We start from the raw sequence: 57,671 nt of genomic DNA on the forward strand, positions 1-57,671 counted from the left end.
GAGCTGTGCATTAGCTAAAGCAAGACTATCGACTTCTTTTAAAAAGGGGAATTCTTTTTTATATTTTGCAGGTGTTGGAAAACGCATTTTCTCAGAGGGATTGTTCTTTTTTCTTGATAAGCTTTTATTCGGTCATGAAGCATTAGATTATAGACTTTCCGAACACAACCAAAAGACTTAGCAAAGAATATCTCTTGTTCTTCTGTTGGATATAATCTAAATTTGTACGCTTTTAATCGTTCCATTAGATACACCACCTATCTATTTATGATTATTCGCTTGATTGGGGGAAACTTTGAACATAATGTGTATAGGGCCTTTATCATAATGCCACGCAACTAAAGTAATCAGATATTTCATTATCAATTACTTGTCTACGCTATTTCGTTGCCAAAATAAGAGGATAGTGAAGAAGGGATTCTAAATGACTATTTGTATCTAACGCCATTGTTGTATTAACGCTTTTTTATGTAGAATGAAAATAACACAAGTAAAACCAAAAGGCAATTCGCAATGTATATCAATTTTCAAGTTACCAAAGAAAACCTTTATACTGGACGGCATTCATCACCCACCTATCGAGGATGGGCGACTTCTGCCTAAACTAAGTTAAATTTGTTGATTGTCTTGTATTTTTTGTATCCTTAGTCATACAAGGAACGAAAGTTATTATAAATTATAAACAAAAAGGAGTATTAAAAATGAATTTCAATAAAATCACTTTAAAAGATGTTTCCTATTCCGATAGTCATTCATCAATCGCATTCACCTTAAAAGATTCTAAAATACAAGAAGGTACTAAAATTTTTTATTTTGAAGTAACCACCACATTTGAAGATAATGAAATTTTCACTGACTTTACTATGTTTGATCATGATATAAAGAATTTGAAACGCTTTAAATATACTTTTCCCGTGTCTGAAATTTATTTTATGGAGCCAGATTTATCTTTTACAATTATTGATTTCAATAGCGCGTATTTATCAGTTTATATTAACTTGGATTCTGGATTGCGATATTCAAACATTGGCACAGAATCCGGATTAGCCATCAAGTTAAATGTTACAAATGAAGCATTCAACACATTTTTAGCTAAATTATCTGCATTCGAATAATTTGTTTTGTTAAATGCTATACAATCAGAATGAGATAATAACCTTATGCTAATGCTCCCGCAAAAAACACCTCTCTGCTTATTGTGAAAAATAAACAGAGAGGTGTACTATCTTAACATGTTTGAAAGAAAATCAGATTCTTCATTCTTACATGTAAATCGATCAAATCTTTGATGTAACAGGTTTGAAAACCTCTTATAGATTACCGAATGTTACAACATCACGTGCAATCATAACTTCTTCGTTTGTAGGGATTACGAGTACTTTTACTGGTGAGTGAGGATAGTTTAATTCTGCCTCTTTACCGCGTAAGCCTTCGTTCTTACGTGGATCCCAATAAACGCCCATAAATTCTAAGCCTTCTAATACGCGCGCACGAATCACATCAGAGTTTTCACCTACACCTGCTGTGAATACGATCACGTCTACACCGTGCATACGTGAAGCATACGTACCCATGTATTTATGGATGCGTGAAGCAAAGATTTCTAATGCTAATTCTGCACGTTCGTTACCTTCGCTTGCTGCTTGTTCAATATCACGTAAATCAGATGATTCACCTGTGATACCTAATAAACCAGATTCTTTGTTTAATACGTTAACAACTTCGTCAGCTGTTTTACCTGTTTTTTCCATAATAAATGGAATTAACGCTGGATCAACGTTACCTGAACGTGTACCCATTGTAACACCTGCTAATGGTGTGAAGCCCATTGAAGTATCCACTGATTCACCACCGTCAACAGCAGTAATAGATGCACCATTACCGATGTGACATGAAATAATACGTAATTCTTCAATTGGTTTTTCTAAAATTTCAGCAGCACGTTGTGATACATATTTGTGACTTGTGCCATGGAAACCATATTTACGAATACCATAATCTTTATAGTAGTCATACGGTAAGCTGTATAGGTATGCTGATTCAGGCATTGTTTGGTGGAATGAAGTATCAAATACCGCAACGTGTGGGATATTTGGTAATAACTTTCTGAATGCATTAATACCCATTAAGTTTGCTGGGTTGTGTAACGGTGCTAAGTCAGCTAATTTTTCAATATCGCTTACAACTTGATCAGTCACTAATGCTGATTCTGGGAAAGTTTCGCCACCGTGTACAACGCGGTGTCCAGTACCATCAATGTCATTGATATCATTGATAACACCATGTTTTTGGAAGCTATCTAACATAATGTTAACTGCTTCGTCATGGTTATGAATATCTTTAACTTCTTTGAATTTTTCACCATCAACTTCGATTGTGAAAATTGAATCTTTAAGTCCAATACGTTCGATTAAACCTTTAGTAACTAATTTTTCTTCTGGCATTTCGATTAATTGGAATTTTAATGATGAACTACCAGCATTAATCGCCAAAATTAACTTTGACATAGGAACGTCCTCCAGTATCTATAAATTTATCCACATCTATTTAACCATTAATACAGTTGTAATTCAAGCGTATTACAGGTTATTTTTAATGATTTTCAGAACGCCATTCTTGTAATTCCGCTAAGAAGTTTTGGAATAATTGTGGGCTCTTAAAATCAGGGATATTGGCTAGAAAAACTTCGACAGGCTTAGTCTTGCCTTGCTCTTTACGTTGTAACACTAAAATGGATTTCTGTGCATTTTTGTTCTTGAATAAGTTGGCAGGTAAGTTCAAAAATGCTTGCATCTCTGTTTCTGTAGCAATGAAATTTTCCAACTGTTTCACATGCTCGCCCTCAAATAATTGCGTTGGTACAACTAAAAAAGCGTAACCAGATGGTTTTAATGCGGCAATCGCTTGTTCAATAAACAAGTAATGCGCATAGCTATGACCTTCATCAAAACCTAATTGCATATCATGACTGCGTTCATCTACTGGATAATAACCAATTGGTAAGTCACCTACTACGATATCCGCTTCTTCAAAAGGCAACGGCATAATCGCATCTTGCGGGTAAACATCAAAAGGAATCTCCAAAAAGTTCGCTAAGTGTATACTTACGCGTGATAAGACTGGGTCTACTTCAACGAGATGATGCATCACTGTGACATCTTTCAATACATCGTGAATGGTCGCGCTGAGATGTCCAGAGCCACTGCCAAGATCTGCAATATGCATTGCTGATGTATTTGGCTCGAACTGAGAGATTAAGAACCCAACAACTAACCCAATAGTATCTGGCGTGATTTGATGGTTCGCTTGAATCTCTTCCTGTTGTAATTGGCTCAAATAAGCAAATTGGAAAGCTTTACGTCTATCCTGAAATGATGCTTGCTCTAACAACGTACGATCTGTTGCATAAAAATGCTCCATCGCTAATCCAAGGTTTTCAATAAAACTTTGTCCATTTTCTTCATTTAATGATTTAGTCTTTTCATCGAGTTGTTGGAATAACTGCTCCATGATTGACGGTGATTGTGTCATAAGTTACGCCCTTTCAAAAATCTAATCTATATCATTATCATACCAGTATTGTTAAAAAATCTCATACAATTTAAACTGTATGCCTGTCTATTCTAGCATAATAAAAAATGAAGGTTGAAACAAGCACAACCGTTGCATTGTCTCAACCTTCTATTTCAAAACGTGTATTAAATATTTCGATATGCTTCCAATGCAGCATCAAAATCAGGAAAATCTGTGCCTTCTGGAACAATCTCTTTATATACGACTTTGTTGTTTTCATCTAATACGAAAACAGCTCTTGCTAACAATACTAAGCCTTCCATTAACACACCATAGTTTTTCGCAAATGAATGTGTTTGATAGTCACTTAATGTAATCACATTATCTAAACCATTGCTTGCACACCATCTTTTTTGTGCGAATGGTAAGTCTGCTGAAATTGTTAAAACGTAACCATCTTCATCGTTAGCCGCTTCATTGAATTGACGTGTTTGTTGATCACACACACCTGTATCAATAGATGGTACTACGCTGATTAATTTTTTCTTACCTGCATAATCTGCTAAAGTTACTGGATTTAAGCCTTGATCTACCACTGTAAAGTCAGGGGCTTGATCGTTAACGTTTACTTCATCACCTAATAAATTTACTGGTGTTTGTTTAAATGTAATTTGTGTCAATGGTCTTCCTCCTTATTGATGTGTTTCTCCATCATTATAACGACTTTGTGTCTGATTCGCACGGATTTGATTTCTACTGGCTTGAATATGCTTTAAATATTTTTGCTTTACAACGACTGTATCTGCAAAGTAATCGTGAACCCCAATATGTTTTGGTGTAAAGATAACCGCTAAATACGGTAATCCCATTACGACATTAGAAATAATACGCCCGATCCATTCCCTGATCAAAACATCTGACCACGACAATGCAGTAATGTCATTCGTATATACTTTAATGCCTAAAATCATTTTGCCTAGTGTTTGTTGAAAGTAACGTGTCATCAACACAAAATATGCAAAATAAAGTAATGCTTTTAACATGTTCGCCACGTTAAAATAAGAAATCCATAACTCCCATTCATCCATACCGGTTAAAGTGAATAACGGTGTTAGTATGAGTTGTGTGACAGCCCACAAAATAATGATGTCGATGATATAACTGAAAAAGCGACGGCCGAAACCCGCGTATAGAAAGGCATCTAACTCATATTGGCTCATGGATAACGGCGCTGTTGCTTCTGAAGGTGCTGCTTGTTTATAGCGATTGCTCGTTGGATTGGCACTTGTCATGTTTTGTATTTCAGTCATTCCAAACACCTACCCTTCATATTTGTACATTGGTCTTGTTTGTGAATCGTTGTTTAAAATGGATTTTACTTGTTCAATATCCGCACGAACGCCTTGGAAAAAGCTCTTCATACCGAATAGCGAATTCCATCCTGCTTCCGTTTCATCAAAGCTAATGACTTGTGCATCATTCGCTTTAATGGCTTTCTTCAAATCTTTAAGTGCCACATCTTTATAGCCAATTTCATCAACTAAGCCATTTTGTTTCGCTTGTTGTGCACTATAAATTCGACCATCTGCAAGTTCGCGTACTTTCGATTCCGGCATGTCACGCCCTTTCACGATGACATTGACGAATTGATCAAAACTATCTTTATTAATGGATTGTAAAATGTCGCGTTCTTCTTGAGTCATCTCTCTTGAAGGACTCAAAATATCTTTATGTTCCCCGGATTTAATGGTATTCGTCTTAACACCGAAATTGTTCAATAGTTCAGAGTAGTCCACAGATTCCATAATAACACCGATAGAACCCGTTAGCGTTTGTGGTCCTGCGTAAATTTTATCTGCAGGTGCTGCGATATAGTACCCACCTGAAGCGGCCATTGTTTCCATTTGAACATAGACCTTTTTGCCTGCTGCTTTCACTTCTTTTAACTTTTGATAAAATTCATCACTCGCATATGTACTTCCACCAGGACTATCAACGGTTAATAATACACCTTTAATCGTATCATCACGTTTAATTGTATCCAGCTGTTTCAATGCTGCTTGATGGTCATAACCCGCAGTCGCAAACAAGCCACCTGCGCCCGCACCAGCATCAACGATTTCCCCTTTAACGGATAATTCAGCGATTTGTTTTGTCGTATCGCCTTCTTCAATCACTGTACTTGGCACATCATTCATCATCGTAAAATCTGAATTGATAATAGATGACGCAAACGAAGTCACTGCACTCATTAAAATACCACTTAGTACAATAACGATCGCTAATATAATTGCCACAATGCGTTTTGACATATTTCTACCCACTCCTTTAAAAATTGATTTCTTTTATCATAACAAACCTTGTTCTATTTGTACTATTTATAGATGAAATTTTAAAATCTATGCTGTTAAAAACGAAAAAATCCCCCTCACAACTGATGTCATGAGAGGTAATATTGACGTTCTTAAAAAAGATAATCGATTAAGTTTTTCAAGATTAATATAAGTGTTACGACTACAAACAGTACTTTAACGTAACTGACACCGTACTTCAATGCAAACCATGCCCCAAAATATGAACCGCCAATCATACTCGCCGCCATCGCAAGTCCATATACATAGTCTACATGCCCTAAGTAAATAAATAGTAACAACGCACCAAAGTTAGAAGCAAAGTTCAACACTTTCGCATTACCTGCTGCGCTTAAAAAGTCAAAACCAATGATTAAAAAGGCGAACATTAAAAATGAGCCTGTCCCTCCGCCTAAAAAGCCATCATAAAAGCCGATAAGTATAATAACACCGACGAACAAAACTAACTTCATAAGTGTCAACTTTTCATATGTACGAATACTGCCCCAATCTTTTTTCATCACTGTATAAATTAATACACATGTTAATACAACAATAACTAATGGTTTGAGTAATTCTGCTGGTAAATAAACAGCTAATATTGCCCCACAGATTGACGCAATAAATGACAGTGGGAAAAGTTTGGCGACAATTTTTAAATCTACTTTTCCAGAGCGTAAATAACGCAGTGTGCTTGTAAGCGAGCCGAACGCACTCGCAAGTTTATTCGTTCCAAGTGCTGTAGCGGGTGGCAACCCAACTGCAAGCAACGCAGGTATTGAAATTAAGCCGCCACCACCAACAACAGCATCAATAAACGCTGCTAAAAAGCCAAAAGCAATAATAATAAGGATTACAGTCCAATCCCATTCCATTAACATATCATCATCCCCTTTGTCGATTTATGATATTAGAATAAGTCGTCTTCCCATGTTTGTTCTGACGCTTGTTGTGCATCATAATTTTTATCAATAACAAGTGTTTCAATATTTGCGACAGCCTCATTCAACATCTCTTCAAAATCAAAGCCAGATTCATATTTCAAGACTTTATCATATTGCGGTTCGGTCACTGGATGTTTTGGCGTAAAAATCGTACAACAATCTTCATACGGTTGAATCGACGTTTCAAACGTACCGATTGCTTTCGCTTTTGCGACGATTTCTTCCTTATCTAAAGAAAGTAATGGACGTAAAATTGGCGTTGATGTCACAGCATTAATCGCATACATACTCTTCAACGTTTGACTGGCCACTTGACCTAAATTCTCGCCGTTTACAATTGCATCTGCTTCTACTTGATGTGCGACTTTATCTGCAATACGCAACATCATACGACGTGTTGATGTCATTGTATAACGCTCATGTACGACTTTATGAATTTGTTTTTGTACTTCTGTAAATGGCACAATATGCAGCTTAATATTACCGACACGTTCTGCCATAATGCGTGTCAATTCAATCACTTTTTGTTTCGCTTTTTCACTCGTAAATGGTGGACTGTGGAAATGAATCGCTTCAATCGTTACACCGCGACGCATGACTTCCATACCGGCGACTGGCGAATCAATACCGCCTGACAACATAAGCAATGTCTTACCACCTGTTCCAACCGGTAAACCCCCGATTGCTTGGATGTTACGATCATACATATAAATAGCATCTAAGCGAACTTCTACCATAATTTGATGATCTGGCTGACGTACATCTACGTGTAAGCCCGGGACATTTTTCAACACTTCGCCACCGACCATACGTTGAATTGCAAAAGTTTCATATTCAAATTGTTTATCACTACGCTTTACTTCTACTTTAAAACTATCGCCTTCTGCATATTTTTCAGCAAAGCGAATCGCATGTTCGTAGACTGCATCCATCGACTTCTCGATTTTTAAAACGGGACTAATGGAATGCACGCCGAAAACTTTTGAGATACGTGACATCATCTCTTCAACATCGGCATGTGGTTCTAATTTAATATACATACGGTCACGGTTGGCTTTTACTTCATAACCGGTTAATGGCATCAATGAACGCTTCACATTTGAACGCAATTGATTGACGAATACTTTTCGGTTTCCACCTTTTAATGTTAGTTCTCCATATCTTACAAGAATATGATCATATATCATTTTTCGAGCAGCTCCTTAACTTCTTCATAAACTGTATCAAAGGCATCTTGAAATGCTTTGACGTCTGTTGGTTGTGTATTGTAATCAAAAGATAATCGGATACTTCCTAAAATGCGTGATGTTGAAATACCCATCGCTTGAAGTACTTCATTGACTTTCGCATGTTTTGAAGAACAAGCACTTGTTGTTGAAAGCATAACACCTTGTTTTGAAAACGCATTGACAAGTACTTCTCCACGCACACCTGGAAAGGCAATATTTAACACATGTGGCGATGCATCGGCTGGTGAATTAATATACACACCCGGATGCTGTGACACGTACGCTCTTATTTGTTCGTTGATGTCAGCAAGTGTTGTCATCATTTGTTCGCGACGATCTTCAGCTAAACGCATCGCTTTTGCACAAGCGACATCCATCGGTACATTGACCGTCCCACTACGCAATGCAAATTCTTGACCGCCACCATGGATGATTGGTTGGATATTGTGCATGTTTTTTAAAATAAGCACGCCTTGTCCTTTTAAACCATTGAACTTATGTCCACTTAACGCAAGACTATCTACACCTTTCGTAATCAACGGTACTTTGCCCATTGCTTGCACAGCGTCGACATGGAAATGCACTTTAGGATAGTCTTTTAACAATTCAACAATTTCTGCGATAGGTTGTACTTGTCCCATAATATTATTCACGTGCATACAAGTGACTAATATCACATCAGAAGACATGAGCGATTTTAAATGCTCTAAATCAATACGTCCTTCTTTCGTCACATTGACATATTTTAATGTAAATCCTTCCATTTCCAATGCACGCATCACTTCAAGCACAGACGGGTGTTCCAATACAGAAGTAATCAGTGTACGACCGAAATGTTTCTTTTGATAAGCCACACCTTTCAACGCCATATTGTTAGACTCTGTGGCACCGCTTGTGAAAATAACCGTTTCATCTTGAAGTTGTAGTGTTTTGTGAACTTGTGTTCGTGCTTGTTGCAGCAAACGGCTGGACGCCACGCCTTTGTCATGTGGACTATTCGGATTGAAATAAAATTGCTGATTGACCTTCATAAAACTATCTAAAACGGACGCATCAGGCTGTGTCGTTGCCGCATTATCAAAATATAGCATCACTAGGACTCCTTCTCACATTAATCATTATTTCATTGTACTATAAAATTTATTGAAATGAATAGCTAAAAATCTAGGATTATTGTATAAAGTCTTATGTCAAAAATTAAACGTCATTTCCAAGTTAGGACAAAAGCACTTTGAATTTGGGAGCGGGACAGAAAGCTCATTTTTACAAAAAGCTTTCGTCGTCCCGCCCCGGCAAGGGTGACTAGAAGTGAAAAAAGTTTTTTAAAACACATTTTCACTTCAGACACCTACTGCCAATTACTGCTTTTCCGCTAATTATTTAGGATGATTTTCCTTATGTCCCAGCCCCATTCAATTTTCAATTCTTATCTGTTCTGATGAAAAAATATCATTCCACATCCAAGTATAGTGACATAAAAAAACCATGATGCTTAAAAAACACATCATGGTCTGCACTTATATTATTGTTGTGCCATTACTTCACGCTCAATATGTTGGCTAATACCTGGTTCAACACGTTCAAGTGCTTGTTCAGAGATTTCGCTTGAGCGTTTATAACGGTTATTTTTGAATAAACGTTCCGCTTCGTTTAAGCTCTTATCTAATTCATGATTATCTTTACGATATCGGTTACCGTATTGAATTAACTTCTCAGCATAAACAGCGTTGATTAAAACATCATTGGCTTCATCTTCAAATTTATTCATTTGAAGCACAACTTTGTTAACCTTGTCTTTCAATTGTTGTACATTAATAGGACGTTCGTTGAAACGCTTGTTCACATCGCGCACTTCGTAATCAATTTCGTTTTTCAAAATGATAAAGCGCTCTGGTACACTCGTTAAGTTAGAAGCAAGAAGACGACGATAAATCTCTTCTTTTTTACTTTGAACACGTAAAATATGTTCTTCTGCTTCCGCTTCATCTTCTCTTAATGAGATCAAATGATTTTGTAATTTTTCTTGTTTTTCATTGATAACCGCAACGTGATCTTCAATGTACTTCAAGTTATCTTGCACTTCACTGTAACGAACAGCAGACTTAGACATTTCAGATAAAATATCGTCATAAACAGCAATCAAGTTTTGAATTTCATTTTCGAATTGTCGTACGTTTTGAACATCACTTTCATTAATATAGTAATTTTCACGAACGTATTCGATTTCTGTTTGTAATGTATAGTTCATATCTTTTGCATGGAATAATTCATCTGTAATACGTTCTTTAGATTCTTCCACCGCATTTTTAGATTTTACTTCATGTTCAATTAAATCATACATCACATCAAGTTGGTTATTAATCTCTTCCAACTTTTGATTTGCTGAATCAAGTTCTAACTTACTAATCATTGGTTCTACAAAGCTCAACTCAGTTTTCAAGCTTTGTAACGTACTGTCTACTTTGACATGATCTAAATCGTAACCTTCTACTTTCAAGTCACGCACGCCATATTTCAAATCTTGGAACTGACCAGGCAATTCCTTTTGTGCTTCTCGAATAAGGTCTGGAATTTCTGTCATATCTTGTTGTAAATAAGTGATATCATCGTTTAAGCCTTTAATGTGTGTATGCGCTTCTTGATAGTCACCAGCATCTTTCAATGCTTGATAACGTTCAATTTCCGGCTCAAATGCTTCAATCTCTTGTTCAAGTGGCGCCGCTGCTTCACCATATTGATGACGATTTGCTAAGACGTCACGCTTCATTTTACGATGACTCGCTTTTGTCTCCTCATAAATCTTGTCACTTTCTTGATGAAGATTGCATACTTCTTCCGCTTGTTCAGTTAACGTTTGATATTTCGCTTCATATTCATCCATTAAACTATGCGCATCATCAATTTCAATCTGCGCTTGCGAAAACTTAAACTTATCAAGCGTTACTTCCGCTTCATGAATTTTTTCATCTACCGGTGCTAAAAAATCGTTCGTCGCTTGCGTCCATTCTTTACTTAATGACTCATAGCGTTGCTTCGTTTCACCAGATAAATGAAGTTGTTTCAGCTTTTCTAAACTTTCGTCATACGACAGCTTGTTCAGCTTTTCCCTACGCGTTTCAGCTTCTTGAATGATCGTACGCTTGTTTGAACGCATATAGAACAAGATACCAATGCCAATTAAAATGATAATAATAACCGCTAGTATGATATACAATAACATGTTCATTCTTCTCCTCCTAAATACATACAACTATTATAACGTAATTTATCATGGCATTAAATCGAAATCTAAAAATTTTCAGTACTTCAACAAATATTTGTATCGAGCGGCTCGAAATATTGCACGAAAAAATTGAAAAAGCTATAATATCTTTAAATTTTAGGAAAAGTGAGTGAAGAAGATGACGACGAAACAGACAGATTATGCTTTAGTAGCACGACAACTTGATGCACTACTCGACGGCGAGACAGATCTTATCGCAAACTTAAGTAACGCCTCAGCCCTTTTAAATCAAAATCTTGATCAAATTAACTGGGTCGGCTTTTATTTAATGAAAAATGACGCCTTAATTCTTGGTCCTTTCCAAGGTAAACCGGCATGTGTGCATATTCAAGTAGGCAGCGGTGTGTGCGGTACAGCCGTTCAAGAAGATGCCATCCAACGTGTCGCTGATGTGAATGCTTTTCCTGGTCATATCGCATGTGATGCCGCAAGCCAGTCTGAAATTGTATTGCCACTGCACAAAGATGGACAAGTCATCGGCGTGTTAGATATTGATGCACCGATTAAAGATCGTTTCTCACAAGAAGATGAAGCTGGATTAGCAACATTTGTCAACACATTAGAAAAACATCTTTAAGAAAAATAAGTCCAAGCATTGACAAACAAAATCTACATGTTAAAATGGAATTTGTGTGAATAAACGAAAATAGCAGTTAAATATTGATAGGCGCTATAGTGTTCCCGAAGCGGGCGTGCCGTGTAACCGTAGCTATGAGGCGAGGACACAGAAAACACCATATCCTATCGAGCATTTAACACTCTTTTTTGTTTTTTCATAACAACAAAAAAGAAAAAGGAGGAGTCAATTATGGCTCGATTCAGAGGTTCAAGCTGGAAAAAATCTCGTCGTTTAGGTATTTCATTATCAGGTACTGGTAAAGAATTAGATAAACGTCCATACGCACCAGGACAACACGGTCCTACACAACGTAAAAAATTATCAGAGTATGGTTTACAATTACGTGAAAAACAAAAATTACGTTACTTATACGGTATGACAGAACGTCAATTCCGTAACACTTTCAACACTGCTGGTAAACAAGGTGGTGTACACGGTGAAAACTTCATGGTATTACTTGCAAGCCGTTTAGACGCTGTAGTATACGCATTAGGTTTAGCTCGTACACGTCGTCAAGCACGTCAATTAGTTAACCACGGTCACATCTTAGTTGATGGTAAACGTGTTGACATCCCATCATACACTTTAAAACCAGGTCAAGAAATTGCAGTTCGTGAAAAATCACAAAAACTTGCAATCATCGCTGAATCTGTAGAAATCAGTAACTTTGTTCCTGACTACTTAGACTTCGATGCAGACAACTTAAAAGGTTCTTTCGTACGTTTACCAGAACGTAGCGAGTTACCTGCTGAAATTAACGAACAATTAATCGTTGAGTACTACTCACGTTAAGATATCGTTTACGTTTTCAAAACCAAGATTGGGTTCGCCCTTTCTTGGTTTTTTTCTTTATTTGTTGCTGTCCATCTTTTGTGGTGGTCAGATTATTAAAAATGCCTAGTTTTGTTGTAATTTTATAAATGTAGAAATAGCTAGGCATTTCCAAGCGTACAATCAATTGGGGTTGTGTGCTTTTTTATCGACCTTCGTTTCTTTATTGCTCGCTTTCCTGCAGGCCTCGCTCGAACTAATAAACGCTTTAATTTGAAGTATTTAGAAGCATTTCTGGATTTCTCACTTCGGCTAATTCACAGTCTATGATTGACTTCTACATATTGCTACGCATAAGTACAAGTCTAATCATAGTTGTTGGGGTGGTGCTACGAAGCCTCAAAACGGCTTCTGCAGCCACTCCCTGCAAGGAGTCTCGCAATAGAAACGATTCCTTCATGATTCTAAATACATAATACTATAACAAAATAGTCTGTTCCAAATTAATTTTTGGTAGGCGAGTATAACTGCCGTCTTTCCTTTTTGAATATCACGTTCCTTTAGTATGTACTTTCCTCAAACAATTTGATTCAAACATTATGTTAAACTGTGTGTAACAAGTATATTGGAGGCTGATATGATGTTATACGTAAAAAGTAAGCTTCTTTTATTAATTGCTATCATTATCTTCCTTTCTATGTTTTACTTTAAAACTGAATTAGGTGACTCAATTCTAAGACCGTTAGGCTATATTTTGGCTGGCCTCATAGCAGGTAAAGCACTGGGTTACAAAGAAAAGAATGAATAACTTCTGTGGTGAATAGATGATTAAAAATTTTTCATTTTTTAATGATTATGTATTCGGAAATGCACACCCCCTATTCAATTTCACGTATCACTTTTCATTACTCAAAATCTTTTCTATACTGGAGTTAAAGTTTTGACAAAGGGAGATGTTACGATGAAAGTGTATACAGAAGCGCAAGTCAAGGCACATTATCATATGACAGATGCTATTGAAGATATTGAGCATTTGTTTAAAAATATGGATGCTGTTAGCCAAACAACGCGTGTCGTTATTCCAACGGGTGAAGGTGCGAAGTCGATGCTTTATATGCCTTGCGTTCACCTTGGCAAACAACAAGGGATTATTAAAATTACTTCTATTACACCGGAGAATCCACAACATCATAGACCAACAACACAAGCAAATATTATTATTACCGACCTTCAGACAGGTAAACATATTGCCAGTTTAGATGGGAGTTATTTGACGCGTCTACGTACAGGGGCATTAAGTGGCATTGCTTCTAAATATATGAGCCGTACAGATTCACAAACACTCGGTATGATTGGTACAGGCGGTATGGCATATGAACAACTTTTAGGCAATATAGCTGTACGTCCTATTAAAAAAGTATTGTTGTACAATCGTACCGTTGATAAAGCAACAGCGTTTCAAGCACGTGTTTCTGAACAACATCCAGACGTTGACTTTGAAGTCGTGACAGATGTATCAGAACTCGTTAAACGTTCCGACATTATTAACTGTCAAACACAGTCGTTAACACCTGTGTTCAATGCTGATGATATTCAAAAAGGGACACATATCAATGGCATCGGCTCATATCGTCCTGAAATGAAAGAAATGGATAATCGTCTATTTCCGCATGCATCTCAAATTGTTTTCGATGATTTGGAAGGTGTGAAAGAAGAAGCGGGAGAATTTATCGAAGCTGATGAAAAAGGACTATTTTCCTTTGATCAACATGATGATGATTTGAAGTCATTGTCTTTAAATGGACAAATCACACGGCATGATGACAGTATTACAGTTTTCAAATGTGTCGGTGCAGCCCACTTTGATTTAGCTGTTGCGTTAGGTGCTTGGGACAAACTCAACTCAATTGAAAATGATTAACACGTAAAAAGTGGTGGAACGAGGGGCTAAGGCATAAGGAAAAAAACATCCCAAAAAGTTAGGGAAAAGCATTAATGGCAGTAGGTGTCTGAAGTGAAAATGCGTTTTAAAAAACTTTTTTCACTTCTTAGTCACCCTTGCCGGGGCGGGACGACGAAAGCTTTTTCTAAAAATGAGCTTTCTGTCCCGCTCCCTCTCCACCACTTTATTTTATAACTTAAAAATCTCATCGGGTATATCTGTAATCACACCATCGACACCTAATTGAATCAGCTTTTTCGCTGTTTGACTATCGTTCACTGTATATGGCATGATTTTTAACCCGACTGCATGTGCACGTGCAATAAATTTTTTATTAATCAGTTGATAGTTTGGATTGACGTAATCTGCATATTTTGCAATCTCACTAAATGTCGGCTGTTTTAACCAGTACTTTCTCTTACTAATCAACACACCATAATGCATGTAAGGTACTATTTCAGCCATTTGTTGGATAAATGTTTGATCAAAAGACTGGATGATCACACGGTTTGTTGGAAATGCATGATTTTTAAGTTTTTGAATAATTTGTTCGCCAATATTCGGATAATTTTTAGGTTTTTTCACTTCGATTAATAACGTCTTAGAATAGTTTTTACACAACGTTAATATTTCATCAAATGTCATAATCGACACATTTTCAGCAAAGTCAGATTGACGGCTAAAGTTGAAGCTACGCAACGCTTCTAACGTAAGCTCTTTGATTGCACCTTTTCCGTTAGATGTACGGTCTATCGTATCATCATGAATACCGACCAACACACCATCTTTCGTCATATGTAAATCAATTTCTAGCATATCAATATGTTGGCTTAATGCTGCTTGATACGCTCGTTTTGTATTTTCAGGGTATTGTTGTGACAAGCCACGATGAGCAATCACTTTAAATGCTTTACTAGGTCTCGCTAATTTCATAAACGGTCTTCCTTTCTTTTTGTCCAAGCTTTCACTACACTAAACATAACACATAATGAAATGGAGTGAATATCAAAAATGGTTCAACACGATTTTCCAATTACGATAACATGGCAAGGTGGGCGCGATGAAGTCGGACAATTAACAGGCGATGTACTTAACCATGACGTTTCCATTCCAAGTGCGTTAGGTGGTCAAGGTACAGGCACGAATCCTGATGAATTGTTAGTCGCTGCTGCCGCAAGTTGTATGACGATTTCACTCGCAGCAACACTTGAGCGCGCGCATTTAACACCGCTCAAAATAGAAATGCAATCTACTGGTACCGCTTCATTTGAAAATAAAAAGTTTCGTATGGTTAAAATAACACACCGCCCTATCATTACATTGTCTGATTCACAACAAGTAACCAAACTCCAACAGCGTATTGACCGCCTAGTTGCTATTGCGGATCAAAATTGCATCGTTTCTAACAGTTTACGCGGTAACGTAGCGATTGACGTGCAACCTACTATAAAAGTTGAAAACCCTACTTAATTCATCATTTTTAGACAGTTATCACGTGTACAATGCGACTATCCATTTGTGCACGTACCCTCTTTTTATTTTCTTCACACCTATTCCAAAAGAAATTTCTTTCAATATCCACCTACCTTTTTATCTGAAAATTTGATAAAATTAGAAAATCTACTCATAGGGGGTTCTTATCTATGTATACACACCACGCTTTATTATTAACACCGGGTCCAACACCCGTGCCATTGGCAATACAAAATGCGATGAATTTGCCCATGGTTGGACATCGTTCTGCTGACTTTGAAGCGATTGCAGAACAAGCTTTTGCAGGTTTAAAAACAACTTTCGGTGCACCAAACGATGTCATTATTTTAACTTCTAGTGGGACGAGTGCTTTAGAGGCAAGCATGCGCAACCTCGTCAATCCAGAAGATCATATTGTCGTGATTGTATCCGGTGCATTTGGTGCACGTTTTCAACAAATTGCTGAGACATATGCCCACAATCTTCATGTTTTTAACGTAGAATGGGGGCAATCATTCAATACGGAAGAAGTCATTGCGTTTATTCAATCAATAGAACATCCGATTACGGCTGTTTTTACTCAATACTGTGAAACGTCTACTTCGGTGCTTCACCCAGTAGCTGAACTTGGACACGCGTTAAAACAATATGATGATTCAATTTACTTTGTCGTCGATGGGGTTAGTTGCATCGGTGCTGTAGACGTCGATATGACACGTGATCAAATTGATGTTTTAGTAGCCGGCAGTCAAAAAGCGATGATGTTACCACCAGGTCTTGCATTTGTTGCTTATAATGACCGTGCGCTTGAACGATTTAAAACGGTTGAAAGTCCATCGTTTTATTTAAATCTTGCGAAACATCATCGTTCACTTGAAGCACATACAACACCGTATACGCCGAATGTACCAGCATTTCGAGGCGTTGTGCAATACAGTGAAATGATTGAAGCAGAAGGGTTACCACATGTCGTACAACGTCACTATATCATTCGAGATGCTGTTCGTCGTGCACTTCAAGCATTAAAATTGGACTTATTAGTTGCAGAAGATGCAGCATCACCAACTGTTACCGCCTTTGTTCCAAGAGATAGTGATGAACTCAAACATATTAAAAATGAGTTGTCAGCGACTTACAATATTTCGATTGCGGGCGGACAAGGTAAGTTAAAAGGCAAGATTTTACGGGTTGGTCATATGGGCTTTATTTCCCCTTTTGACTTATTGCCTTTTATTGCAAGTCTTGAACTTATTTTAACAAATTATCGCAATGAAAATTATATCGGTAAAGGGACAACAGCATTTATGGAGGTGCTCAATCATGCGTTATAAAGTACTCGTAGCAGACCCTATCTCTGATGATGGTTTACAACAATTACACTTGGATGATGCATTTGAAGTCGTACACAATACAGGTTTATCTGAATCGGAACTCGTCACAGCAATTAGAGACTATGATGCACTCATTGTACGCAGTCAAACACAAGTGACAGCTAAAATATTACAAGCAGCAACTAAACTAAAAGTCGTCGCGCGTGCTGGTGTGGGTGTAGATAACATTGATATTGATACCGCAACGAAAGAAGGCATTATCGTCATTAATGCACCAGACGGTAATACTATTTCAGCAACGGAACACTCTGTCGCAATGTTATTAAGCATGGCGCGCAATATTCCACAAGCGCATGCCTCTCTCACTAGCGGTACATGGGATCGCAAAACATTTCGTGGTACAGAATTGTATCAAAAAACACTTGGTGTGATTGGCACGGGTAGAATTGGAATTGGTGTTGCGAAACGTATGCAAAGTTTCGGTATGCGTGTGCTTGCATTTGATCCGTATCTCACTGAAGCGCAAGCGAACGAGCTTGATTTCACACGCGCAACAGTTGAAGAAATTGCTGAAGCGGCAGACTTTGTCACGGTTCATACACCGCTCACTGATAAAACACGTGGCATGATTAACGACGACTTTTTCAACGGTGCAAAACCAAACTTACGCATTATTAACGTTGCACGTGGTGGTATTATAGATGAACAAGCATTGATTCGTGCGCTTGATGAACAAAAAATTGCAGGTGCGGCGCTTGACGTATTTGAACATGAGCCAGCGATCGATTCAGCGGTCACGCAACATCCTAAAATCGTTGTGACCCCGCATCTTGGTGCCTCAACGATTGAAGCGCAAGAGAAAGTCGCACTCTCTGTAGCTGGAGAGATTATCGACATACTGAAACATCAAAAAGTAACACATGCTGTAAATGCGCCAAACGTTATTTTCAATACATCTAAAGAGATTCAACCATTTGTCGAACTGGCACAAATTACAGGTGAAATCGGTATTCAATTACTACCGAAAGCACCACGCACGATGAATATCACTTACGGTGGTGATCTTGCAATGGATGATACGAGCATTATGACGCGTACATTAGCAAAAGGTGTTTTAGAACAAGATATGGGCAACCACGTTAACTTAATCAATGCCCTTATGCTCTTGAATGAACAAAATGTCACGTATACAATTGAAAAAACGAAAAAAAAACAAGGCTTTAGCAACTATATTGAAGTTGAACTGATTAACAAAGAAGACCGTGTTAAAATTGGTACAACAGTTTTAAACGGCTTTGGTCCTCGTATTGTCCGTATCAATGACTACGCTGTTGATTTCAAACCCGAACAGCATCAACTCATTATTCAGCATACCGATCAACCTGGCATGATTGGACAAACTGGACAAATTTTAGGTGAGTGTGATGTCAACATAGCTTCAATGTATGTTGGACGTAAACAAATCGGTGGCCAAGCAATGATGATTTTATCTATTGATCATCCAATCAACGAAACGGTTGAAGAAAAATTATTAGCAATACCCGGTTTAAAAGCTGTGACACCTGTTACTTTAAATCACTTACCTGCCTAATTTGCTCGTAAAAAAACAGACATTCTCGCGAAATGTCTGTTTTTTACCGCTTATAATAAATGTTGGCGAATTTCTAATACATGGTTCACTAATACATCCGCACCTTTAGCATTTAACTCTTCTGCTGCTTCAGTGCCTTTTAATCCTGTTAACGTACCAATAAACGCTGCGTTAATTTTTTGTGCACTAATCAAGTCTGCGAGTGAATCGCCAACAATCGTCACTTCATTATGATTCACACGTTTCGTCTGATTCGTCGCATAATCATAGTATTGTGAAACATCATTGCCATTATACGTAGCGATATAACTAAATGGATTTGGCTTTCCTAATGGTTTCAAGTCTGGATATTGTTTTTCTGCAGCGATGACTTCACTTGCCGTTACAATATGTGCATCATCAAAATAAGACAACAAGCCAAGCGCTTCAAAAGGAATCAACGTCTCAACACGTGTACGACCCGTCGCAATCGCGATCATATAGCCCGCATCTTTAAGATCTTGTAGCAACGTACGAATGCCTTCAACCGGTGCAAGTACGACTTCATCGTATATATAGCCTTTTTTATACGTCGTCTTCGGCTGTTTCTTTTCAACCTCTTCATACAATGTTGTACCTAAATACCATTCTTGATATAACTCTTGTGCCAACTGCCATAAGCGACTGTTAATATCGAATAACGCTGTTTGGTCTGTCTTTAACACACGTCCTGCATAATCTCGCAACGCTTGATAAATTTGTTCCTTACCTTCCGTTAGGTTATTTAAAAAGTCCAATGGTAACGCATAGTCAATCCCTTTGTATGTAATATGTTCACGCAATGACGCTAAAGCTGTGTCATTAAATGACGTTTCATCCAAAAATGATGCTTTCACGTCATCTGACAATGGCTCCAATAAATCAATTAAATGGATTGCAAATACGATAAACAACATATCCCAGTTTGAATTAATACCTAGTGATTTGAGACGATGTAACACTAAATCATTCTCGAATAACTCAGAACGTATCGCCGCAATCTGTGAATCAGTGAGCGTCGACAAGTCTTCCCCTTTTTTTAAATTTAAATACGCTTCATCAAATAAAAGTTCATAAACTGTTAAAGCTGACACATCAAAACATCTTGCTTCATCTAAAAATACACCATCTACATCAAATAATACCGCTTTCGTCATGGCTACCCCTCTTCCCGAATATTCAGATATCAATATTATAGCATGCAAAACATAGAACACGAAACAGCGGTTAGTAAATTTTAGCTAGGACTATACGTTAGCGTTCCAAAGGTTGTTAAAACGCATTACCTACTGCCGCTTACATATTTCGAATCACTCAGTAGGAACCATTTCCATACTATACATCACGCCATTTACTGACCGTTTATAGTTTGAAATGTGGTGTAATCATCCCTATAAATTCCGTTTCATCTATTTGATTATATCGTCTTAAATGTTGATATAACGTATTAATCATTCCTCCTGCATAAAATGACGCCGTTCCCTCGATTTCTGATTCTTTTAAAGCACCTTGATGTGAATGACTAAGAAATCTATAGATGTCCGAACTAATTTCATCTAGCATAATGCCCATCAGCACGGAAAACATACTGCTTGTTCGAATATTTTTAACTAAGCGTTCATTTTTATTAACAAAACGCAAAAGTTCACGACACATATGAATAAGATAAACATCCAAATTATGATTTACTTCATCTGAAACTAAAGAATCTCTAAAAGTATCCGTAATTTCTTGAAGAAAATATGTTATTAAACCCAAAAAAGACGCAAACAAATCGATGCATCGACTCATTCACGTCTATCGCCAAACATTGAAAATAGGCTTATATCCTACCCACTTTAACAATATTTAACTATTTTGTTTTAACATACGCATTTAACTCTTGTTGTAATTGTTTCGTACGCTCACTAATTTGTTGTGTAATGTATTCTACTTTTTCTTGGCGTTTCATACCTTCTGGGAACGTCGTTGTATCAATCGGTTCTCCAAATTTAATGTATGCTTTACCAGTTAACATGCCTAACAGTTTCGTTGGACCAACATATGCAGCTGGTAAAATAGGCTTTTTCGCTAGCATCGCAATCGTTGCAGCGCCACGTTTCAACGGGACTTCTTCTGTCGTACGATGACCTGATGGGAAAATCCCTACCGTTTTGTTTGAATTCAATAACTTAACAGGTATTTTCAACGTGCTTGGCCCCGGATTTTCACGGTTAACCGGAAACGCATTTAACGCAGATAAAAACTTCCCGAAAAGTTTGTTTTGGAATAACTCTTGTTTCGCCATAAAGTGAATTTGGTTAGGCAATAATGCAACACCTAATAGCACGATTTCATTATAACTTTCATGATTACACGTAACGAGGTATTCATTATTATTTGGTTGGTTTTCTTTTCCTAATACTTCTAAATTTTTAAGTCTTTTTGCTACGATAAAATTAAGCACCGACCCAATGAATTTGTATAGCATTTTGGCACCTTCTTCTTTTAAAATTAACTCTTTAAATTCTATCATCTCCCGTTCATTTCAACAAGCAGTCACCTTCTAAGACTAGAGACCGATGGCGTGTAACTAGAAAAATTCGTTCAAAAATCGCATAATATAATTAAAGGAGGCATTTTATGAATTCGAATGATAACCATTATAATTCCAATCAAAACACTGATATGACAAATGCAAATCCATCACAACAGCATGCATATCGTCAAAGTTATCAATCACCACCCCCACGCAAAAAGTCAGGTGTGCTCCGTACAATCATCATTGCGCTTGTTGCTGGGCTAATCGGTGGTCTTATTGCTTTTAGCGCAATAAGTGGTTTTTCAAAATTAACAAATATGAACGGCGACTCGGGTGCAGAAGTCAATGTCGCTCAAAACGACAAAGGTGGCAATTTACTTGATAATAAGTCTAAAAATTATGCGTCCGTCAACACCATGATTCAAGATAAAGCCCCATCTATTGTCGGCGTCATCAATGAACAGAAGGCTGAAAGCTTAGAAGACCTACTGCGTGGCAAATCCACAAATGCTGAACCATCCGGCATCGGTTCAGGTGTCATTTATCAACGTACGCAAAATGAAGCGTTTATCGTAACGAACAACCATGTAATTGATGGTGCTTCTTCAATCAAAGTGCAATTACATAACTCTAAACAAGTAAGTGCCGAACTTGTAGGCACCGATTCACTCACAGATATTGCCGTACTTAAAATTAAAAATCGTAATGATATTAAAGCAATCGATTTTGCTGACTCATCAAAAGTCAAAACAGGCGATAGCGTATTTGCAATGGGTAATCCACTTGGTTTAGAGTTTGCAAATACTGTGACATCAGGTATTATTTCTGCCAGCGAACGTACAATTGATGCAGAAACAACATCAGGTACAAACAAAGTCACTGTACTCCAAACAGATGCAGCAATTAACCCAGGTAACTCTGGTGGTGCGCTTGTCGACATTAACGGAAATCTTGTCGGCATCAACTCGATGAAAATCTCTGCTCCACAAGTTGAAGGTATTGGCTTTGCAATTCCAAGTAATGAAGTGAAACTTGTCATTGAACAACTTGTCAAACATGGCGAAGTGAAACGTCCATCAATCGGTATTGGCATGTTAAATGTTGCCGATATTCCAGCATCATATCAAAAACGACTTCAGTTGGATAGCGGCGTCTATGTCGCTGAAGTACAACGACGAGGCATTGATCTGAAAAGCGGTGATATTATCACAAAAGTCGATGATCAAAAAGTAGAAAATGATTCCGACTTACGTTCATATTTATATAAAAACAAAAAACCAGGTGATTCCGTTACATTTACTATTATGCGTGATGGCAAAACTAAAAATGTAGATGTAACATTAGTAGAATCATAATTTTAAAAGCCATTGATATGTCATTCCGAACACATCAATGGCTTTCTTATATACTATACGTAATAGGCAGTATTTTATTTCATACTATGCAGTGATTTAGTAAACTGATCACCTTAATTGAAACAAAAACATCCTACTACTCTAATATACATAACAATCACTACTAACATCACAAAAGTCTTATCAGAAAAACAAATAAATCATCTTTCTCTTTATTATCAAAATAGTCACTTATTTTGATTTGCTACAATCCATGAAATACCATTTTTAGCCTTTATACACTTTAAAGTCTGATCGCTTGCTTTCAATTACACGCATAGCTGATCTAACAGCATGAAACTCATCAATAAGAGATTGTATGAGGAGATAATTCTTTTCGGTCAGTCTGCCCTTCATCAACCTGTGACTTAGTTTATAAAATTCATCAATGTGTGCTGTTACACTCAGCAACATTTCTTGGCTATCTTTCAGTCTATATCTGCGTGCTAACTTACTAACCTCTTCATTAAACAAGTCCACATTGTTTTCATGTATCGTGACTTTTTTACCCTCGGCTATCAAATCATTTGCTTCGTAACATGTAACAAAAATCAACTCAATGGTATTACAAACAAAAATAATACCATCATCTGTTACATATTTTTTCACTTCAGGCTGTGTGGCGGTTTCGTCAGAATAAAGTGTCAAAGTTCCTATTTGCCTTGCAACCCACTTTGCTAATCTAGCATGATCGACATCAAATCTTTCTAAGGCTCTTTGGGCAAAATGGTCTGTCCATTTATAATCTGGTGCATGAGAAAGTCCCATAGAATCACTCCTATTCGCATTTGCTATATTTTGCATTCACTTCGGCATCTACTACGAGTTATCATCCTTAACGACTTTGTTGTCTCATCATGACGTTTCTATAGACTTCTTAAATCTCCTCCTTATTAGGTAATTATTACTCTCTATATTACAAGTCTATTTTACAATTATCTTAACAATATTCTCAATATAATTTGAGCAAAATTATGTAATTCTATGCCTGCTAATTTCCAAATTATAGCTTATAAAATTCGTGTCTATACCGAAAAGATCAACTATCACAATCTAATATATTTTCTCCCACTAATAAGTAAAACCTCGCAGGCTCAAATGAGTTGCGAGGTTTTTTATCTAGCTTTTGTACGCTTCAATGCTTCACAAAATAACTGAATTCATATTTTATTGGTAGTTCACCATAAAGTATTTTTTCTTACCGCGACGAATAATCGTAAACGCATTGTCATATTTGTCTTGTTCAGAAAGTGTATATGCTAAATCTGTTTGACGTTCACCATTAATGTAAATCGCACCATTTTGGACATCTTCACGTGCTTGACGTTTAGATGATGAAATTTTCGTTTCAACAAGCGCATCTACAATGTTCGTTGTTTCAGCAGACAATGACACTTGCGGTACATCTTTAAATCCAGCTTTAATTTCTTTTGTTGATAATGACTTTAAGTCGCCACTAAATAACGCTTGAGAGATACGTTGTGCTTCTTCTAATGCTTCTTGACCATGAATAAATGCTGTTACATTTTCTGCAAGTGCTTTTTGTGCTTTACGTAAATGTGGCTCAGCTTCTACAGATGCTTCAAGTTCTGCAATTTCTTCTTTAGATAAAAACGTGAAGTATTTTAAGAATTTGATAACATCTTCGTCACTTGTATTAATCCAGAATTGGTAAAATTCATATGGACTTGTTTTTTCAGCATCTAACCATACAGCGCCTGATTCAGATTTACCGAATTTTTTACCATCTGCTTTCGTTACGAGTGGAATTGTTAAACCGTAGACGTCTGTTGTACCATACATACGGCGCATCAATTCGATACCACTTGTGATGTTACCCCATTGGTCTGAACCACCGATTTGCATTTTACAACCGTATTCACGATTAAGATGACCAAAGTCGATAGCTTGTAAAATCGTGTACGTAAACTCTGTATATGAAATACCATGTTCAAGACGTGATTGAATCGAATCTTTACCTAACATGTAGTTTACGCCGACATGTTTACCGAAATCACGTAAAAATGCAATTAAGCTAATTTGACTGAGCCAGTCTTTATTGTTTACTAGAATCGGCCCATTCTCAGTATCGAAGTCAAACAGTTTATGCATTTGTGCTTGAATACCTTGCACGTTCTTTTCAACTTGTTCTTCTGTTTGTAACACACGTTCTTCAGATTTACCAGATGGATCCCCAATCATACCTGTTCCACCACCGACAAGTACAATCGGACGATGGCCAGCCTCTTGGAAACGGCGTAATGTTAAATAAGGTAATAAGTGACCGATGTGTAAGCTATCTGCTGTTGGGTCAGCACCACAGTATAGTTTAACTTCTTCTTTATTTAACAATTCTTCAATTGCTGCTTCATCTGTTTGTTGATAAATTAAACCTCTCCATTTTAAATCTTCAAGTAATGCGTTTGCCATAATATTACCTCCTATATTTTTAAGCATAAAAAAACACCGCTTACATTACGTAAGGGCGCAAACATTTGTGCACGGTACCACCATACTTGAAACTCTTGCGATGATACGTTCATCACCATACGTTGAAACGTCTACTGAGCTGTATTCGCCTATTGTCATCCGTTAGTTCGCACCACCCACTAACTCTCTGTTGCTGCATGTACAATGGTTACTTGGTCTCTGTTTCAAGAAGATATACAATTTCCTACTATTATAAACTTTCTCATACGTATGTCAACCCTTCCGTCTATACGATACGTCCTACAAATACATTGTATGCTATACTATTCGTATAATGGAGGTGCAGGTCATGTGTCGGTCGCAACTAACACAAAATAACAAAAATCATTTTCTAGCGCGCTATGATACAATTTTTATACGTGTGAAGCGGATCTTTTTTACATGTGTACTACTGCTTATAACGGCATTACTGCTTTTTGTAGGTGTCACATTGGCTTATTTTGAGAGCATCGTGTCCGACTCACATGAATTGGATGATACAGCGCTGATCCAGCAAGTCACAAAGTTACCTGAACTGGAAACCGTGACATCTCCAAATACAGATTTTATCGCATTGTATGACGCACCTGAACCTGTACTTATTGCCGGTCCATCTGAAGTGTCACCGTATGTCACAAGTGCCTTAGTTGCTGCTGAAGATGATCAATTTTATTTACATAATGGTATTTTACCGAAAGCCGTTCTACGCGCTATTTACCAAGATATTTTTCAACATCAATTTGCGACGGGTGGCAGCACCATTACACAACAACTCATTAAAAACCAACTATTAACGAATGAAAAGACATATAGCCGTAAAGCAAAAGAAATTATGTATGCGATGCGTGTGGAAAAATTAATGACGAAAGACGAAATTATTTTCACGTATTTAAATCGTGTGCCATTTGGCTTGGATACAAATGGCCAACATATCACCGGTATTACATCTGCGGCTTATGGCATATTTGGAAAAGCACCCAGTGAATTAAATTTAGCTGAGTCTGCATACATTACTGGTTTGCTTCAAAGCCCCTACTACTACACGCCATTTGATGCACACGGCCAATTACGTCCTAAAGCAGATTTAACGCCTTCTATTAATCGCCAACGGTACGTATTGAAGCGTATGCTTATCGAACAAGTGATTACTCAAAAAGAATATACAGACGCTTTAGCATATGATATCCCACAACATTTAATACCATAAAACAAGGAAAGACGCTCCCAAAGATTAAAGCGCCTTTCCTTATTATTTTATATTACAAAGTTAAATCTTTAGAATAAACCAATCGCATGACCGTCTTCAGTGACGTCCATTTTAAGTGCAGCAGGTTGTTTTGGTAAACCTGGCATCGTCATAATCGCACCTGTTAATGCAACGATAAAACCTGCACCTGTTTTCGCTTCAAGTTCACGAATTGTGATTTCAAAGTCTGTCGGTGCGCCTAGACGTGTTTGATCGTCAGAGAATGAATATTGCGTTTTTGCCATACAAATTGGGTAATGATCCCAACCATTGTCTTTAAATTGTTTTAATTGTTTTTGTGCTTTTGAAGTAAATGTCACTTTTGAACCGCCATAGATTTCTTTAACGATTGTTTCAATTTTCTCTTCAAGTGGTTGCTCTAATTCATATAAATGTTTAAAGCTTTGTGGCTGTTCAACAACTTCAAGCACTTTTTCTGCTAAGTCGACGCCACCAGCGCCACCTTTTTCCCATACTTCTGTTAATGATAAACGAACATCGTTCTCTTTCGCCCATTGTTGTACTGCCTCAAATTCAGCATCTGTATCGTGAATAAAGGCATTTAACGCAATGACAGGTTCAACACCGAACTTGCGGATGTTATTAACATGTCGATCTAGATTCGCAATACCTGCTTTCACCGCTTCAACGTTTTCTTCTTTTAAGTTGTCTTTTGCCACACCGCCGTGCATTTTAAGCGCACGAATTGTTGCTACAAGTACAACAGCATCCGGTTCAAAATCAGCTTTACGCGCTTTAATGTCGATAAACTTCTCAGCACCTAAGTCTGAACCAAAACCGGCTTCCGTCACAACGATATCTGCTAAGTCACGTGCCGTTTCCGTTGCGATAATTGAGTTACAACCATGTGCAATATTCGCAAATGGTCCACCGTGAATCAATGCAGGTGTCCCTTCAATTGTTTGAACTAAGTTTGGTTTAATCGCATCTTTTAAAATCATCGCAAGTGCGCCTTCAACACCAAGATCTTTTACCGTAACAGGCTTGCGGTCATGTGTATAACCAATCGTAATTTTTGCAATACTTTCTTTTAAGTCCATAATATCTGTACTTAAACATAGAATTGCCATAATTTCAGAAGCAACTGTAATGTTAAAACCATCTTCACGTGGCACACCTTGTGTTGGACCACCTAAACCAACAACAACTTGTCGTAACGCACGGTCATTCATGTCTAACACACGTTTCCATTCAATACGTCGTTGATCAATACCTAAAGCATTACCTTGATGAATATGGTTGTCAATAAATGCAGATAATGCGTTGTTCGCAGTTGTAATCGCATGGAAGTCACCATTGAAATGTAAGTTGATATCTTCCATCGGTAATACTTGCGCATAACCGCCACCTGTTGCGCCACCTTTAATACCAAAAGTAGGTCCAAGTGCTGGTTCACGTAATGCCACCATTACATTTTGATTAATATGTTGAAACGCATCTGCCAAACCAACCGTTACCGTTGATTTCCCTTCACCCGCTGGTGTTGGGCTCATCGCTGTAACAAGAACGACTTTCCCTTTTTTGCCTTTGGTTTGAATTTTAGAGATGTCAATTTTAGCTTTGTAGTGACCGTACTGTTCTAAAGCCTCTTCCGCAATTCCAGCTTTATCAGCGATCTCCTTAATCGGTTTTAATGTTGCTTGATTTGCAATCTCTAAATCTGATAAATGACTCACATTATTCAGCCCCTTATATTTATTTTTTGGATTGGTTGTACTCATATTATTCTGTAAATTCTACCCACTATTAATAATATCGAACTCTTCAATAATTGTCGAACAATACCAAATATTGTAAGCGCATTACATATTTTATAAGTCTGCAAACACACATTAACTCCCATGCGATTCATTATAATGTTCGACAACACAGCCAATCGAGTAGGAGCCATTAGTTGACTGTTCGTCTTCTCACACAATCAAGTCTTTCACTAACAGTTCCTATTACCAAGTCTGTAACGGACTTTCACCGTCAAGTTATTATCCATGCCGGGCACCCTAAAAAAACAATGTAGCATAACGCCACATTGTTTCAATGTCATTTATTTTGTTGTGCCACGATAACGGATTGTGTGTGGTAATGTCACATTTTGTTCCGTGATTTCTTCTTTATTCATATATTTCGTTAATAAGCGCATACCAACCGCACCAATATCATAAAGTGGTTGAATGACGCTTGAAAGCTGTGGACGTACCATTTCAACTAAACGTGTATTGTTGAAACTCACAACTTGAATATCTTCAGGTACACGTAAACCATGGTCTAAAGCACCGTGAACAACACCGATTGCTTGCTCATCACTAATTGACAATACAGCATCTGGCTTATATTCGCTAATTGCTTCAAACGCACGCAAGCCGTCTTGATACGTTTCATTACCGACATATACTAAGTGATCGTCTACTGATAAACCATGTTTTTGTAATGTGTTTTTCAAACCTTTTGCTACTTCTTCTTGGGCAACTTTTGAATAACCGCCACCAATGTAAGCAAACTTTTTCGCACCCGTTTCAAGTAATTTTTCAGTCACTTGTTCACTTGCTTTTACAAAGTCAATATTTACAGATGCAACATCTGCTTCTTTGCCGTTTGTACCTGATACAACGACAGGTACAGATGACTTGCTAATTTGTTCTTGAATTTCCTCAGTGATTGTACCACCTAAGAAAATAATACCGTCTACTTGTTTGCTTAAAAGATTATTGAAAATCTCGCGTTCTTTTTTCGGGTCATCATCAGAGTTTGAAATGATTGTGTGATATTTATACATTGTCGCAATATCTTCAATCCCACGTGCTAACTCTGAATAGTAAATATTAGAAATATCCGGAATAATGACACCCACTGTTGTCGTACGTTTACTTGCGAGACCTCTAGCCACAGCATTTGGGCGATAATTTAATCGTTTAATTACTTCGTTTACTTTATCACGTGTTGCAGGTTTCACATTTTGGTTACCATTCACAACACGAGACACCGTTGCCATAGAAACATTCGCCTCACGTGCAACATCATAAATTGTTACTGTCATTGTATTTTTTATCCTCCTTGAAAGCGGTATCTATATTATTGTAATCTGTTTTCATATCATTTTCAAAGTTTAACACACTTCCATTAGAGTTGAAATATAAAACGCTTTCCTGTCAAATATTTGTCATTTTTATCCATTGAAATAAAAGAATATTTGTATTTTATTATACTAATAGTAAATTTTGATCGACACAAAAAGGAACACAATGAAATCCAACGCTTCCACAGATTTCATTGTGCTTGATGGAATAGGCTTAGGATGCGAAAGCTTTTTGCAAAAATACACTTTCTGCCCTGTGCCCTATTTTAATTTTTTCTGATTGTACATTTCTGATAATGGTTTAATCTCGTTGTAGAATGCATTAAACTCGTTCAAGTCCATTTGTTGTCCGCTATCACTTAAGGCAACAGCTGGTTCTGGATGTACTTCTGCCATTACACCATCTGCACCGATAGCGAGTGCTGCTTTTGCTGCAGGTAACATAATATCTTTACGTCCTGTACTATGTGTCACATCAACAAGGACAGGTAAATGCGTACCTTGTTTTAAAATTGGCACTGCTGAAATATCGAGCGTATTACGTGTTGCTTTTTCGTATGTTCTAATACCACGTTCGCATAAAATGATATTTTGATTGCCTTGAGATGCAATGTATTCTGCTGCATATACAAATTCTTCAATCGTTGCAGATAAACCACGTTTTAATAAAATCGGTTTATTCGTACGCCCTGCTTCTTTCAGCAATTCAAAATTTTGCATGTTACGTGCACCGATTTGGAAGACATCTAAATATTGATCGGCTAATTCAAAATGGTTAGGATGTACAATCTCACTCACAACATTTAAGTCATATTTATCTTTAATTTGTTTTAAGATTTGTAAACCTTCTTCACCTAAACCTTGGAAATCATAAGGTGACGTTCTCGGTTTGAATGCACCACCACGGATGAATTTTTCACCTTTCGCATGCAAGTCTTTTGCTACGGCTTCAACTTGTTCATATGACTCTACAGAACAAGGACCAAACACGAAAGATTTATGCCCTTCACCGATAATACCACCGTTAGTGAACTGAACAATTGTGTCTTCAGGTTTTAACTTGCGTGATACGTATAAATGTTTCTCATTATCCGATTTTTGCAAGTCAGTAGATGCTTTAAAAATCTCTTTAAACAATTGTTTGATGACATTATCGTTAAATGGGCCTTGGTTTTTATCAATTAACGTATTCAGCATTTCCTTTTCACGTTGTGGATCATAAATCATCGTACTCTGCTTACGTTTTTCCTCACCAATTTTTTGTGCCAAATGACCGCGTTTCGACAACAAATCAAGTATTTGGTCGTTTATATCTTCTATTTCTGCTCTGTATTGTTCTAACTTATTTGCCATATTCGTCACCTCAATGAATTTCTGATACACTTTAAAGCGATAAAAAGCTTTATTGGATATTTAGTATATTAACAGGTATAACATCTATTTGCAACCATACAAACCAATATTTATTAAATTTTTAGAAAATTCATGTTAAAGGTCATTGACGCATAACAGTTTTACCTGAAATTACGCCAATGACCGTTAATTAAAAACTATCTTTTAATCATTACTTTTAAACGTATGTTTTTCTACTTTATTCGTTGTTTTTTTAACTTTAGCTTCGTTCTTTGTTTGTGTTTGTGATGCATTGCGCTTTGTCTGTGTCGACTTCGCTTTTGTTTGCGTTTGAGACGCTTTACGCTTCGTTTGTGTCGTTTTTGCGGGTGTTGACTTTGCTTCTGCCGCTTTTGTTGATTTCGTCGCAGTTTGTGACGTCGCTTTAGCTTGTGACTTTTTAGCTGGTGCTTTTTTGGCAGGCGTCTTCTTTGCTTGCGTTTTTTTCGATTGTGTTGTTTTTTTACGATCTGCTGTAGGTTTAGATTGACTCGCTTTCTTAGACGGTGTTGCTTTTTTCTTTGGTGTTGCTTGCTTCGCTTGGCTTGATTTTTCATGTGTGATGACACCATTTTCAAATCTTGCTTCACGATGTGTTTGTGGCACACGTTGTTCAACCGTCGTTGCTTGTTGTTTTTGCTCGGCTTTTTCTGTTACTTTTGGCTTCTCTTCTACGACTTTGCCATCTTTTTTATCAGTCGCCATCGCTTGACGCATTGCTGCTAATGATGAAACTGCTACTTCTTGTTTCGGTGCTTCGTCTGGCTTGTCTGCTATCGCTTTTTCTTTCACTTCTTCATTTTTCTTATCAACAGCCGTTGCTTGACGCATTGCTGCTAGTGACGAAACTGGCACTTCTTCTTTAGATGTTTCTTTTGGCATATCCACTACCGCTTTTTCTTTCACTTCTTCATTTTTCTTATCAACAGCCGTTGCTTGACGCACTGCTGCTAATGATGAAACTGCTACTTCTTCTTTAGGTTTATCAGAAGTCGTCATTGTGTCATGGCGTGCTTTTAAAGCTGACAAATCAACAGGTTTATCTTTTTGATCAGTAAAATGATATGTTGGTTTTGTTGGTACTTGTAGTTTATCCGAATCTACTTCACTTCTAATGGCACGCTGTTGTGCTTCAAGTGCTTCAGTAGTTGGTTCACCTTGCTGTACTTCGGTTTTATGAAGTGCTTCATCTTTAATATGTTGTGCTTTTTCTTTAATTTCTTCAGCTTTACGCAATGCTTCTTGCTTCAATTTTTGCGAGTGTTTATTCACATTTGTTAGCTCATGTTCTTGCGTAAAATTAACTGCTCGTGTTACGAAAGGTTTAACCGCATAACCTATGACACTTCCGATTAACGTCCCAGCGATAAAACTTACCGCAAAGTCTAAGTTATTCGTGTCCGCACTTTGCGTATACTGTGCTTGATTTTTATTTTCCATACACACTTTCCTCCCTAATATCATCAACTCGTTTAAGCTGTTAAAACCTCATTATTTCGCTACATCTAACAGCCACTTTCTTATAGAATACCACCTTTTAGCGTTTAAAAAAAATAGGACTGACTCAAATATTTTGTCAGCCCTATCTTCTGTTCATTTTTAATGTTGTATTATTTCTTTGCAACGTGGTTACGACGATTTTGTCGGTTTTGCCACTTGTCAGCAATTTCCATTGCGACATTTGACCATTGCACAACTTGAGAAATTTTATCTTCATTTTGTGAAATGTTGTGAGTAATTGAATGTGTTACACGATCAACTGAACCGTTTAACGTTTGAACTGAGTCCCCGATACCTTTAACAGCGTCAACCACTGAATTTAAGCGGTTTGTTTTGTCTTGAATATCTTCAGTTAAACGATTGGCTTTGTGTAATAAGTCTGTAGATTCACGTGTAATACCTTGAATTTGACCTTCTACACCGTCAAGTGTTTTAGCTACATGATCTAAGTTTTTCTTAACAGACACTAATACCGATACAATACCGATACATAAAATCAAAAATGCTACTGCCGCAATAATCCCTGCGATTGGTAAAATCCATTCCATTCAAAAACGCCTCCTAATGACATTTAATTATGCTATATATTTTATATAAATACCCACCCTTGTCAAGGTCAAACATTAAAATGTAGGGTCAATCCCCACTTCTTCCATATATGCTTTTAGTACTTTTTGAATATCGCCTGCACCCATGAAAAGAAGGACAGCATTTTCGTGTTTTTTCAATACTGACACATCCGCTTCAGAGATCAGTTCACCATTTTCAACAAGTGCTAATAAATCATTGATTGTTAATTCGCCATCGTTCTCACGAATAGAACCAAAGATATCACATAAATATGTTTTATCTGCAAGGTTGAGTACTTCAGCAAACTCATTTAAAAATGCTTTCGTTCTTGAAAAAGTATGTGGTTGGAATATCGCCACAACGTCTTTATTTGGATATTTTTTTCTTGCCGTTTCAATTGTAGCACTAATCTCCCTAGGATGGTGCGCATAATCATCGACAAGTACTTGTTCATGTACAAACGTTTCATTAAAACGACGTTTCACGCCACCAAACGTTACTAATGCATCTTTAATATTCTCAACGTCTAGTTTTTCTAAATAAACGATTGTTAAAACAGCCAATGTATTTAATACGGTATGATCACCGAATTGTGGTGACACAAAATGATCGTAAAACTCGCCTTTGATATAGACATCAAAAGCTGTCCCTTGATCTGTAATTTTAATATTTTTAGCGTATACATCCATTGATTCATCAAATCCATAGTAGTACACTGGCACGTCTACTTTAATCGACTTGACATATGGATCGTCTCCCCAAGCGACTAATGCTTTTTTAACATTTTTCGCCATACCTTGGAACGCATTGATCACATCATCTACATCTTTAAAGTAATCCGGATGGTCAAAATCAATATTTGTAATGATTGCATAATCCGGTGCATAGCTTAAGAAATGACGACGATATTCACAAGCCTCAAAAGCAAAATATTCACTTTGCGGTAAGCCCATACCTGTGCCATCACCAATTAAAAATGATGTTTTTTTGTCGCCATTCATGACATGTGATAATAAACCTGTTGTAGATGTTTTACCGTGCGCACCTGTCACAGCAACAGATGTATATTCATTAGCTACTTCACTTAAAAAGTCGTGATAGCGCACTACTTTTAGTCCGAGTTCATGTGCTCGAGCGATTTCTTCATGTGTATCAGCGAAAGCATTCCCCTGTATAACGGTTAACCCCTCTTTAATATTATCAGCCGTGAAGGGTAAAATCGTAATCCCTTTGTTTTTTAATGCGATTTCCGTAAATACGTATTGTTCGATATCAGATCCTTGAACGTCATGGCCTAAATCAAATAAGATTTGAGCTAATGAACTCATACCAGAACCTTTAATACCGACAAAATGGTATTTCGTCATGACACAATCGCTCCTTTCTAATTTTTATAGTTCGTTCAACTCTGTTTCTGTTAAATAAACATCTCTTGGTTTTGAACCATTTGCCCCAGAAATGTATCCTAACTGCTCTAATTGATCGATAATGCGTGCTGCACGGTTATAACCTATTTGGAAATGGCGTTGAATCAATGATGTTGAAATGCTTTGTTCACGCACCATAAATTCACACACTTCATAAAATAGTTCATCTTTGGCAGGTGTTTCAGTTTTCTTTAATAACTCTTGTTCTTGAAATAAATACTCTGGACCACGTTGTGCCTTTATAGAGTCTACAACTCGATCTATTTCATCATCTGACACAAACGTGCCTTGTACACGAATTGGTTTATTCATGCCGCCACCAAGATACAACATATCGCCATAGCCGAGTAGACGCTCTGCGCCACCGCTATCCAATATTGTTCTTGAATCCACACTTGATGATACCATAAATGCAATTCGTGTTGGAATATTTGCTTTGATTAATCCTGTAATGACATTGACTGATGGACGTTGTGTTGCCACTAACATATGGATACCACATGCACGTGCTTTTTGCGCAAGTCGTGCAATAGATTGTTCCACTTCTTGTGGTGCCATCATCATCAAGTCAGCTAACTCATCAATCACAATCACAATTTTAGGAATGCGTTGATCGTAACTTACTTTTTTATTAAAAGCTGTAATGTTACGCACATGTGCTTGCGCGAACAATTTATAACGACGTTCCATCTCATCAACAGCCCACTTCAAACTTTGTGTCGCTGCTTTTACATCTGTAATAACAGGTGCCACGAGATGTGGTAAGTCATTATATGGTGCCAACTCAACCATTTTAGGGTCAATGAGCAACAGTTTTAATTCTTCCGGATGATTACGGTATAGTAGCGAAATTAAAATACTATTAATAGACACCGATTTACCTGAGCCAGTCGCCCCCGCAATTAAAGCATGTGGTGTTTTCGCTATATCCATTAATAGCGGCTCGTTGTTAATGCGGTTCCCCATCGCTACTGTCAGCTTAGACGACGCATTTTTAAAGCTTTCCGACTCAATAATGGCACGTAAGTTAACCTTCATCGGATTTTGATTCGGCACTTCAATTCCTACAAGACTCGTTCCTGGAATCGGTGCTTCGATACGAATATCTTTTGCGGCGAGTGCCATTTTAATATCGTCTTGTAATGCTGTAATGCGTGATACTTTCACACCTTTTTCTACAGAAAGCTCAAAGCGTGTCACACTTGGGCCTTCAATCACATTCACGACTTCTGCCGGTACATTGAAATAATAGAACGCATCATTCAACTCTTGTTTCTTTTCAGCAATCCAAGACTCATCACGCTCATGTACTTCTGGTGCGTCAAGTAACTCAACGCTAGGTAAGCTTAAACTTGGACCACGTCGAATTTTCTTTTCTGCAACAGGTGTCGCTTGTTGTGTTTTTTGTTGTACATTCACATGAGTCGTATCCACTAATTCAGGACTTGTCACACGTTCAGCACTTTGTTGTGATGGTTGTGACTGGCCTTTCTCTGTTGTAGCACTCTCTTGTGGCCTATATCGATTCTCCATTTGCTGTTGTTGACGTTCCATATGGCGTTTCTTATCAGATGGCGTCATCACAACATTAAATGGTCTGCTACCACGTCGAATCGGCTTAGCACTTGGTACTTTTGCCGCCGCTTCATCACGTGCCGTTCCGCCTTCGTTCACTTTGCCCTCCGGCATCGCCTTCACGTCAGACGTTGGCGCAACAGCCTCGACATCGTCTTTGTCGTCAGCCACTTCGTCACGTTCCACTTGTGGCGTGTGTTGTGACTCATGCATTGTCACTTCAGCACTTTCGTCATGCTGTGCATGTGCTTCAGTCTCATCATCGTTCGCACGTGCTGCTTGAACCGTCTCTTCGTCCGCAACTGATGTTGATGATTCATGTTGCGCAATCGTTGGCTTCAAGACCGGTGCAACAACAGGGCGTTTTACATCTGTTTCCTGTTGTTCACGTTCTGTATTTTCAACGTCTTGCACATGCGTTTCTAATACAGTTGTATCATCCGATGTGTCAGTCACAACATCTGCTTCACGTCTTGCCAATGTCTCTTCTTCTGCACCTACGCTGTCAGACGTTGTGACATCCGTCGCAGTATCATGCGTATCTTCATCATTAGCAGTTTGGGTTATGTCATCGTTCGCATTATATTGTGCATGCTGCTCAACAACTGGCGATTCAGTATGTGCCACTTCATCTGATGTATCATAATCATATGCATTCGCTTCATTTGACACATCTTGATTCAGTGTATCTATTTCATCCGCTTTTTCTTGATCAGTTGTTGTCGCTTCGGCTGACGTATCTTCAACCGGCTCATGTGCATCAACATCTTCAAATTGTGATAAATTCACTTCTTCATATTGATACTGATCTTCATGCGATGTTGCATCATCGTCTTGTACCGATGTATCCATTACCTCTGGCATATCTACAGTTCCAAGAATATCTTTTTCCTCGTTCGCATCTGCATCATAAGCTGAACCTAACAATTGTTTCGCTTGTTGCGCATGCATCGCATCAATTGCTTGTTGAATGGTACCGCCATCTTCTTTTTGTTGCGCCGCTTTCTTCTGTTCTAAAGAAGCTTTGAAGCGTTTCTTTTGTAGTACTTTCTTTTCACGCTCACGACGAATCTCTTCCACAATTTGAGACGCATAAATGTTCTCAATATTAATCGTGTTGTCACGTTTAGAATAATTCGGTGTTGCTTGTTTTTGATACGTTGGGCGTTTGACAGGTGCTTTACGTGACGGTTGAGACGTATTACGTGTCGTATTCGTCTTATCCGACTGTGTGTACACCGGTTGCTTTAAGCCACTATTTTTAATCTCACGACGTGCCTTGGTACCAAAAATTGCTGATGGTACTTCTGATGCTTTAAAGTCAGGGCGATGATACGTTGGACGAACTTCTTGTTGACGCTTGTCCTCTCGTTCGCCATTTGCACGATATTGTGTGGTTGGACGACGATAATGCGTCGATAGCGCATTACTACGTGTGACTTGAATATTGGATGACGATTGTGTCTCAATACCTTTTACACGCACACCGTTACGATGCCTTCTTTGTTTTCTATCCAACGTAAATGCAGGACGTTTATCAGTTTCAACATGTGTATGCGTCGTTTCGTAATTCACTGATGATGTTGCATGCGATTCGACCTTTTGTTGATGTGCATCATGCATATCTATTGGAAAACGAAACTTCCCTCTCGGTCGTTGATAGATATCATTCGATTGTGGGATCAGTGCGTCATCAGCGTCTGCTTTAGATGATTGATGTGAACGTTTTTGAGAAGAACGGCGTGTCGATGTCGACTTGTCATCCTCGCCAAATAATTTATCAAACCAGCTCATTTGTTCACACCCTTTCCTTATTCTTCAAAAAATGGTTGTCCTACTTGATACGAACCTTCTAAAACCATAATACCTTTTTCTTGTGGCGCATTCGGTAAGTCAAGTTCTTTCATGGAACATACCATACCGCTTGATGGCACACCGCGTAGTTCTGCGTCTTTAATGATCATACCGCTTGGCATCACGGCACCCACTTTAGCTACCACAACTTTTTGTCCTTGTTCAATGTTCGGTGCACCACAAACAATTTGTAACACTTCGTTACCAACATCAATTTGGCAAACGCTCAGCTTGTCTGCATTCGGATGTTTTTCTTTTTGTTGTACGTAACCGACTACAAACTTCGGCGATAAATCTACGTCTAATTCTGTTTCAACACCTGATGCTTGAAGTGCTGATTGAATGTCTGATAACAATGCATCCGTCATTTTAATATGTCCAACACCTTCAATATTCAAAGACTTCGATGCATGGAAAATATTAAAGCCGACAATTTTATTATCTTTTTTAATCGTTACGACATCGCCTTTCGCTTCATAGTCAAAAGGTCCTTCCGCCACTTCTAATTGTACAAATGCTACATCGCCAACACCTGTTGGATTATAAAATAAATTCATGTTCTTCTCTCCTACTCTTCAGACTTCATATCTTTTGTCGCACGTAAATGCTGAACCACATTCGGTTCTTGTGCTGATTTTTGCTTATTATTTTTACCGAGTATAAAGATTGGCTCAAATTTGCCATCTTGATAACTCAATGATAATGAGGTGATAGGGACTAAACCGTTCGTAAAGAATGACATGGTCATATGTGCCATCACATCATAGCCTGTATGATTGCGAATATCTGCAATAATCAAAACATCTTGATGTGGCACTGCGACTAACATCTCTCCTTGACATTTCGCCTCAAAATCTTGTAGTAATTGCTTATTTAATATACGACTTGCATCGTAGCCATCATTTGTATTAAAGAAATAAAAGATATTCCCTTTGACCTCGTCTGTCTTATACTGAATGTCTAACTTTCGAACATTGAAAGTCGCCATCTCTCTAACTTGTTGCGCTGTCAACTTGAGGTCTTGAAGTACTTTATCATCAATCAATCGATACGACTTTCCAAGATCTAACGCATAATAAATGCGTGTCTCAGCTGTATGGGTATCTGTTAAAAATTGATTACCCTCCGGCGTTTTTTCGTGAAAACTCGTTGCACGAATAACAGGTAAAATTTTAATATCTTCGAGTGTTTTTGTCGATTCATCTTGCATTTGCGCAATCGTTTCCTCAACATAATAGACAATTTCATCAACGATTTGTTGCTGTCCTTTGTTATATTTGGCAACGATTGGTGATAGCTTGACTGTCACACCCTTTTGATTGTCAGTTCGATAAATTCTTAGTGATTCTTTATCACGATTGAATTGAAATGCAACATCTAACGAATTCAAACGTGATTTCAATAAATCTCTCATTTTAAAGACATTCATTTTTTCACTCCTAATTTCATGCCTTATATTAGTTTACAATAAATAAACCCTTAGGACTAGAAAAAACGTACGTCCTAAGGGCTGAAATCTTGCATTATTATTGTCGAAGTGACTAGAAGTGAAAAAAGTATTTTAAAAAACGCAATTGCACTTCAAACAACTTCCATTATAAGCATATTTTATGCGGCTAGCCACTGGATTTGCTTAAATCTGTTAAACAGCTAGTTTTATTAAAATTGACTTAAAAACGCATCGATTTGTTCAATTGTTTTACGTTCTTTTCCGATGTAGTCCCCGACACGTTTGCCATTTTTATAAACTAAGAAACTTGGAATACCCATGACACCTTCTTCAATCGCTAAATCGATAAATTGATCACGATCAATAGAAACAAAATCAAATTGTGTAAACTTTGCTTCAATATCAGGAAGCCCCGGTTCGATGACACGACAGTCTGGACACCATCCTGCTGTAAATAAAAAGACCGTTTCTTTTTCTTTATATGCGTTGTATTGTTCAATACTTTCAAGTTGTTTCATTTTTTAAGACTCCTTCTTTTTTTAATTAAATTTCATATTGTAACTTTGAAATGACCTGTTCATCCAATGCTTGCACAGACGCTGTCAGCCATGTTTTAGCGGCTTGATAGTCACGTATATCAAACACTGCATCACTGCTATGAATATAGCGTGCACAAACGCCAATAACCGCTGTAGGTACACCGATGCCCGATTGATGAATCGCACCACCATCTGTACCACCTGGAGAAATATAGTGTTGATATTTAATATTGTGTGTCTCAGCAACGTCTATAAGAAAATGCTTGAATGCTGGTTTTAACAACATTGTGCCATCTTTAATACGCAATAACGCGCCGTCGCCAAGAACGCCTGACAATCCTTGACGCCCTTTCATATCATTTGCAGGTGAACAATCTACGACGAAAGCAATATCCGGCTCAATTAAATTTGCGGCAGCACGTGCGCCACGTAAACCGACTTCTTCTTGAACATTCGCACCTACGTATAAATCAAAATCTAAAGCAACATCTTTAAGCTGTTCTAATAATTCAATAGCAATAACACAACCGTAGCGATTATCCCATGCTTTTGCAGCGAAGCGATGTTCTGATAACTGTATCAATTCGGTATGCGGAACAATCGGATCTCCTATTGAAATACCACGTGCTTTTACTTCTTCTGGTGATGTTGCCCCGATATCTAATAACAAATCTTCAATCTTAGGGGCACCTTCTTGACCTGTTCTAAAATGTTTTGGAATATTCGCAACAACGCCCACAACTTCTTCATCGTGCTGTGTCAAAACTTTCAAACGTTGCCCTTGCCATATATCATTAGCAACACCGCCCAATGCTGTAAATTTGATAAACCCTTGCGCAGTGATTTCAGTAATCATAAAGCCAATTTCATCCATATGCGCCGCAACCATGACCCGTGGTGCATTCGGATTCGCACTCTTTTTAACACCGTAAAAACCGCCCATACGATCATCAACAAAACCGTCAACATACGGTGTCATCGCTTGTTTCATATAATCACGAACGCGATGCTCAAAGTTAGGGGCGCCATGCATTTCAGTCAGTTTTTTAATATGCGCCATTGTACTTTCTGTCATAGACACACACTCCTCATATTTCTGTTATATTCTTACTTTAGTATAACATCTCAGCTGTGGTACACTAGAAATATGTTTTCATGGGGGCGAGTAAATTGAAAAATACAAATAAAAAATGGCCACTGTTGATTCCTATTACCATTGGCATCATTATGACAGGCAGTTATTTTTACACATTAAATAAAAACAAACAAAGCTATTATCCAGCAGAAAAAGTCATCACATCTGTTAAAGATTATTTCCAAAATGTCACAGGGTCTTATATCGTTTATGAACCAACAACTTACCGTAAATTTGGCATTGAATATGAAGTTTATAAAGGTGGCGTTAGTGCAGTCCGCAGTGGCAAAACCTATCACTACACATTTATTGCCGATGCCTATAACGGGCAAGTTATAGACATTGTTGAAGTTTAACTTGAAATACAGAAGGACACACAAGGTTGGGACAAAAGCGTTTATCGGTTTCCCGGAACGCAATTTACTTAAGTCCCTACTCCAGTGTGTCCTTTTTAATATCATTTACTTGAAGTTTGGTCGATCAATCGTTTCTTTAATCGTTTTACCATCTGTCTCATATTTTACCGCAAGATAATTGACATCGTGGTAAAACAAAAACCAATAATCCTCTAAAATATATCGCTTCGTTAAGCGCTCTTTTGCGCGAATTGACTGCATTGGATAGTCGTCATACGCTGATACCCATAGCGGATTAACGTGCGCTGCAGTTGGGAAAATATCCGCCATATGTACCGCTTTTTCGCCATCACTTTCAATTTCTATGACCGCATGACCAAAACTATGACCACCCGTATGTGTCATCGTAATACCAGGATACGGTGTGCACGTTTGTTCAAATAAAACTGTTCGTGCCTCATAGTCTCCCCTATTCGCCGGCCAATACGTCGCCTTACTGCGAATATTCGGGCTGACAAACTCGTGCCACTCATCTTGTTGAATGTAGTGACGTGCATTCGGATAAGTTGCGTGACCCTCATTGTCAACTAATCCCGTCGCATGATCAAAGTGCATATGTGTCATCAACACAATATCAATGTCAGCTGGTGTTAAGCCAAACTGTGCTAAACTTTTTTCAATTTGTGCTTCTTGACCGACGCCATAATTGCGTTTTTGCTTATCAGTGAGCCGGTCATTACCAATACCCGCATCAACCACGATATGACAATCGCCCGTTCTAATTAAAATTGGATGCGTTGTAAGTGGTACTTGGTTGTTGTCATTATAAGGATACTTTTTCGCCCATAGTGGTTTTGGAACAACACCAAAAATTGCGCCACCATCCATTTGTACATCTCCACCGTTGAGTACATCGATTTGGAATTTACCTAATTTCATTACGCATTCCCCCTATCATTACTTTTATTTTAGCGATAACCTTGCCCGAACTTCAAATAAAATGCAAAAAAGCACCAATCTAGTGACTGGTACTTTTTATAAGTTCTGATTTCACACACTTGGCTTATGGAATTTCGCTTCCATGCGATAAATGCGTGACCCTTTTTCAGCAAACTTATGCTCATATTCTGTTTCGATATTATCCTCTGCATCTTCTTCATGCAAGTTCAAATTAATTTTCGTAAAATACATGCCATATTGTGACATGCTTTCTAAACTATATGCGAACAACCCGCGATTGTCCGTTTTGAAGTGCAGGTCGCCATCGTCATGCAAAATTTGTTGATATATTGCTAAAAATGTATGATAGGTCAATCTTCTTTTCGCATGGCGTGTTTTCGGCCATGGATCTGAAAAGTTCAAATAAATACGTGCAACTTCGTTAGTCGCAAAATAATCTGTTAATACGACCGCATCATTACATAAAAGTTTAATATTTGTTAAACCTTTATCTCTTACTTTATCCAAAACACGAATCATCACATTTTTATCACGTTCAATGGCAATATAATTAATATGTGGATTTTGTGAAGCGAGTGTTGTAATGAACTGCCCCATACCCGAACCGACTTCGATATGAATCGGATGCTCATTATCGAACCATTGTGACACGGCTTGTGCATGATCACAATCGATATCGACAATCTCTGGGTGCTCACGCAAATAATCTTCTGCCCATGGCTTATGTCGCATTCTCATGATTATAACTCCTTATATAAATAAATTACTTTTCATGACGTCATTTAAAAATTCAAGCCATGTATTCATCTCTTTAAAACGCTTGTGCTCTTCACTCCATTGCACCATACCAATCGACTGAATCACTGTATACCACTTCATGCGTTTCTTAAGATCCATCGTCTCTTTAACACCATATGTGTCTAGCCAGTCAGACCATTGGCGTTCAGGAACATAGTTGTAAAGCAACATACCAATATCAATTGCCCAATCAGCAATCATCGCACCTTCCCAATCGACAAGGAATAATTCATCTTTGTCTGATAGCAACCAGTTGTTATGATTAACATCGCCATGAACGACTGTATAAAATCTTGCATCCAACTCAGGCATATGCTCTTCTAAATACGTTAATGCTTTTCTGACAATATGATGTGTAAGGACATCTCGTGATAATGACGCATTAATTTTATTCAGCATAATCTCTGGTGTGATTGGTGCCATTTCCATACGTTTTAACATCGTCAGTAACGGTTGTGATTGATGGATTTTCTTTAACAATTGCGCGACACGTGCTTGACCCATTTCGTCCGCTTCAAGCTCTCTACCGTTTTTCCAGTGTTGTGCCGTCACAACTTCACCGGTTTCGATACGTTTCGTCCAAACGAGCTTTGGTACAATCCCTTCTGCTGATAATGCAGCAATAAAGGGATTAGAATTTCGTTTTAAAAATAACTTCTGTCCATCTTGTTCAGCCATGTATGCTTCACCTGATACACCACCTGCTGAATCTAATGTCCAACCTAACTGATAGAACTGCTCCACAACATGTTCACCTCACTTTCAAAGAGAAAATGGAGTGAGACGATGCACTCATAAATTGTATGAGCATTTCACGTCCCACCCCGGCAAATAGCATGCATATCAAATAAGCATCACACACGCTTTCGACACAACACATTACCGCCATAGCTTATTCAAGGCCGAGATATATGTCCCAGCCCTTGATGAATTGCCATTTATTTCCTAATTTTTTATCCACGTACTATTTTTAGACTCATTTATAAGTTTATAGTTATTACGCTTTTTTTTCAACCAAAAATCAAACACAAAATGTGTCTTTTTACTTGTGTGTGTCATGTACATGTCACGAAACAGTCAATTCTTCTTGTTAAAATATTTTTGTTCGTTTAACTAATGAGAATGTGATGCGATATAACGGTCAAAACCTGCTTGTAATTTACGCGTAACAGGTCCTACTTTACCATCGTTTACAACTTCTCCATCAATCTTCACAACTGGCATCACTTCAGCTGATGTACTTGAAATAATCACTTCATCAGCAGATTTTAAGAAATCCAATGTAAAGGCTTCTTCATTAAACGTAATATTTTCATCTTCACAAATCCATTGAATCACACGACGCGTAATCCCATTCAAAATAAGATTGTTCGCAGGATGCGTATGCACCACACCGTCTTTAATCGCAAAAACGTTACTTGATGCCCCTTCTGTTACGATACCGTCACGATGTTGCACTGCTTCTTCAGCATTGTATTTTGTCGCATATTCTTTCGCTAACACATTGCCGAGTAAATTAAGGCTCTTAATATCACAACGCAACCAACGTACGTCCTCCGTTGTCACAATTGAAACACCATTTTCTAATTCGTCATATGGTCGTTCATATGATTTTGTAAATGCTGTTAATACAGGTGGAACGGGTGGTGTTGGAAAAGCATGATTTCTTGGTGCAGCACCTCGTGTAATTTGCATGTACACACCACCATCTGTGACACCATTCGCTTCAGCTAACTTGCGCACTAACGCTGATAATGATTCAACCGTATAATCAATATCTAAACCAATTTCTTGTGCGCTTCTTAATAGACGCTCAAAATGCTCTTTCGCAGTGAATAACTTATTATCATACAAGCGAACATATTCATAAATACCGTCACCAAAGTTGTAGCCCCTATCATTGTAGGATACCTTTGCATCTTGCTCATCTACTAAAACATCATTTACTAAAATTTTTGTCATACTCATTCCTCCACACAAATAGAATAAATTGCTTCTAAGTAAATACTTGTCGCATTAAACAATTGCTTCTTCGTGATGTATTCATTCTTTTGATGCATTAAATCTTCAGAGTCGTCAAACATCGCTCCAAATGCAACCCCTTTATCAAGATTACGCGCGTATGTACCGCCGCCAATCGTATAAGAAGGTGACATATCCCCTGTTTGATTGCGATACGCTGTTAACAGTTTTTGAATAAATGGGGCACTCGGATCTACAAAATGGGGTTTTTGTACTTTACCTATTTTAAGTTCAAAGCCAAGTGCTTGAATATCATCTTCAAATTGTTGAATCGCTTGATCAAAATCAAAACCTTCTGGATAGCGTAAATTAATGCCAAACGTCCCACCATGCGCTTTGTCATATTTTAAAATGCCGATATTCGTCGTTAAATCACCCATTTGGTCGGTATGATATTGCATGCCCATTTTTTCACCAAAATGTGACGCATACAAGTAACGTTCACTAAACGCTGTCCAGTTGCGTGCTGTTTGATCCAAATTGAGTGTATTTAAGAAGTGTAATAAAAATAGTCCGGCATTCACGCCAATTGATGGGTCCATGCCATGCACAGCTTTACCGTATACCGTTAGCTTTAAAATGCCATTTTCAACTTCATGATTACCGGCAAGTTGGTGTTCCGACAAGAAAGCTTCAAAATGTTGAATCGTATTCGTCATATTTTCTTTCACTAATAAGTCTGCTTGTGCTACGTCAGGCACCATGTTATAACGCTCACCTGATGTGAACTGATGTAACTCGATTTCTGGCTCGTCATCATCGTGCGCTAAAGCCGTTTGCTGAATATCAAAAGTTGTAATACCTTTTTCACCATGAATTAATGGAAATTCGGCATCAGGCGCAATACCAATCGTTGGCATTTCTTCAGTTTCAAAGTAACGATCTGTACATTTCCAATCAGACTCTTCATCAGTACCGATAATAATGTGAATGCGTTTCTTCCAATCGACTTTCATATCGTTTAAAATCTTCACCGCATAATAAGCTGCGATTGTCGGCCCTTTGTCATCCAACGTTCCTCTCGCAATAACACGATCGTCTGTCACAACAGGTGTGAATGGATCTGTATCCCAATCATCGCCTGCAGGTACCACATCGACATGCCCTAAAATACCAAATAAGTCTTCACCTTTGCCGACTTCAATTCGTCCAGCTAAGTGATCTGTATCAAACGTCTTAAAACCATCACGTTTCGCTAATTGATACATATATTCCAGTGCCGCTTTCGGACCAGGACCAACGGGTGCATCCGCCGTCGCTTCCGCATCATTACGAACAGACGGAATCGCTAATAATCCGTTCAAGTCTTCAATGATTTGATCTTCATATTCTTTTACTTTCTCTCTCCACATGCGTCTCAGCTTCTTTCTAAAATAGTTGTACTTTTCATTTTACATGATTTTCTTGTTCAGCAACAGCAAAAACAGATATAGTTTTTAATTTTCTGATAAATAGCGTTGTAACATTTTTCCTTTACAAATGAAAAAAGGCCAGGAATATTATCCCAACCTTTTAACTACTACGCTTCATTTTTGTTTTTCAAAACTTCTTTTGTGGACTCATTAAGATTTTGTGACGGATCGCCGCCACCTTCTCCAACGAAGTCATCTTCTTTGCGTTCTGACTTCACAGCTTCTTCTTGTAATAATTGTTCTTTCTTATCATTCAAGAAAGCTTTCGGATCTTGCTTAATTGTTTCCACATATGCTTTTGGGTCTTCTTTTACTTTGCTAATTTCGTCTGTTGCGATCATACTCAACTGTGACGCTTTCTCTTGTGCTAACTGTTTGTAGCCTTCAGGATCTTGTTTATAATTTTGATACGTTTCTTTCACTTTATCACGTCGTGCTTTATTTGAAAGAACAACTGCTGCCAGTGCGCCACCGAGACCGATCATTGTTTTTAAGACTTGATTAGATTTTGCCATAGTCATCACCTCTGTATGTTTTAATACTCTTTCCCTACCGAATCATACGTTAAACATTTTTAGTTTATTTACCTAAAAAAAGCGAGAGACTCAACTGTTAAGCCTCTCACTATTATTTACATTTATTCTGGAAATAATGCAATTTCTGCTTCAGTTAACTTTCGATACGCCCCTTTTTCGAGCTGCGCATCAAGTTGTAAAACGCCAATTGCCTCTCTTTTTAAATACACTACTTCATTATCTACTGCATGAAACATTCGCTTCACTTGATGATATTTTCCTTCATGAATCGTCACACGTGCAGTGTGACTGGGCTCTAAAATTTCAAGTGTTGCTGGTTTTAATAAGCCTTCTTTCAGTTCAATACCTGCTTTAAACTGCGCGACTGCATTTGGCGCAACCGGCTTAGCAAGTTCAACATAATACTGTTTCGGCACATGTTTGTTTGGACTCATCAAACGATGATTAAACGTCCCATCATTCGTAATCAACAATAAACCTTCCGTATCCTTATCAAGACGGCCAACTGGAAATAAATTTAAATGTGCATATTCTGGAATTAAATCGATAACCGTCTTTTGTGATGGATCTTCAGTTGCCGATATAACACCAGCAGGCTTATGCAACATCAAATAGACATAAGGTTCGAACATCACTTGTTGACCGTCAACACGCACATCATCAGCCTCAGGATTTATTTGCTGTTTCGGACTTTTTATTGTTTGTCCATTGACTGTCACTTGTCCTTTTTTCAACATTGCTTTGACCTCATTACGCGTCCCAACACCCATGTTCGCTAGAAACTTATCCAAACGCATTAGATAACCCCTAACTTTCTGCGGATCTTATTTGGAATTTCTCCTAAAAACTTATCGGCCATACGTGTTTTCATCGTAATCGTACCATAAACGATAACGCCTATAAGCGCACATACAACGGTAATAATCAACGCACCTACTTGGCTTGCTGGAGAAATAAAGAATTGTAAACCGTAGTAAACCAATTCTACAATGATCATCATGACAAATCCGTACATCAATATTTTTCCAACGTCTAACACCGTATCCGCTAATTTAAAGCCCGCGTATTTTCGAATAATCATCAGACTTGCGACAATCGCAAATGTCAGTGCAATCGCTGTACTTAAAATGGCACCAGCCGTATGGAACATCACGATTAATGGATGATTCAATACTAGCTTGATTAAGACAGAACCTAAAATAATAAACACGGTTAACTTTTGTTTATTAATCCCTTGTAACATCGATGCAATAACACTTAATAACGAAATTAAGATGGCAACAGGCGCATAGATAAAGAGTAAACGACTTCCTTCAATACTGTATTCATAGAACACCGTATAAAGTGGCACAGCAAGCGCCATAATACCGAAACTTGCTGGAATTGTAATATACGTAAGAATGCCTAGCGCTGTTTGAATTTGTCTGTGCATTTCTTTATAGTTACCTTCTTCATACGTTTTCGTAATAAATGGTACTAAACTTACCGCAAAGCCAGCTGCTAATGAAGTCGGAATCATTACAATTTTATTCGTTGTCATATTTAAAATTGTGAAGAACATGTCTTGCATACTATGCGAAATGCCGGCAACGTTTAACGCATTGTTATGTGTTAGTTGGTCAACAATCATAAATAATGGATAATTTAAACTTACGATAACAAATGGAATACTATAAGAAATAATTTCTTTGTACATTTGTGTGTATGATACATCGATCCCAGTCATATCAGATGCAACCATTTCATGAATCCCTTTACGACGTTTAATCCAATACCACCATAAAGTTAAAATACCCGTAATGGCACCAATCGCTGCACCAAATGTCGCAATACCGTTCGCGAATAACACCGAACCGTCAAACACGTTTAATACAAGATAGCTTCCTAATAAAATAAACACGATACGTGCGATTTGTTCAGTGACTTCCGATACAGCTGTAGGCCCCATAGACTTATAGCCTTGGAAAACACCACGCCATGTCGCAAGTACCGGAATAAAAATTACAACGAAGCTGATTGTACGAATAATGCTCGTAATTTGATCCACTGTCCAACCTGCATTTTGATTCGTATTGTTCGCAATGGTAATATTAGCGATCATAGGCGACAAAGCATACAGGGCGATAAAACCAAGCACACCTGTAATACTCATTACAATAAAACTTGATTTATACAACTTCTGACTGACACGATACGCACCTAACGCATTGTATTTCGCCACATATTTTGAAGCTGCAAGTGGCACACCTGCTGTTGCGACGGCAATCGCAATATTATAGGGGCCGTATGCATAGTTAAATGGTGCCAAATTATCTGCACCACCAATAATACGGTAAAACGGAATGATATATAAAATACCTAATATTTTAGTGATTAAAATACTAATCGTTAATAAAAACGTCCCCCGTACTAACTCCTTATTTTCACTCATAGAATCATCAACCTACTTTTGATTTTTTGAACACTCATTATAGCATAACAACATCATTATACACATAAACCGATTATGTTAAAATCAATAATATATACAATTTGAAGGAGAAAATCATACATGTATCAAACTATTGTCATCGGTGGTGGACCAAGTGGTATTATGGCTGCCATCTCAGCGAGTCAAAACAATCAAAGTGTCTTACTGATAGAAAAGAAGCAAGGGCTCGGTCGCAAACTTAAAATATCAGGCGGTGGGCGCTGTAATGTAACGAATAACTTACCTTACGAAGAAATCATTAAAAATATTCCGGGGAATGGTAAGTTCTTGTATAGCCCTTTCTCACTTTTTGATAACCAATCTATTATTCAGTTTTTCGAATCACGTGGGTTAAAACTTAAAGAAGAAGATCACGGACGCATGTTTCCTGTGACGGACAAATCTCAAGATGTACTTGATGTATTAGTTGCAGAATTGAACAAACATCATGTTGAAGTTTTAGAGAACAGTCCTGTCTCAGCTATATCTACGTCAGACGCCCACTTTACTGTGACATTAGAAAATGGTAAAACGTACGACGCGCAAACCGTTGTGATTGCAACAGGTGGGACAAGTGTGCCGCATACAGGTTCAACAGGTGATGGTTATGCATTCGCCAAAGCTTTTGGTCATACGATTACAGACTTGTTTCCAACCGAAGTACCGATTCGTTCAAGTGAACCATTTATTCGTGAACAAACACTGAAAGGACTCAGTTTAAAAGATGTTGCCTTATCTGTATTACGTAAAAATGGTAAAAAGCGTATTACACATCAAATGGATATGTTGTTCACCCATTTCGGTATTAGTGGCCCCGCCGCATTAAGATGTAGTCAATTTATTTACAAAGAACAACAGCAACAAAAACGTCAAGACATTCAAATGCAACTTGATGTATTTCCATCAATGAATGAAGAACAGGTGAAACAACAGATTATTAAATTATTAAAGTCACAACCGGATAAAATTATTAAAAATGCACTTAAAGGTTTGATTGAAACACGCTATTTACACTTTATGCTTGAACAAGCACACATTGATTTAGAAACAACGTATCATCATTTAAGCATGCAACAAATAAATGACTTAGCCCATCAATTTAAAGCTTTCACGTTTACAGTCAATGGTACGCTTCCATTAGAAAAAGCCTTTGTAACAGGTGGCGGTGTCTCCATTAAAGAAGTCGTCCCTACAACAATGGGTTCGAAATGCCAAGACGGCCTATTTCTATGTGGCGAACTACTCGATATACACGGCTACACTGGCGGTTATAATATTACAAGTGCACTTGTTACTGGTTACGTTGCCGGTTACTACGCCGGACAATATACACCATAATACGCAAACAGAGGATGTCCCATACACTTGTGGACATCCTCTGCTTATTTAAGTTATGATATCGGGATTAAATCCCACCGTATGTTAAACCACCGTCGCCCCATGCATTCATACCGCCATCAACGTTCACTGCATCAATCTCTTGATCAGTTAGATAGTCAACAACTCTCGCACTACGCGCACCAGCGGCACATACAATATAGTATGTTTTATCTTTATCAAAATCATTTACATGCTGTGGAATTTCTTGCATTGGAATGTGTGTCGCATTTGGAATCATCCCTAATGCCACTTCGTCATTCTCTCGCACATCAACGATATGAAGTGGTTCATTACTTAATATTTTCTCTTTTAGTTGATCCATTGAAATTTCTTTCATCGTCTCACTCCTATTTTGCAACAATGTTCACAAGTTTTTGCGGTACAGCAATGACTTTCTTAACGTCTTTACCTTCTAAGTTCGCTTTTACCGTGTCATCTGCTAAAGCGATACGCTCCATTTCTTCTCTCGGTGTATCTTTCGCAATTTCAAGTTTCGCACGTACTTTACCATTAATTTGAACAACGATTTCAACTGTATCCGCTTGTAATAAAGCTTCATCATACGTTGGCCAAGGTTGGTACGTGATTGTTTCTTCATGACCTAAAATTGCCCATAATTCTTCACCGATATGTGGTGCGATTGGCGCTAACATTTTAACGAATCCTTCCACATAAACACGATTGATAGCGTCCGCTTTGTAGCCTTCATTAATAAAGACCATCAATTGACTGATCGCAGTATTAAAGTTTAATGTTTCAAAGTCATCCGTTACTTTCTTAACCGTTTGATGATACACTTGCTCTAATTTTGGCGTCGGTGCATCCACAACTTTGTCTGATAACGTATGATCTTCTGTCACGAATAAACGCCATACACGGTCTAAGAAACGACGCGCACCGTCAAGTCCTGTCTCACTCCAAGCGATAGACGCATCAAGTGGCCCCATGAACATTTCGTACAAGCGCAACGTATCCGCCCCGTGAGATGCAACAATTTCATCTGGGTTCACGACATTACCTTTAGACTTACTCATTTTTTCGTTACCTTCGCCCAAAATCATACCTTGGTTGAAAAGTTTTTGGAATGGCTCTTTCGTTGGTACGACACCAAGATCATAAAGCACTTTGTGCCAGAAACGTGCGTACAACAAGTGAAGTACCGCATGTTCTACACCACCGATATATAGGTCAACTGGTAACCAATGTTTTAACTTTTCAGGATCTGCTAACATTTGATCATTTTTCGGATCGATATAACGTAAGTAATACCAGCAGCTACCTGCCCATTGTGGCATTGTATTTGTTTCACGACGGCCTTTCATGCCTGTCTTTTCATCTACAACATTCACAAATTCCGCACTATTTGCGAGGGGTGATTCGCCTGTACCGGATGGCTTAATTTGATCCATTTTCGGTAATAGCAATGGCAATTCTGATTCTGGCACTGTTGTCATTGTACCGTCTTCCCAATGAATAATTGGAATTGGCTCGCCCCAATAACGTTGACGGCTAAACAACCAGTCTCTCAACTTGTAGTTTACTTTGCGTTCACCAGCGCCTTTTTCTTCTAAAATCGCAATCGCTTTGTCAATTGCCTCTGCATTGTTAAGGCCATCTAATTCACCAGAGTTAACGTGTGGGCCATCGCCAGTATAAACCGGTGTATCTTCAGTGTGTTCAATGACATTCACTACGTCTAAACCAAATGTTTCAGCAAACTCATAGTCACGTTCGTCATGACCTGGAACCGCCATAACAGCACCTGTACCATAAGACGCAAGTACATAGTCCGCAATCCAAATTGGAATTTGTTTACCTGAAAGTGGATGCTCTGCATAAGCACCTGTAAAGACACCTGTTTTCACTTTTGCTAAATCTGTACGTTCAAGATCTGACTTTTTAGATGCTTCTACTTGATACGCTGCCACTTTTTCCATCTGTTCTGATGATGTGATTTCATCTACCAAACGATGTTCTGGGCTTAATACAAGGAATGTCGCACCGTATAGCGTATCTGGACGTGTTGTGAAAACTTCAATCGTTTCATCAGATGACGCAACTTTAAAGCTTACTTTTGCCCCTTCAGAGCGACCGATCCAGTTGCGTTGCATATCTTTAATTGACTCTGGCCAATCTAAATCCTCCAAGTCTTTAAGCAAACGATCTGCATACTCGGTAATTTTTAATACCCATTGTTTCATCGGACGACGGACAACCGGGTGCCCACCACGTTCAGACACACCGTCGATAACTTCTTCATTAGATAGTACTGTACCGAGTGCTTCACACCAGTTAACTGGAATCTCATCAATGTAAGCTAAACCTTTTTTATAAAGTTGAATAAAAATCCATTGCGTCCATTTGTAATATTCAGGATCTGTTGTGCTTACTTCACGATCCCAATCATAACTAAAGCCAAGCTCTTGAATTTGGCGTTTAAACGTTTGAATATTCTGCTTCGTAAATTCAGCTGGGTCATTACCCGTATCTAACGCATATTGTTCAGCCGGCAAGCCAAACGCATCCCACCCCATTGGATGAAGGACATTATAGCCTTGCATACGTTTATAACGTGACACGATATCTGTTGCTGTGTAACCCTCAGGATGACCAACGTGTAGCCCTGCACCTGATGGATATGGGAACATGTCTAAAGCATAAAATTTCTTTTGCCCTAGATTGTCTTCCGTTTTAAACGTTTTGTTGTCTAACCAATAATTTTGCCACTTTTTCTCAATTTGCTTATGATCATAATTCACAGCATTGCCCTCCTAAAATACAAAAAACACCTCAAACTACTGTTATTCCTTAGGGACGACAATCATGCCGCGGTACCACCCTCATTCACATACGTGCACTTCATTTCAATAATAGTTGAGATGTTCTGTTATTCATTTTTTATATTGGCAAGTTCACCTAATTGCAATCGTTAGTTCGCACCAACACTAACTCTCTGAAGATTACACATTAAGCTACTACTCCGTTGAAAATCCACTTAATATAGACACTATATTATATTCTATAATAGGCAATTTAACCTATCGTTGCAAGCATAATCTTTTATTTCTGTGACACATTACTGAAACATTGAATGACCTTTAATCCCACGATCAAATACGGCTAAAAAGAATAAACCGATAACGAGCAATCCAATCATTGATAAGAACATCACATGCATATTGAAATAATCGACAAGTAAACCGCCCACAAGCGGTCCTAATGCTTTACCAACTGTCGATGCAGAATTGACGATACCTTGATACACGCCTTCACGCCCTTGAGGGGCAAGATGACTGGCAATCGTCGGCACTGCTGGCCAAATAAACATTTCTGCAAAGGTCATAATCACCATACCGACAACAAAAAATGAAAAAGATGTCGCAAAGCTTGTAACATAAAATGACAAAATTAAAATAAAGACACCAACGTATAATTGTTTTTTCAATTGCCCTTTCAACAAATGAACAATCGGTGCAATTAACGGTTGACCGACTAAAATTAGCACACCATTTAATGTCCATAATAAGCTATACTGCGGCATAGAAATACCTATTTCTTGTGTGAAAGACGCGATTGTTGTTTGCCACTGAACGTAAGCAACCCAACAGCATGCAAACATCACACATAATAAAATAAGTGCTGTAAAGTGCTTTTTATTTTGCACGTTTGCAACATTTTCAATTGTCGTATGCTGTTTCACTGTAGCTTGATATTCTACATTGAATTGCCATATCGCAATAATAAAGAATGCGACATACATCAATAAGTTCGCTAAAAAGATATAGTTAAAACTAAAGTCCGCAACGATACCGCCTAATGCCGCTCCAAGTGCGACACCAATATTTTGTGCTAAATAAATGGCATTGAATGTCTTGCGTCCACCTTGTGGCCATAGCGCCCCTGCCATAGCATAAATTGCCGGGATAATCATACCTCCACCAAAACCTAACATAATAAGCCATATCGCATACCACGGCCATCCGTGAAAAAAGTTTAAAAGACATGTCGCAATTAAACTAAAAATTGTTCCAATCATAATCGTACGGTACCCGCCTAGACGGTCAAACATTGTCCCACCTAGTAAGTTGCCAGCAATCATGCCAATCGAATTAATCATTAACACTAAACCAGCAACACTCAATGATTTACCGAGTTCATTCGTCATATAAATCGTATTTAACGGCCATAAAAAACTCGCACCGGTAATATTAATTGCCATACCGATAACTAACCACCATATCGCGCGCGGCATTCGCATCATTATCTCCTCTTTCTCTCTATGGTCATATCTTTCAATATAACACGTCAGTCAAAAAATATGGTAAAATCTTGGAATATATTGTGTAAATGAGAAAGGACGAGACGAAATGGGAACAGTATTTCCTTATGCTTTCGAAAACAAGCGCTATCATACGCTTAACTATCATCTAAAAAATACATTTGGTGAAAAAATATTTAAAGTCGCATTGGACGGTGGCTTTGATTGTCCAAACCGTGATGGCACGGTTGCACATGGCGGCTGCACATTTTGTTCGGCAGCTGGTAGCGGTGACTTTGCCGGTAATCGCGCAGATGCCATTCCTGTACAATTTCAAGAAATCAAATCTCGCATGCATGAAAAATGGCACGAAGGCAAATACATCGCATATTTCCAAGCATTTACAAATACACACGCCCCTGTCGAAGTATTGCGTGAAAAATTTGAAGCGGCACTACAAGAAGAAGGCGTCGTTGGATTATCCATTGGCACACGTCCTGACTGCTTGCCAGATGACGTTGTAGAATATTTAGCAGAATTAAATGAAAGAACCTATTTATGGGTCGAACTCGGTTTACAAACGATCCATCAAACAACATCAGATCTCATTAACCGTGCACATGATATGGATGTGTATTATGAAGGTGTTGCAAAACTACGCAAACATGGTATTAACGTATGTAGCCATATTATTAACGGGTTACCTGGCGAAGATTATGACATGATGATGGAAACAGCCAAAGCGGTTGCGAATATGGACGTTCAAGGTATTAAAATCCATTTACTACACCTTTTAAAAGGCACGCCAATGGTAAAGCAATATGATAAAGGGTTATTACAATTTATGTCGAAAGAAGCCTATATCAACCTTGTATGTGACCAGCTCGAAATTCTACCACCTGAAATGATTGTTCATCGTATTACAGGCGATGGCCCAATTGATTTAATGGTGGGACCAATGTGGAGTGTTAACAAATGGGAAGTACTTAACGATATTGATGCTGAGCTTGAGCGCCGTGGATCGACGCAAGGTAGTCGTTATCAGAAAGCAGTACAACAATGATTGTCCAACGCATCTTACCGTTTGCCAAATTACTCATTACGTCACATATTCAAGCAGATAGTACTGTCATTGATGCAACGTGTGGTAACGGGCATGATACCTTGTTTTTGGCAGAGGCAGTACCTGATGGCCATGTTTATGCTTGTGATATTCAACGAGCAGCAATTGAGGCAACACATCAAAAAATACAAAACTTCCAACATGTGACACTCGTTCAAACAGGTCATGAAAATATCGTCAATCATATCAGTGCTGAACATTTAACACGCTTAGATGCTGCTATTTTCAACTTGGGTTACTTGCCTAAAGGTGATAAACATATTGTGACACAGCCAGAAACAACCATTTCAGCGATTGAAACCATTTTTAAGCAGCTTCGTCCAGAAGGTATTATTGTGTTAGTTGTGTATCCAGGACACCCTGAAGGTCAAATTGAAAGCCAACACGTGTATCGCTATTTACAAGCATTCGATCAACAACAAGCACATATATTACAATACAGCTTTATTAACCAGCAAAATCATCCACCTTATGTGATTGCAATAGAAAAAAGATAAATGCAAAAAACTGTACGGCATCAAAATCCGTACAGTTTTTAATATGAAGCGCTTTAGTTTCCAAGGCCCAACTTCATAATTTGGCTATATTGCTGGTCCATTTTAGTCTGATGATGTTTAATTTCTGAAGCAATCATAGCAAATAAATCACGCTTTTTATCAAGCATATCTTCGTTATAGTAAATCATAACAGTGCGCTCATCATTAGTTGGTCGCTCTTTAAAAATCCACTTTTTACTCACTAAATGATTGTATGTACGCGAGCGTTTGTATGACTTGATTTGAACAAATTTGTCCATTTCTTTTAAAGTCATCGCACCCTTTTCCCAAAGCGTCAACAAGATTAGCAATTCGTCCTTTGTTAATTCGAACTTTTCAGCAATTGCGTCAAACACTGTTTCTATTTCCGTTTGCAACGAATACAATGCTTTAATACCATTTTTGTTATCTGCTTTACCATCAGTCATTCATCATTCTCCCATCTTGAAACATAATCAACATTACTAATATACCCACTAAAGCAACTTTTGAAACTAATAATATTGAGCAAATTTAGAATATTTTCTTTTGTATTATAATATCCTACAAATACAATCTAGGAAACCGACAATAACGTAATAAAAAAAGACAT

The 57,671-nt window shown here is 38.0% G+C and carries 52 protein-coding genes and 2 pseudogenes; 14 read left to right on the forward strand and 40 right to left on the reverse strand.

Features of this window, described 5'->3' with window-relative positions; all coding sequences use genetic code 11:
- Nucleotides 1-245: pseudogene (locus tag TP70_RS09300) on the reverse strand (helix-turn-helix domain-containing protein); the annotation flags it as partial.
- 40 nt (nucleotides 246-285) lie between these two features.
- Nucleotides 286-448 (reverse strand): annotated as a pseudogene (locus tag TP70_RS12780) (transposase); the annotation flags it as partial.
- 253 nt (nucleotides 449-701) lie between these two features.
- Here TP70_RS12780 and TP70_RS09305 point away from each other — a divergent pair.
- Nucleotides 702-1,115: a hypothetical protein gene (locus TP70_RS09305; RefSeq protein ID WP_044361192.1), complete on the forward strand. Its 414-nt coding sequence runs from the start codon at nucleotides 702-704 to the stop codon at nucleotides 1,113-1,115.
- Nucleotides 1,116-1,310: 195 nt separating this feature from the next.
- Here TP70_RS09305 and TP70_RS09310 read toward each other — a convergent pair whose 3' ends face one another.
- The 9 genes from TP70_RS09310 to ezrA form a co-directional block, all read right to left on the reverse strand.
- On the reverse strand, nucleotides 1,311-2,507 hold the full coding sequence (locus tag TP70_RS09310; RefSeq protein ID WP_044361194.1) for an acetate kinase: 1,197 nt from the start codon (nucleotides 2,505-2,507) through the stop codon (nucleotides 1,311-1,313).
- An 85-nt stretch (nucleotides 2,508-2,592) separates the two neighbouring features.
- On the reverse strand, nucleotides 2,593-3,531 hold the full coding sequence (locus tag TP70_RS09315) for a class I SAM-dependent methyltransferase (RefSeq protein WP_044361195.1): 939 nt from the start codon (nucleotides 3,529-3,531) through the stop codon (nucleotides 2,593-2,595).
- Between the two features lie 167 nt (nucleotides 3,532-3,698).
- Nucleotides 3,699-4,193 (reverse strand): thiol peroxidase, encoded by a 495-nt coding sequence (gene tpx / locus TP70_RS09320; RefSeq protein ID WP_044361196.1) that lies wholly within the window; start codon nucleotides 4,191-4,193, stop codon nucleotides 3,699-3,701.
- 12 nt (nucleotides 4,194-4,205) lie between these two features.
- The gene (locus TP70_RS09325) at nucleotides 4,206-4,823 is read right to left on the reverse strand and encodes an RDD family protein (RefSeq protein WP_084207691.1); all 618 of its coding nucleotides are present in this window, start codon (nucleotides 4,821-4,823) and stop codon (nucleotides 4,206-4,208) included.
- A 9-nt stretch (nucleotides 4,824-4,832) separates the two neighbouring features.
- Nucleotides 4,833-5,825 carry a signal peptide peptidase SppA gene (sppA, locus tag TP70_RS09330; protein ID WP_044361197.1) on the reverse strand — a complete coding sequence of 331 codons (993 nt, stop codon included), beginning with the start codon at nucleotides 5,823-5,825 and terminating at the stop codon, nucleotides 4,833-4,835.
- A gap of 152 nt (nucleotides 5,826-5,977) precedes the next feature.
- Nucleotides 5,978-6,745, reverse strand: coding sequence for a TSUP family transporter (locus TP70_RS09335; protein ID WP_084207692.1), 768 nt, complete (start codon nucleotides 6,743-6,745; stop codon nucleotides 5,978-5,980).
- A 29-nt stretch (nucleotides 6,746-6,774) separates the two neighbouring features.
- The gene (gene thiI, locus TP70_RS09340) at nucleotides 6,775-7,995 is read right to left on the reverse strand and encodes a tRNA uracil 4-sulfurtransferase ThiI (RefSeq protein ID WP_044361198.1); all 1,221 of its coding nucleotides are present in this window, start codon (nucleotides 7,993-7,995) and stop codon (nucleotides 6,775-6,777) included.
- A complete protein-coding gene (locus TP70_RS09345; RefSeq protein ID WP_044361199.1) occupies nucleotides 7,992-9,128 on the reverse strand; it encodes a cysteine desulfurase family protein in 1,137 nt (378 codons plus the stop codon). Before TP70_RS09345 ends, thiI begins: the two co-directional genes overlap by 4 nt.
- Nucleotides 9,129-9,559: 431 nt before the next feature.
- Nucleotides 9,560-11,257 carry a septation ring formation regulator EzrA gene (gene ezrA / locus TP70_RS09350; RefSeq protein ID WP_044361290.1) on the reverse strand — a complete coding sequence of 566 codons (1,698 nt, stop codon included), beginning with the start codon at nucleotides 11,255-11,257 and terminating at the stop codon, nucleotides 9,560-9,562.
- 181 nt (nucleotides 11,258-11,438) lie between these two features.
- Here ezrA and TP70_RS09355 point away from each other — a divergent pair, with 181 nt between their 5' ends.
- The 4 genes from TP70_RS09355 to TP70_RS09365 all read left to right on the forward strand — a co-directional run bounded on the left by TP70_RS09355 (nucleotide 11,439) and on the right by TP70_RS09365 (nucleotide 14,631).
- The gene (locus TP70_RS09355; protein WP_044361200.1) at nucleotides 11,439-11,897 is read left to right on the forward strand and encodes a GAF domain-containing protein; all 459 of its coding nucleotides are present in this window, start codon (nucleotides 11,439-11,441) and stop codon (nucleotides 11,895-11,897) included.
- A 231-nt stretch (nucleotides 11,898-12,128) separates the two neighbouring features.
- Nucleotides 12,129-12,731 (forward strand): 30S ribosomal protein S4, encoded by a 603-nt coding sequence (gene rpsD / locus TP70_RS09360; RefSeq protein ID WP_044361202.1) that lies wholly within the window; start codon nucleotides 12,129-12,131, stop codon nucleotides 12,729-12,731.
- Between the two features lie 616 nt (nucleotides 12,732-13,347).
- Nucleotides 13,348-13,518, forward strand: coding sequence for a hypothetical protein (locus tag TP70_RS12315; RefSeq protein WP_156962278.1), 171 nt, complete (start codon nucleotides 13,348-13,350; stop codon nucleotides 13,516-13,518).
- 153 nt (nucleotides 13,519-13,671) lie between these two features.
- A complete protein-coding gene (locus tag TP70_RS09365) occupies nucleotides 13,672-14,631 on the forward strand; it encodes an ornithine cyclodeaminase family protein (protein ID WP_044361203.1) in 960 nt (319 codons plus the stop codon).
- A gap of 210 nt (nucleotides 14,632-14,841) precedes the next feature.
- On the opposite strand, the gene TP70_RS09370 is transcribed toward TP70_RS09365, so the two are convergent.
- A complete protein-coding gene (locus tag TP70_RS09370; protein ID WP_044361204.1) occupies nucleotides 14,842-15,585 on the reverse strand; it encodes a glycerophosphodiester phosphodiesterase in 744 nt (247 codons plus the stop codon).
- Between the two features lie 78 nt (nucleotides 15,586-15,663).
- Here TP70_RS09370 and TP70_RS09375 point away from each other — a divergent pair, with 78 nt between their 5' ends.
- The 3 genes from TP70_RS09375 to serA all read left to right on the forward strand — a co-directional run bounded on the left by TP70_RS09375 (nucleotide 15,664) and on the right by serA (nucleotide 19,047).
- Nucleotides 15,664-16,122 (forward strand): SACOL1771 family peroxiredoxin, encoded by a 459-nt coding sequence (locus tag TP70_RS09375; RefSeq protein ID WP_044361205.1) that lies wholly within the window; start codon nucleotides 15,664-15,666, stop codon nucleotides 16,120-16,122.
- A gap of 173 nt (nucleotides 16,123-16,295) precedes the next feature.
- Entirely contained in the window at nucleotides 16,296-17,456 is a 1,161-nt protein-coding gene (locus TP70_RS09380; protein WP_044361206.1) for a pyridoxal-phosphate-dependent aminotransferase family protein, read from the forward strand.
- Nucleotides 17,446-19,047, forward strand: a complete 1,602-nt coding sequence (gene serA / locus TP70_RS09385; protein ID WP_044361207.1) for a phosphoglycerate dehydrogenase — start codon at nucleotides 17,446-17,448, stop codon at nucleotides 19,045-19,047. Before TP70_RS09380 ends, serA begins: the two co-directional genes overlap by 11 nt.
- Nucleotides 19,048-19,097: 50 nt before the next feature.
- Here the strand turns inward: serA and TP70_RS09390 are convergent, their stop codons facing one another.
- From TP70_RS09390 to TP70_RS09400, 3 genes are all read right to left on the reverse strand, one after another.
- Complete coding sequence (locus tag TP70_RS09390; protein ID WP_044361208.1) at nucleotides 19,098-20,222, reverse strand: HAD family hydrolase; 1,125 nt, start codon at nucleotides 20,220-20,222, stop codon at nucleotides 19,098-19,100.
- A 205-nt stretch (nucleotides 20,223-20,427) separates the two neighbouring features.
- Entirely contained in the window at nucleotides 20,428-20,823 is a 396-nt protein-coding gene (locus TP70_RS09395) for a hypothetical protein (protein WP_156962279.1), read from the reverse strand.
- A gap of 94 nt (nucleotides 20,824-20,917) precedes the next feature.
- On the reverse strand, nucleotides 20,918-21,535 hold the full coding sequence (locus TP70_RS09400; RefSeq protein WP_044361292.1) for a lysophospholipid acyltransferase family protein: 618 nt from the start codon (nucleotides 21,533-21,535) through the stop codon (nucleotides 20,918-20,920).
- 197 nt (nucleotides 21,536-21,732) lie between these two features.
- On the opposite strand from TP70_RS09400, the gene TP70_RS09405 reads away from it, so the two are divergent.
- Nucleotides 21,733-22,941 carry a S1C family serine protease gene (locus TP70_RS09405; RefSeq protein ID WP_044361293.1) on the forward strand — a complete coding sequence of 403 codons (1,209 nt, stop codon included), beginning with the start codon at nucleotides 21,733-21,735 and terminating at the stop codon, nucleotides 22,939-22,941.
- A 267-nt stretch (nucleotides 22,942-23,208) separates the two neighbouring features.
- Here TP70_RS09405 and TP70_RS09410 read toward each other — a convergent pair whose 3' ends face one another.
- Nucleotides 23,209-23,784, reverse strand: coding sequence for a hypothetical protein (locus tag TP70_RS09410; protein ID WP_240627027.1), 576 nt, complete (start codon nucleotides 23,782-23,784; stop codon nucleotides 23,209-23,211).
- A gap of 363 nt (nucleotides 23,785-24,147) precedes the next feature.
- A complete protein-coding gene (gene tyrS / locus TP70_RS09415) occupies nucleotides 24,148-25,410 on the reverse strand; it encodes a tyrosine--tRNA ligase (protein ID WP_044361214.1) in 1,263 nt (420 codons plus the stop codon).
- Between the two features lie 421 nt (nucleotides 25,411-25,831).
- On the opposite strand from tyrS, the gene TP70_RS09420 reads away from it, so the two are divergent.
- Nucleotides 25,832-26,656: a biosynthetic peptidoglycan transglycosylase gene (locus tag TP70_RS09420; RefSeq protein WP_248783013.1), complete on the forward strand. Its 825-nt coding sequence runs from the start codon at nucleotides 25,832-25,834 to the stop codon at nucleotides 26,654-26,656.
- A gap of 68 nt (nucleotides 26,657-26,724) precedes the next feature.
- On the opposite strand, the gene TP70_RS09425 is transcribed toward TP70_RS09420, so the two are convergent.
- From TP70_RS09425 to TP70_RS09475, 11 genes are all read right to left on the reverse strand, one after another.
- Nucleotides 26,725-28,392, reverse strand: a complete 1,668-nt coding sequence (locus TP70_RS09425) for a formate--tetrahydrofolate ligase (RefSeq protein ID WP_044361218.1) — start codon at nucleotides 28,390-28,392, stop codon at nucleotides 26,725-26,727.
- A 365-nt stretch (nucleotides 28,393-28,757) separates the two neighbouring features.
- The gene (gene ccpA, locus TP70_RS09430) at nucleotides 28,758-29,747 is read right to left on the reverse strand and encodes a catabolite control protein A (protein ID WP_044361220.1); all 990 of its coding nucleotides are present in this window, start codon (nucleotides 29,745-29,747) and stop codon (nucleotides 28,758-28,760) included.
- Between the two features lie 300 nt (nucleotides 29,748-30,047).
- Nucleotides 30,048-31,139, reverse strand: coding sequence for a bifunctional 3-deoxy-7-phosphoheptulonate synthase/chorismate mutase (locus TP70_RS09435; protein ID WP_044361222.1), 1,092 nt, complete (start codon nucleotides 31,137-31,139; stop codon nucleotides 30,048-30,050).
- A gap of 204 nt (nucleotides 31,140-31,343) precedes the next feature.
- Nucleotides 31,344-32,618 carry a hypothetical protein gene (locus tag TP70_RS09440; RefSeq protein ID WP_044361223.1) on the reverse strand — a complete coding sequence of 425 codons (1,275 nt, stop codon included), beginning with the start codon at nucleotides 32,616-32,618 and terminating at the stop codon, nucleotides 31,344-31,346.
- Nucleotides 32,619-32,788: 170 nt separating this feature from the next.
- Nucleotides 32,789-33,226 (reverse strand): DUF948 domain-containing protein, encoded by a 438-nt coding sequence (locus TP70_RS09445; RefSeq protein WP_044361224.1) that lies wholly within the window; start codon nucleotides 33,224-33,226, stop codon nucleotides 32,789-32,791.
- Nucleotides 33,227-33,301: 75 nt separating this feature from the next.
- The gene (gene murC, locus TP70_RS09450; RefSeq protein WP_044361225.1) at nucleotides 33,302-34,615 is read right to left on the reverse strand and encodes a UDP-N-acetylmuramate--L-alanine ligase; all 1,314 of its coding nucleotides are present in this window, start codon (nucleotides 34,613-34,615) and stop codon (nucleotides 33,302-33,304) included.
- Between the two features lie 24 nt (nucleotides 34,616-34,639).
- A complete protein-coding gene (locus TP70_RS09455; protein WP_044361226.1) occupies nucleotides 34,640-38,044 on the reverse strand; it encodes a DNA translocase FtsK in 3,405 nt (1,134 codons plus the stop codon).
- Between the two features lie 17 nt (nucleotides 38,045-38,061).
- On the reverse strand, nucleotides 38,062-38,661 hold the full coding sequence (ytpR, locus tag TP70_RS09460; RefSeq protein ID WP_044361227.1) for a YtpR family tRNA-binding protein: 600 nt from the start codon (nucleotides 38,659-38,661) through the stop codon (nucleotides 38,062-38,064).
- An 11-nt stretch (nucleotides 38,662-38,672) separates the two neighbouring features.
- Nucleotides 38,673-39,533, reverse strand: coding sequence for a DUF1444 domain-containing protein (locus TP70_RS09465; protein WP_044361228.1), 861 nt, complete (start codon nucleotides 39,531-39,533; stop codon nucleotides 38,673-38,675).
- Nucleotides 39,534-39,763: 230 nt separating this feature from the next.
- Nucleotides 39,764-40,072 carry a thioredoxin family protein gene (locus tag TP70_RS09470; protein ID WP_044361229.1) on the reverse strand — a complete coding sequence of 103 codons (309 nt, stop codon included), beginning with the start codon at nucleotides 40,070-40,072 and terminating at the stop codon, nucleotides 39,764-39,766.
- 25 nt (nucleotides 40,073-40,097) lie between these two features.
- The gene (locus TP70_RS09475; protein ID WP_044361231.1) at nucleotides 40,098-41,168 is read right to left on the reverse strand and encodes a M42 family metallopeptidase; all 1,071 of its coding nucleotides are present in this window, start codon (nucleotides 41,166-41,168) and stop codon (nucleotides 40,098-40,100) included.
- Nucleotides 41,169-41,263: 95 nt separating this feature from the next.
- On the opposite strand from TP70_RS09475, the gene TP70_RS09480 reads away from it, so the two are divergent.
- Nucleotides 41,264-41,584, forward strand: a complete 321-nt coding sequence (locus tag TP70_RS09480) for a hypothetical protein (protein ID WP_240627029.1) — start codon at nucleotides 41,264-41,266, stop codon at nucleotides 41,582-41,584.
- Nucleotides 41,585-41,689: 105 nt separating this feature from the next.
- On the opposite strand, the gene TP70_RS09485 is transcribed toward TP70_RS09480, so the two are convergent.
- The 8 genes from TP70_RS09485 to TP70_RS09520 form a co-directional block, all read right to left on the reverse strand.
- Nucleotides 41,690-42,523, reverse strand: a complete 834-nt coding sequence (locus TP70_RS09485) for a YtnP family quorum-quenching lactonase (protein ID WP_044361235.1) — start codon at nucleotides 42,521-42,523, stop codon at nucleotides 41,690-41,692.
- A gap of 111 nt (nucleotides 42,524-42,634) precedes the next feature.
- A complete protein-coding gene (gene trmB / locus TP70_RS09490; protein ID WP_044361236.1) occupies nucleotides 42,635-43,282 on the reverse strand; it encodes a tRNA (guanosine(46)-N7)-methyltransferase TrmB in 648 nt (215 codons plus the stop codon).
- Between the two features lie 12 nt (nucleotides 43,283-43,294).
- Entirely contained in the window at nucleotides 43,295-44,086 is a 792-nt protein-coding gene (locus TP70_RS09495) for a phosphotransferase family protein (RefSeq protein ID WP_044361237.1), read from the reverse strand.
- 369 nt (nucleotides 44,087-44,455) lie between these two features.
- Nucleotides 44,456-45,304, reverse strand: coding sequence for a D-amino-acid transaminase (dat, locus tag TP70_RS09500; protein ID WP_044361238.1), 849 nt, complete (start codon nucleotides 45,302-45,304; stop codon nucleotides 44,456-44,458).
- A gap of 2 nt (nucleotides 45,305-45,306) precedes the next feature.
- Entirely contained in the window at nucleotides 45,307-46,716 is a 1,410-nt protein-coding gene (pepV, locus tag TP70_RS09505) for a dipeptidase PepV (protein ID WP_044361240.1), read from the reverse strand.
- A gap of 167 nt (nucleotides 46,717-46,883) precedes the next feature.
- Nucleotides 46,884-47,291: a hypothetical protein gene (locus TP70_RS09510; protein ID WP_044361242.1), complete on the reverse strand. Its 408-nt coding sequence runs from the start codon at nucleotides 47,289-47,291 to the stop codon at nucleotides 46,884-46,886.
- A gap of 122 nt (nucleotides 47,292-47,413) precedes the next feature.
- Nucleotides 47,414-48,109 (reverse strand): pseudouridine synthase, encoded by a 696-nt coding sequence (locus TP70_RS09515; protein ID WP_044361244.1) that lies wholly within the window; start codon nucleotides 48,107-48,109, stop codon nucleotides 47,414-47,416.
- Nucleotides 48,109-49,743: a putative polysaccharide biosynthesis protein gene (locus TP70_RS09520; protein ID WP_044361246.1), complete on the reverse strand. Its 1,635-nt coding sequence runs from the start codon at nucleotides 49,741-49,743 to the stop codon at nucleotides 48,109-48,111. The genes TP70_RS09515 and TP70_RS09520 overlap by 1 nt, the downstream gene beginning before the upstream one ends.
- 120 nt (nucleotides 49,744-49,863) lie before the next feature.
- Between TP70_RS09520 and TP70_RS09525 the strand changes: the two genes are divergently transcribed.
- Complete coding sequence (locus tag TP70_RS09525) at nucleotides 49,864-51,120, forward strand: BaiN/RdsA family NAD(P)/FAD-dependent oxidoreductase (RefSeq protein ID WP_044361248.1); 1,257 nt, start codon at nucleotides 49,864-49,866, stop codon at nucleotides 51,118-51,120.
- Between the two features lie 67 nt (nucleotides 51,121-51,187).
- On the opposite strand, the gene TP70_RS09530 is transcribed toward TP70_RS09525, so the two are convergent.
- The 3 genes from TP70_RS09530 to TP70_RS09540 all read right to left on the reverse strand — a co-directional run bounded on the left by TP70_RS09530 (nucleotide 51,188) and on the right by TP70_RS09540 (nucleotide 55,420).
- Nucleotides 51,188-51,499 (reverse strand): rhodanese-like domain-containing protein, encoded by a 312-nt coding sequence (locus TP70_RS09530; protein WP_044361250.1) that lies wholly within the window; start codon nucleotides 51,497-51,499, stop codon nucleotides 51,188-51,190.
- A 10-nt stretch (nucleotides 51,500-51,509) separates the two neighbouring features.
- The gene (gene leuS, locus TP70_RS09535) at nucleotides 51,510-53,921 is read right to left on the reverse strand and encodes a leucine--tRNA ligase (protein WP_044361252.1); all 2,412 of its coding nucleotides are present in this window, start codon (nucleotides 53,919-53,921) and stop codon (nucleotides 51,510-51,512) included.
- Between the two features lie 317 nt (nucleotides 53,922-54,238).
- Nucleotides 54,239-55,420, reverse strand: a complete 1,182-nt coding sequence (locus TP70_RS09540; RefSeq protein WP_044361255.1) for an MDR family MFS transporter — start codon at nucleotides 55,418-55,420, stop codon at nucleotides 54,239-54,241.
- Between the two features lie 109 nt (nucleotides 55,421-55,529).
- On the opposite strand from TP70_RS09540, the gene TP70_RS09545 reads away from it, so the two are divergent.
- Both TP70_RS09545 and TP70_RS09550 read left to right on the forward strand, forming a co-directional pair.
- On the forward strand, nucleotides 55,530-56,483 hold the full coding sequence (locus TP70_RS09545) for a TIGR01212 family radical SAM protein (protein WP_044361257.1): 954 nt from the start codon (nucleotides 55,530-55,532) through the stop codon (nucleotides 56,481-56,483).
- Entirely contained in the window at nucleotides 56,480-57,040 is a 561-nt protein-coding gene (locus TP70_RS09550; protein ID WP_044361259.1) for a tRNA (mnm(5)s(2)U34)-methyltransferase, read from the forward strand. Before TP70_RS09545 ends, TP70_RS09550 begins: the two co-directional genes overlap by 4 nt.
- A gap of 53 nt (nucleotides 57,041-57,093) precedes the next feature.
- Here the strand turns inward: TP70_RS09550 and TP70_RS09555 are convergent, their stop codons facing one another.
- Nucleotides 57,094-57,507 (reverse strand): transcriptional regulator, SarA/Rot family, encoded by a 414-nt coding sequence (locus TP70_RS09555; RefSeq protein ID WP_052502910.1) that lies wholly within the window; start codon nucleotides 57,505-57,507, stop codon nucleotides 57,094-57,096.
- Nucleotides 57,508-57,671 lie beyond the last annotated feature (164 nt).

Source organism: Staphylococcus microti, assembly GCF_000934465.1.
GTDB lineage: Bacteria > Bacillota > Bacilli > Staphylococcales > Staphylococcaceae > Staphylococcus > Staphylococcus microti.

Coding starts and splice junctions, on each gene's coding strand:
- TP70_RS09305 (WP_044361192.1), top strand. CDS start 702: ATGAATTTCAATAAAATCACTTTAAAAGATGTTTCCTATTCCGATAGT.
- TP70_RS09310 (WP_044361194.1), bottom strand. CDS start 2,507: ATGTCAAAGTTAATTTTGGCGATTAATGCTGGTAGTTCATCATTAAAA.
- TP70_RS09315 (WP_044361195.1), bottom strand. CDS start 3,531: ATGACACAATCACCGTCAATCATGGAGCAGTTATTCCAACAACTCGAT.
- TP70_RS09325 (WP_084207691.1), bottom strand. CDS start 4,823: ATGACTGAAATACAAAACATGACAAGTGCCAATCCAACGAGCAATCGC.
- sppA (WP_044361197.1), bottom strand. CDS start 5,825: ATGTCAAAACGCATTGTGGCAATTATATTAGCGATCGTTATTGTACTA.
- TP70_RS09335 (WP_084207692.1), bottom strand. CDS start 6,745: ATGTTAATGGAATGGGATTGGACTGTAATCCTTATTATTATTGCTTTT.
- thiI (WP_044361198.1), bottom strand. CDS start 7,995: ATGATATATGATCATATTCTTGTAAGATATGGAGAACTAACATTAAAA.
- TP70_RS09345 (WP_044361199.1), bottom strand. CDS start 9,128: ATGCTATATTTTGATAATGCGGCAACGACACAGCCTGATGCGTCCGTT.
- ezrA (WP_044361290.1), bottom strand. CDS start 11,257: ATGTTATTGTATATCATACTAGCGGTTATTATTATCATTTTAATTGGC.
- TP70_RS09355 (WP_044361200.1), top strand. CDS start 11,439: ATGACGACGAAACAGACAGATTATGCTTTAGTAGCACGACAACTTGAT.
- rpsD (WP_044361202.1), top strand. CDS start 12,129: ATGGCTCGATTCAGAGGTTCAAGCTGGAAAAAATCTCGTCGTTTAGGT.
- TP70_RS12315 (WP_156962278.1), top strand. CDS start 13,348: ATGATGTTATACGTAAAAAGTAAGCTTCTTTTATTAATTGCTATCATT.
- TP70_RS09365 (WP_044361203.1), top strand. CDS start 13,672: ATGAAAGTGTATACAGAAGCGCAAGTCAAGGCACATTATCATATGACA.
- TP70_RS09370 (WP_044361204.1), bottom strand. CDS start 15,585: ATGAAATTAGCGAGACCTAGTAAAGCATTTAAAGTGATTGCTCATCGT.
- TP70_RS09375 (WP_044361205.1), top strand. CDS start 15,664: ATGGTTCAACACGATTTTCCAATTACGATAACATGGCAAGGTGGGCGC.
- TP70_RS09380 (WP_044361206.1), top strand. CDS start 16,296: ATGTATACACACCACGCTTTATTATTAACACCGGGTCCAACACCCGTG.
- serA (WP_044361207.1), top strand. CDS start 17,446: ATGCGTTATAAAGTACTCGTAGCAGACCCTATCTCTGATGATGGTTTA.
- TP70_RS09390 (WP_044361208.1), bottom strand. CDS start 20,222: ATGACGAAAGCGGTATTATTTGATGTAGATGGTGTATTTTTAGATGAA.
- TP70_RS09400 (WP_044361292.1), bottom strand. CDS start 21,535: ATGCTATACAAATTCATTGGGTCGGTGCTTAATTTTATCGTAGCAAAA.
- TP70_RS09405 (WP_044361293.1), top strand. CDS start 21,733: ATGACAAATGCAAATCCATCACAACAGCATGCATATCGTCAAAGTTAT.
- TP70_RS09410 (WP_240627027.1), bottom strand. CDS start 23,784: ATGCAAAATATAGCAAATGCGAATAGGAGTGATTCTATGGGACTTTCT.
- tyrS (WP_044361214.1), bottom strand. CDS start 25,410: ATGGCAAACGCATTACTTGAAGATTTAAAATGGAGAGGTTTAATTTAT.
- ccpA (WP_044361220.1), bottom strand. CDS start 29,747: ATGACAGTAACAATTTATGATGTTGCACGTGAGGCGAATGTTTCTATG.
- TP70_RS09435 (WP_044361222.1), bottom strand. CDS start 31,139: ATGGCAAATAAGTTAGAACAATACAGAGCAGAAATAGAAGATATAAAC.
- TP70_RS09440 (WP_044361223.1), bottom strand. CDS start 32,618: ATGGAAAATAAAAATCAAGCACAGTATACGCAAAGTGCGGACACGAAT.
- TP70_RS09445 (WP_044361224.1), bottom strand. CDS start 33,226: ATGGAATGGATTTTACCAATCGCAGGGATTATTGCGGCAGTAGCATTT.
- murC (WP_044361225.1), bottom strand. CDS start 34,615: ATGACGAAATACCATTTTGTCGGTATTAAAGGTTCTGGTATGAGTTCA.
- TP70_RS09455 (WP_044361226.1), bottom strand. CDS start 38,044: ATGAGCTGGTTTGATAAATTATTTGGCGAGGATGACAAGTCGACATCG.
- ytpR (WP_044361227.1), bottom strand. CDS start 38,661: ATGAATTTATTTTATAATCCAACAGGTGTTGGCGATGTAGCATTTGTA.
- TP70_RS09465 (WP_044361228.1), bottom strand. CDS start 39,533: ATGAATGTCTTTAAAATGAGAGATTTATTGAAATCACGTTTGAATTCG.
- TP70_RS09470 (WP_044361229.1), bottom strand. CDS start 40,072: ATGAAACAACTTGAAAGTATTGAACAATACAACGCATATAAAGAAAAA.
- TP70_RS09475 (WP_044361231.1), bottom strand. CDS start 41,168: ATGACAGAAAGTACAATGGCGCATATTAAAAAACTGACTGAAATGCAT.
- TP70_RS09485 (WP_044361235.1), bottom strand. CDS start 42,523: ATGAAATTAGGTAAATTCCAAATCGATGTACTCAACGGTGGAGATGTA.
- trmB (WP_044361236.1), bottom strand. CDS start 43,282: ATGAGAATGCGACATAAGCCATGGGCAGAAGATTATTTGCGTGAGCAC.
- dat (WP_044361238.1), bottom strand. CDS start 45,304: ATGACAAAAATTTTAGTAAATGATGTTTTAGTAGATGAGCAAGATGCA.
- pepV (WP_044361240.1), bottom strand. CDS start 46,716: ATGTGGAGAGAGAAAGTAAAAGAATATGAAGATCAAATCATTGAAGAC.
- TP70_RS09510 (WP_044361242.1), bottom strand. CDS start 47,291: ATGGCAAAATCTAATCAAGTCTTAAAAACAATGATCGGTCTCGGTGGC.
- TP70_RS09515 (WP_044361244.1), bottom strand. CDS start 48,109: ATGCGTTTGGATAAGTTTCTAGCGAACATGGGTGTTGGGACGCGTAAT.
- TP70_RS09520 (WP_044361246.1), bottom strand. CDS start 49,743: ATGAGTGAAAATAAGGAGTTAGTACGGGGGACGTTTTTATTAACGATT.
- TP70_RS09525 (WP_044361248.1), top strand. CDS start 49,864: ATGTATCAAACTATTGTCATCGGTGGTGGACCAAGTGGTATTATGGCT.
- TP70_RS09530 (WP_044361250.1), bottom strand. CDS start 51,499: ATGAAAGAAATTTCAATGGATCAACTAAAAGAGAAAATATTAAGTAAT.
- TP70_RS09540 (WP_044361255.1), bottom strand. CDS start 55,420: ATGCGAATGCCGCGCGCGATATGGTGGTTAGTTATCGGTATGGCAATT.
- TP70_RS09545 (WP_044361257.1), top strand. CDS start 55,530: ATGGGAACAGTATTTCCTTATGCTTTCGAAAACAAGCGCTATCATACG.
- TP70_RS09550 (WP_044361259.1), top strand. CDS start 56,480: ATGATTGTCCAACGCATCTTACCGTTTGCCAAATTACTCATTACGTCA.
- TP70_RS09555 (WP_052502910.1), bottom strand. CDS start 57,507: ATGACTGATGGTAAAGCAGATAACAAAAATGGTATTAAAGCATTGTAT.